Below are 57,671 nucleotides of genomic sequence, written 5' to 3'. Positions count from 1 at the left end.
CTGGCACTCGATTGCGATACCGTTAGGCGACACGTGTTTAAAGAGCAGGAATCTATTCGCGCTCTGCTGCGCTGCGCGACCGGCCTACGGCGCAAGGAAATAATCCTTTTCTTTGCTTTCCCGGCACTTGCCCTTCAGCTCGCAAGCTCGCCTCGGGACCGTGCCTCGTTCGCCGTTGGCGAAGGCCGGCCTAAAGGCCTGCCCTGAAAGCACCAGCCGTCCCGTTGCGCGGGACTGGATATGGATGCGGCGGACGGCGTGGAATTCCACCCTTTGCAAAAGCGGAAAAGGTGGGCCACCCGCCGGCTCTCCCGAGTCGCTCCGGGTGTACACCGCAGAAGCGCGTACAGCAAAAGCGATCCCAAAAGGCATTAACTCTCCTGTATATTCTCGCTATTCAGGCTTTCGATCAAAGGAGACCGACAATGGCGCAGAGTAAGTCCTTGACGTTTTTTAAGTATTTGACGCTGGTTGCGGTGACTGCCGCATCTTGCCTTTTAATTGCAAAAGAACCGCGGCCGATAACTCTGCAAGATCTGCAAAGCTTGAGTCCTAACTCCATTTACTACCTTCAGATCTCACCCAATGGTCGCCGCATCGTCTATACCACGTGGGGAAATGCATCTGAAGGCGTTGTTCCGGAAAGCAATCTATGGATCGTGGATGCCCGGCCTAACAGCACTCCCCGTCAGATGGGGCGGGGTATGCTTCCCCATTGGTCCCCTGACGGCGAGCACCTTGCATACTACACACCGAGCGCGAGCAACCGGCAGCTTTGGGTGCTGGATGTGAGAACTGGTAAACCGCGCCAGATTACGCATCTGGGCGACGGCATCGAAATCAGCCAATACACGTTTTTTGATGCATGGGGGTTTGATCCTCTCTGGTTTTCCTGGTCACCAGATGGAACCAAATTGGCTTTCACATCGTTGGTGGCTAAGGAAGGCACTCAGTCGGGTATGGCACCCGCAGCCAAGCAGGCAGCTCCTGGAGCGGACCCTAAGCAGGGATTGCCTTTGATACTCACCTCAACAACTCCGTACCCCTGGACGATGCACGGCGTATTCGCCGCATCGGAGGGAAATGAACGGGATCCCAGCGCAAAAGTTGATCCCTTTAAAGTAGGCCAGATATTCATTGCCGACGTTAACACCGGCAAGGTTGAACAACTGACTCACGGCGATGATAACTACTTCAATCCGCAATGGTCGCCCGATGGGAAATCAATAGTGTGCGCGTCGATGGAAGGCGCTCTAAACTGGACCGATTTCAAGAGAGCAAACCTGTACGTGTTCAGAGTTGATTCGAAAGCTCGGCATGCCGTAACGACGGGCGATGGCATAAAACGATTGCCCGCCTGGTCGCCCGATGGGAAGTGGATCGCATTCGCAGGAGCTGAACGCCTGTCTGGTACCCGGCAAGTCTATGTGATTTCTGCTGACGGAACAGGCACTCCCAAGAATCTGACGGCGCAATTCGGAGGGCCCAAGAGTTTAGAAGAGAGCTTTTACCACTTTATGTGGGCCCCTGACAGCCGCTCCGTCATCGTCAACCGTGAGAATGGTCTAGCCAAGATCGACATCGGTGATCTCCATTCAACACCCATAGTCTCGCCCGGGGGAATGATTAATGAGGAGACTATGTCAATATCGCGGACCGGAGTTCTGGTTTGGGAAAAGATGGACGAACGGCACTGGGGTCTCATCGAGATGATTGACGGCAATTCCACTTCGCCATCTCTGGTGGCTGACGCAAATCCACAGATGAAAGAGTGGGCCATGGGCGAACAAGAGTTGGTGCGGTGGAAGAACTCTCGCGGCGATCAATTAGAAGGCGTGCTGATCAAGCCGGCTGGCTACCAAGAAGGGCATAGGTATCCGCTGATTGTGGATTGCTATCCCGCAATTGGGCAGGAATTACATGAGTTTTATGGCGACACGATGGGCGGGAACCAATCTTTCGCATCCCGTGGCTATGCCGTATTTTTCCCTGTTACTCGCGCCCCGCACGTGTGGCAAACGGTAGTCAAAAGTGAAGCTTTCATGCAGGCGGTGAAAGGACCTGATGGATGGGCAGTGATGGTGGATGACATCATGTCGGGAGTGGATGAGTTGATACGCAGAGGAATCGTAGATCCTGACCGCATGGGATTGACTGGCTTCAGCAATGGAGGGGGAGTTGCTGACTATCTGGTGACAGCTACGCCTCGCTTTAAGTGCGCGGTATCGATCGCAGCTGTAGCGCCCGATTGGCTTTCTCAATTTTTCTTCCCTGCGGGCGGAGGTCCTCCTGCGGGGGTCGTGCAATGGTACGGCAAAGACCGTACGCCATGGACTGATCTGGAAGGGTGGACAAAAATGTCTGCCGTTTACCGCTTACCAAACGTGACTACGCCAATGCTTTTGGCTGTGGGCGACAAAGATGTTTTTTTTCTGCAGGGCATGATCGAGATGTATCAGGGATTGCGATATCTGGGCAAAGACGTGACCTTACTTCGCTATGAAGGCCAAGGGCATGGGTTTGAAGGGGCAGCGATGACAGACTTCTGGCGGCGCGAAAATGAGTTCTTTGATCGTTATCTCAAGCCCGAAGCAAGGCCGAATTAGGCGCTCAATCAAACCTAGCAGCAAAAACGGTTTTTACATTTGGAGTAGTCGGGCGACGTGGCAGGCCAATTCGCTGCGTTGACCGAAAGTTTGAGGGCGGCCGCCCGCCGAACGCTGCCTGTGCGCTCCGCTGCGCTGCGCGCCATGCCTACGGCGTAAGGAAGGAATTTCTTTCTGCCCTTTTATGGCACGGCTGAAGCCGTGCCCTGACACTTGTTCTCACGGTGGACACGAAGGCGCGGGTAACGTTGGAAAAGGGGCCCGCGCTGATTGGTAGCCCTTGAGAGCAGCGGAGCCGATTCCTCGGGCCTCACAGAAGCTATGTGGAGAATTCAGGCAGCATTGATGCTCGGCTCTCGGAACGGCAGGTCGTTGTGTGGGGACTGCGGTGAGCGTGAGCAGTTTGTCAGCGGGACACGATGCGGAGATGCAAGATCGTTTCTAGTTCGACGGACAATCCAGAATGCAATCTGCATCACGGTTGATGTGCTGCCCTGAATCGAACACCTATCCCCCTCGACATGCTATCCCGAATCCCGACGGGCGAGCCTTGGTGAAGCCGAAGAGGTGAGGGACCGGCTCCGCGGGTCTCTGGGGGATTATGAAGCTTAGGATTTCGGAGTTTTCCGCTTGAGCCTGATAAGAGCATCGGGTTCCAGCTTCCAGCCCGGATCTTCTTCCCACTCGCGGCTCAGATCAGCCCAGTCAGGATTTTCAGCGAGAATGAGTTTTAGTTTCTTCTCGCGCCGCCAGCCTTTGAGTTCGATCTCGCGCATCCTTGCGCTGATAGGGCTCTCAAAAGGTTCACACCAGACAAGCATGTAGAACTCATATCGCGCGGTGAAGCTATCAGGATAGAGTTTGTTTTGGTGCTGGAATACGCGATACGGCAACGTGCTGGTGGATCCCACATACAGCCGTCGCGACTTGTTTGACATGATGTAAGTCCAGTAGGTCTTCATGCGTGCGCTCCAGATTGTACACGCCTTGAGAGCAGCGGAGCCGATTCCTCGGGCCTCACGGAAGCTGTAACGATGGTTATACTGCGTCGATGTTCGGCTCTCGGAACAGCGTGTTGTTGGGTAGGCGTGGTGGTTTGGCCTGAGCAGTTTGTCAGCGGGACACAGTGCGGACTTTTCAGATCGTGCTTTGTCCCGCTCGTCGCGCCGTCCCGACCGAAACGCCATCCCCCTCGACATGCCATCCCGAATCCCGACGGCGAGCCTCGGTGAGCCGAAGCGGTGAGGGATCGGCTCCGCTGCTTTATAGGATTTTGAACAACGCCGCTTGATCGGCGCGGAGCTTTAAGATTGACGCGATTTGTTTCGACCCGACAGGTATGCGTCCGACCAGTTTGATAGCCCTTGAGAGCAGCGGAGCCGATTCCTCGGGCCTCACAGAAACTATGTCGAGCTTTATGCAGCGTTGATGCTCGGCTCTCGGAACAGCGTGTCGTTGTGTGGGCGTTGTGTTTGACGTGGGCAGTTTGTCAGCGCGAGACGATGTGCGGATCTAAGATCGTGTCCTCCTCGACGTGCCGTCCTGATCCCGGACTCCATCTCCCGCGACCTGCTATCCCGAATCCCGACGGCGAGCCTTGGGGAGCGGAGCGGTGAGGGATCGGCTCCGCTGCTTTGTAGGATCGGCGACGAGTTTCAAGATTGACGCGATTTGTTTCGACCCGGCAGGTATGCGTCCGCCCAGATTGGTAGCCGCATTATCAGTTGGCCAGGGCCAGAAATCGGACATCCGGGCCAACGAAAGACATGCTTCTGCGACCCAGAATTATGGTGGGACAGCCCATGTATGGAGAGCCGTTGCTTGATTCTCCGCTGATGTGCGCTCCGATTAACGAGATGGGCGTGGTGTTGCTGTTTGGCGGCGTGGCCCGGCAACTGGGCTTTTACATAACCCGCGTGCAATCTGAATTTCCCGATTGCGAAGCGTTACGCCGGGTAGAGCGCGACCGTTGCCAGCTGGTGAAAATTGAATTTGAACACGAGAGCCGGAATTTTCTTTTCCATGGCCATCCGCTGACAGGGGCCGACTTGATTGTGTGCTGGAGCCATAACTGGCTGGATTGTCCGCTGGAAGTGATTGAGCTGAAGAGCCTGGTGGGAAAACTGGGACTGGGGATAGAACAGAAATTGATTTTGCCGGAGAAACTTACCACTGATTAACACTGATGACACTGATCTGAACGGAGAAAAACTTTTGCCGCAGATTTACGCTGATGAACGCTGATAGAAAAAATCAAAACCTACCACGGAGGCACGGAGACACGGAGAAAAACAAGATCGGTGATCGCGCGTGATCGGGTCATCCGGTGATCGAAAAGCAAAAGCCGAAAAAACTTACCACTGATGAACACTGATGACACTGATTGGAACGGAGAAAAACTTTTGCCGCAGATTTACGCTGATGAACGCTGATAGAAAAACCAAAACCTACCACGGAGGCACTGAGACACGGAGAAACCCAAGATCGGGTGATCGCGCGTGATCGGGTGATCGCGCGTGATCGGGTGATCCGGTGATCGGAAAAGCAAAACCGCAGGCAAACTTACCGGGGATTAACGCGGATTGTCGCGGATGGAGAGGCGGATGAATTTGAGTGAGAAAACCAATTACAATAAAGGATTCCGCCTCACTCGCCGAGACTGCATGCGTCTATGCCCGCAGAACGGCGGCAAAAGATCGAGAAACACGGGTAACCATGGCTGTAACTGGAAACACATCGGAAAAAGTAAAGGTCGCGGAGAGCGAAAGCATTATTGTGCGCGGAGCACGTGTGCACAATCTCAAGAACATTGATTTTGAGATTCCGCATAACCAGCTCACGGTGGTGACGGGCGTTTCCGGGAGCGGCAAGAGTTCCCTGGCCTTTGACACGATTTATGCCGAGGGACAGCGGCGCTATGTGGAGTCGCTTTCAGCATATGCCCGGCAATTTCTGGAGCGCATTGAGAAGCCCGATGTTGACCTGATTGATGGCATTGCGCCGGCGATTGCCATAAGGCAGAAGAATTCGACCCGTAATCCTCGGTCAACGGTAGCCACGGCCACGGAGATTTACGACTACCTGCGGTTGCTCTATGCGCGCGTGGGGCGCACGTTTTGCCGGAACTGCGGACAGGGAGTAAAGAAAGATACGGTAGATGAAGTTGCGCAGACGATTTTAGGTTTGCCAGAAGGCACGCGGCTGAATGTGCTCTTCCCTGTCTTGGCAGTGACGCCGCCGTCGGCCAAGCCGGAAAAAGGAAAAACGGGAGGCCGAAAAAAGAAGTCAGCAAAAGCTGCGGTGATTTCTGAAACAGCGGTGAACGCGCTGCGCGAGCGCCTGTTTGATCTGCGCAAAAAAGGTTTTGGCCGGCTCTTCCAGAACGGACAGATCTTTGAGTTCGCGACGCCGGAGTCGCTGCTGGACATCGATTTCAGCCAGCCCGTGTATGTGCTGATTGATCGCATTGTTACAGGGCCAGATCAGCGGACAAGAATTGTGGACGCGCTGGAGACTGGATATCGAGAAGCGGGAGAGACAGTATTTGAGCTGGCGGTACCGGTGCAGTCGAACGTCGATGCCGCGCCCGACGCTGATTTTGATGACTTGGCAATGATGGTGACACCCATGCAGTGGCGATTCAGCCATCGCTTCGAATGCAAGACGTGCCACATTAAGTATGAAGAGCCGGAGCCGCCGCTGTTTTCATTTAACAATCCTTTTGGCGCGTGCCCCAGGTGCCAGGGATTTGGCAACACGATAGATTTTGATTTGAACCTGGTGATTCCGGACGTGACGAAGACGCTGAGTGAAGGCGCGATTGAGCCGTTTACCAAGCCGAAGTATCGTCCGTGGCAGGCGGAGTTGCGGAAGTTTGCGCGGCAGAGTGGCGTGCCGTTTGATGTGCCGTGGCAGGACTTGAGCAAGGAGCAGCGAGAGCTGGTAATAGAAGGCGAAGGCAAGTTTCCCGGCATACAGGGATTTTTTGCGGCGCTGGAACGCAAGAAATATAAGCTGCATGTGCGCGTGTTTTTGAGCAGGTATCGCGGGTATGCGGTGTGTCCGGAGTGCGGCGGAGGCAGGCTGCGCGCGGACGCGCTGCAAGTGAAGATTGATGGCAGGAATATCCGCGAGCTGACGCAGTTGACGGTGGAAGCCGCAGCAGAATTCTTTAAGACGCTGAAACTGTCACCGGAGAAAACGGAGATTGCAGGAAAAATTCTGGAGCAGATTCAGGAACGCTTGAAATTCCTGAACGATGTTGGCCTGGAGTATCTGACGCTGGATCGGCTGGCTTCAACGCTGAGCGGCGGTGAAGCGCAACGCATTCAGCTGGCAACATCGCTGGGATCGCGGCTTGTGGGCGCGTTGTACGTGCTGGATGAGCCGTCGATTGGGCTGCATAGCAGGGACACGGCGAGGCTGGTGTCGATTTTGCATGAGCTGCGGAATCTGGGCAATACGATTCTGGTCGTGGAACACGATCCTGAAGTCATGCGCGCAGCGGACCTGATCCTGGACCTTGGTCCCGGCGCGGGAGAAAACGGCGGCAAGGTGATGGCGTCGGCCACGTATGAGCAGATCAAGGGGATGCCGCAGTCGCTGACGGGAAGATATCTGAACCAGGAGCTGCGGATACAGATTCCGCAGAATCGTCGAACGCCGGGCGTGCCCATGATACGCATTGAAGGCGCGCGGGCGCACAATCTGAAGAACATCAATCTGGAAATTCCGCTCGGCATGCTGGTGGCAATTACGGGCGTGTCGGGCTCGGGGAAATCAACGCTGGTGCATGACGTTTTGTACCAGGCGCTGGCCGCGGAAAAAGGCATCACTGCTGGCCCCGGCCCCGCCGCGAGCGGATTTAAGCACGTCACTGGCGGCCAATACATTGCCGATATAATTTTAGTCGATCAATCACCCATTGGCCGGACTCCGCGCAGTAATCCTGTAACTTACATCAAGGCATTTGACGCGATCCGCGAAGTTTTTGCGTCTGTCCCTGAAGCGCATAAGCACGGCTACGGCGCGGGCCATTTCAGTTTTAATATCCCGGGCGGCCGATGCGAAACGTGCCAGGGTGATGGCACTGTGACTGTCGAAATGCAGTTCCTCGCCGATGTCGAGCTGATCTGCGAAGATTGCAAAGGCACACGCTACAAGCCGCAGATTCTCGACGTCCGCTATAAGGGCAAGAACATTCATGAGGTGCTAAACCTCACCGTGCGTGAATCGCTGCAATATTTCGCTGGACATCCTAAGATCACTGACAAGATGCGCGTGCTGGAAGAAGTTGGTCTCGGCTATCTGCGGCTCGGCCAGTCCGCCACCACGCTGAGCGGTGGCGAAGCGCAGCGCATGAAGCTTGCGGCGCATCTTGTTCCCACCGGACGCGCGCAGGGATTTGATCCCGCCACGCCCGAAGAAAAAGAGCAGCGCAAGCGCGCTCGCGCCGGCAAAGGTGCGCTCTATATTTTTGACGAGCCAACCACCGGCCTCCACTTTGATGATGTCAGCAAGCTGCTCGCCGCTTTCCGCAAGCTTATAGATGCCGGCGGTTCCGTGCTCTGCATAGAACATAATCTTGATGTCATCAAAGTTGCCGATTGGGTCATTGATCTCGGCCCTGAAGGCGGCGGACGCGGCGGGCAGATTGTTGTGGCGGGCCCGCCGGAAACCGTGGCAAAATCTGCAAAATCCCACACCGGAAAGTGGCTGGCGCGCATCTTAAAGAGCGAGAACTCTGGATCGAATGGGCATCATTAAAGCTATTGCCGTTGCGTTGCTGGCAAGTCTCGCTCTGCCCGCGCTCGCGCAAACACGCCCGACTCATAGATCCCATCAGCAAACAGCCACCGCAGACGACCACACCGCAGACGCGCTTAAAGACGCCGAGTCTCTTCTGCAAAAACAGCAGTACTCTCAGGCCGAAGAAAAGTTGCAAGCGCTCATTGCCACTCAGGCTGAAAACCCTCAAGCCTGGTTCGATCTCGGATTCGCCCAAAGCCATCAAGGCAAGAATGCCGAAGCCATCGCTGCCTATAAAAAAGCCACGCAGCTCGATCCCAAATGGTTTGAAGCACAACAAAATCTTGGCCTCGCTCTCGCCAAATCCGGCGACCTCACTGCGTCCGCTTCCGCTCTAAAAACGGCAGTCACTCTCACTCCGACCACCGGCGGCAAGCAGGCGCTCGCCGACGCATGGCTCTCGCTGGCTCAGGTTACGGAAGAAAGCCAGCCGCAAGATGCGCTCGCAGCCTATCAAAAAGCCGCTGAACTCGATCCCGAAAACTCTGAAGCGCAACTCGGCATCGCCCGCATGGCGGAGCACTCCGGCAACGCTGCCGCCGCTGAGCAACAATATCTTAAGCTCGCCGAAGCCGGAAACAATAACAGCATTGAGCAGCTCATCAGCCTCTATCTCAAGCAAAAGCGCTTCTCCGACGCCGAATCCTGGCTGCACAAATACATTTCCGCCAACCCCCAAAGCACCGCAGCAGAACTTCAGTTAGGCAAACTCCAGGCCGCTGAAGGAAAATTGCAGGAAGCCATCGCCACACTTGAGCCGTTGTACAGAACTTCTCCCGATTCCACAATCGCTCGTGATCTCGCCAGTCTCTATCTTGAAACCAAGCAATACCCTGCTGCCGCCGATCTTCTTCGCCCACTGATCGCGCAGAATCCCACTGACGCGCAGCTTCATCTCGACTACGGCACCGCCCTCATGCATCAGCTCAAGTATCCTGAAGCGCAAACGATCTTACTCAAAGCCGTCCAGCTCAACCCAAACCTTGTCCAAGGCTATTCTGATCTCGCTTACGCTGCGGAACAAAACAAGAATTACGAGCTCACCATCCGCGTCCTGGACGCGCGCGCCAAGCTCCAGCCGGAAACCCCGGCCACATATTTTCTCCGCGCCACCGCGTACGATAATCTAAGAATGTACAAACCTGCGGCGGCAAACTATAAGCTTTTTCTTGGGGTCGCCGCCGGCAAATTCCCTGATCAGGAGTTTCAGGCACGCCACCGGCTCAAAGCGATTCTACCGAACTAACAATGTCAAAACCCATTTTCATTCTTATCCTGCTCTCGCTCGCGTTCGCCGCTAACGCGGAGCAAAAGACCGTCGACCAGCTCAAGGCTGAAGCTGAGCACGCTGAGCCCGGCCAGCAAGGCCGTCTTTACGCTGAAATCGCTGAATCGCTCGTCTCGGTTGCAGACAAGCAGTTTACTGACGGAGAATCCGTCAAAGGCCACGCCACCGTGCAGGAAATTTTGCAATACGCCACCAAGGCACATGATCTCGCCATCCAGACGCGCAAGAAGATGAAAGAGACGGAAAAATCTCTTCGCGAGTGTCACCGCCGCCTGGAAAACATGAAGCGCACCCTGGCTGCGGAAGACCGTCCCAGGGTTGAGGCCGTGGAAAAGGAGTTGGAAAGACTTACTGAAGAAGTGCTCGAATCCATGTTTGCCCCGCCAGACAAGAAAAAGGACCACAAATGAAAATCGCTACGAAAATAATTTTGCTGTTGCTGCTGCTGAGCGTGGCTGCCTCCGCCAAAAGGCGCGATCCCCTGACTGAAGCTGAAGCCGATCAGCTTCGTGAAGTGGCCATGGAGCCTTACAATCGCATCAAGCTCATGATCAAGTTTACTGAGGCGCGTCTTCTGGCCATTGATCACATTCGTCTTGATCCCAAGCAGGCGGCGGACCGTGGCAAGCAGATCCATGACCTGCTGGAAGATTTCACCAGCCTCATGGACGAAATCAACGACAATCTTGATCAATATGAAGCTCGCCCGCTGGATAAAGATACGGTCAAGCAATACCACAAGGGATTGAAGGAGTTGCTTGATGCTGACGCGCGCTTTGAACAGCGGCTGAATGCGCTCAAGTCAGCCAGCGAAACTGATCCTGTCACAAAAAAAGAAGCTCCCGATTTCCGATTTGTCTTGCAGGACGCCATGGATTCCCTCAAGTCCAACGCGGATGTGGCGCGTGAATACATGGAAACCACGCACGATCAGAAAGGCGCGTCGGAAAAGAAAAAGTAGATTGTTTTTACCCCGAGCGCAGCGAGGGGGGCCGCTATTGTCTCCAGGATCTATGGGCATGCCACATTCAAATCAGCGTTCTCCCTCCGCAGCTTGCAGGTAATAGGGGCTCCTTCGCTGCACTCGGGATTAAAACAATGACCTCCATCCTCACGCAAATTTTTGAGCAGGCATACCGCGACCTGCGTCCGCGCGCCCCTATGCCGGAATTTGAGGTCCGTTTCTATCGCTTCGCCAACATCAATTGCACCATCCGCCTGCGCCAGGGACGCATCTTTGTCCGCCTCTCAGATCTTCTTGAAGGCGCGCCGGAGCCGGTGCTTTATGCCATCCTGCATATCCTCATTGCCAAACTTCATCGCAAGCCGGTTGATGCGGCCCACGCCGCGCGATACCGCAAATACACAGGCAGTCACGCCATGGCACAAAAGTCGCAACTCATTCGCCAGCTTCGCGGGCGCAAGCGCATTGAGAGTCCCCAGGGCAAGCATTACGATCTCGACCGGATTTTTGACGACCTGAATCTTCGCTTCTTCCACGGCCTTATGGCTCGACCACAAATGACATGGAGCGGCAACAAGTCCCTGCGCAGCCTGGGCCACTATGATCCCGCGCATAACACCATCGTCGTCAGCCGTGTGTTCGATTCCCCGCGCGTCCCGCTCTATGCCATCGAGTATCTTGTCTATCATGAGATGCTGCACCTGCGGCATCCCGTCAAGCTGCGCGGCAGCCGGCGCCTGGTGCATCCGGCCGCCTTCCGTGAAGAAGAAAAATTGTTTCCACAATTCAAAGAAGCTCAGGAATTCTTGAAGCGCCTGGGGACTCTCGACTAGCCGCTCTTCTTTACCGTGCTCCCGATGCGAGGTGAAGGATCTGCTCCGCTGCTCTTCAGGGCAGCCGATCATCGGAGCAGTCCTGGATAGCCCTGTGATGCAGCAGAGCCGATCCTTCGGCTTCGCGGAAACCTTGTCGAAAAACTTTGCGGTTGGTGTGACTCACCCCAGGACGGTGCGCCGCTGGGTGAGATGGATCGCTGAGCGTGATGTATGTAGCGGGTACATCAATTTAGCAAACGCTCTAAATGATCTTTCCCGGGTCCCGCTCGCGGACCGTCTTTCTTGGGTCGCATCGGAACTGTGATCGCCGCCGCAGCCCTGTCCCGAAAATAACCGCAAAATATCAGAACACTTTTCGTTCTCCAGCAGTCTTTCTTCACAGGGAAGGCGAGAAATGGCGGGGCAGGCAATTTTGGGAGATACGGTTCTGAAATCGGCGATTGCCATGGAAGCTGCGGCGCCCACAGTTGAAACGCTGGTGGCAGACCATTCCCGAATGGTCTTTCGCATCGCCTATTCCATCCTGCGCAACCACCATGACGCGGAAGATGCAGCGCAGGAATGCTTTCTTCGGGTATGGAAACAGAAGGACCGCCTGCATGAAGTAAGCAACGCTAAAACATGGCTCGCTCGCATTGCGTGGACAACGGCGCTGGACAAAAGACGTTCCAGTCGCGCAATCGTTTCGCTGAGCATGGTTTCGCTGAGCGATGAGCAAGCGGGAGTGGAACTAGCACAATCGATTCCGGATTTGGCAGTCGCCGCAGATCAACAGCTTGCCAATGCGCAGATGCAGCAAATGCTCGAACGTTTGATTGCTGGTTTGCCGGAAGATCTACGCAACACATTGGAACTATCCACGATCCAGGAGTTGAACTCGGCGGAGATTGCCGAGGTAATGAAGATACCGGAAGGGTCGGTGCGGACGCGACTGTTCCGGGCACGCAAGCAGCTCAAAGAGAAATTAACGGTCCTGCTGGAGGGGAGGAAACATGGCTGACCAGGAAAAAGATAAACGGGTGGACAAAATGCTGGACTCGCTGCTGGCCAACTATTCCTCGGCCGAACCTCGACCGGGGCTGGAAACCCGGATCCTGGCGAGCCTGCGTGAGACGCCAGAAAAGGAAACAGCACACGGATGGTGGAATTTCAAATGGCTTTCGGCGGGAATGGTTGCGGCCGTAATCATCGCGGCTGCGGTATTGATTGGTGGAAGGCATCGAATTGCGCCGCCGACACACGTGATCGTTAAGACCAGCCCAGCTATTCCCCAACCAAACATTCAGCCACGCGCGCCGGCTGTACGCAATGAAACGGTCAAGATTCGTCCGCGCAAACCGTTAGCGCCCACGCGGCCACAGAATGCGGCTCTGGCATTGAATGAGCGTCCGGCAGTCTTCCCCACGCCAACGCCATTATCGGAGCAAGAGAAATTATTGCTCAGTTATTTGGCAGGCACGCCGCGTGAACAGGTGATCGCGCAAAGCCATCCTGACGAGCCGCCAGTGGTGGGCGATCAGGACCAGACTGAAGCCATTCCCGACCCAATGCATATTCCTCAAAAACTCAGCAATACTCGATAAGGAGAGAACCATGAAGATTTTTACCAAGGTGATACTTGCTCTAACGCTTGTCTCAAGCCTGGCGGCACAGCAGCCGGCGAAAGATGCAGCCGACCAGCCAACTAAGGACCAATCAGCCAAGAAAGATATTCTGGCAGGCCGGGAAGGCATGACAGAGAACTTTTTCAAGCTGGCCTTCGTGATGTATGAGCTGGAGGATGGCAAACGCACCAACCAGCGCGATTACATGATGATTGGCAGAACGGACAATCAGCCTTCGAACATAAGGGTTGCTACAAAGGTCCCTATAACTACGCTGGAAAAGGGGGGCGACAAGGCGTATACGTATACTGATGTCGGATTAAGGATTAACTGTTCCATGAAGGAACAAGTGGACCGCAGGTTGCAGCTCCACTGCGATATTGAAATCAGCAGCTTTATCCGCCCGGAGCAGATTGCCAACGCCACTGGGAATGCCGGCCTGGCAGCCCCGTTCCTGCGGACCACGCGAACAGATTCCTGGGAGCTGCTGACACTGGGCAAACCAGCTATTCTCACCACTGTGGACGACATCAACAGTACCAAGCGCATGCAGGTGGAAGTGACTGCGACGAAGTTGGATTGATCAGATGGACAGGAAGAGCAAAGGCGCTGCGGCGCCTTTTGTTTTTTGGCCAGCGGTGTCGGGCGGACTGTTTCCGAATGCAGAGACTCTTGTGCCGTAATTGGAAAGCCGAGAACTTTTACCACAAAGGACACGAAGGAACACAAAGCAGGAGAAAAGCCGACATCACAGATTTGGTTGAATTAAAAATCTGTGCGTCTCGACTACCTGATCCCCGCAAGCAGTTCGTAAGAATGCAGTCGCGCGGAATGGTCATAGATAGCGGAAGCGACCATAAGCTCGTCGGCGGCGGTTTGCCGGATGAATGTTTCCAATCCGGTGCGGATGGTTTGTGGCGAGCCGACAAACGAGCAGGCCAGCATATTGGAAACATGCGCTTTTTCCATGGGCGACCAATACGACTCAATGTCATCAATGGGCGGCGCAAGCTGGCGGCGCGTGCCGCGCACGGCATTGGTAAAGCCCTGCTGGGCAGAGGTAAAAAGCCGTCGCGCTTCTGCATCTGTATCGGCGGCAATTACGTTTATGCCGACCATGGCGTAGGGCTTCTGGAGTTGGGCCGACGGCCGAAATTCCCTGCGATAGACCTGAAGCGCCAGCATGAGCGCGTCCGGAGCGAAGTGGGAAGCGAAAGCATAAGGGAGGCCAAAGTCGGCGGCAAGCTGCGCGCCAAAGAGACTGGAGCCGAGAATCCATATTGGCACGTTGAGCCCAGTGCCGGGAACGGCCTGGACTGTTTGCCCTGCTTGCAGCGGACCGAGAAATGCCTGAAGCTCGCGCACGTCGTCAGGAAAACTATCGGCGCTGTTGGGATCACGGCGCAGCGCTCGCAGAGTTCGTTGGTCAGTGCCGGGAGCGCGGCCAAGGCCAAGATCGATGCGCCCGGGGTAAAGCGATTCAAGAGTGCCAAACTGTTCCGCGATGACGATAGGTGAATGGTTCGGCAACATGATTCCGCCCGCGCCAACGCGGATGGTTTTGGTGCCTCCGGCAACGTATCCGATGACAACGGAAGTGGCGGCGCTGGCAATGCCGACCATATTGTGGTGCTCGGCCAGCCAGAAGCGGCGATAGCCCCAGCGCTCAGCGTGCTGCGCCAGATCAAGGGAATGGTGCAAGGCGTCCGCCGGCGTGGAACCCTGCGCGACGAATGCGAGATCAAGAATAGAGAAAGGGACCAAAGATTCCTTTGTGTGATTCATCAATACTGATGCCTGGAACGTTACTTGAGGTTCACAACTAAAAACAGTGCGGCCTTTTGCGAATCAACCTGGCGCACTCACTTATTGCTTCTGGCTGTAATGGCGCGCAGCTCCGATCCCGGCGGCGAGGTGATCTAAAAGATGATACTGGCGGTGAACGTCCCAGAATTTACCGGTATATTTCAGCGCGTAAGGAAAGGCAGCTCCGGTAGCCAGGCCAACAATAATGGATTCAATATTCGCCGCGCTGGAAGCGGAACTTGGGGTGATGGTTTTATCAAGCACCGTTTTGCAAAGCACGCCACGATCGCCGGGCGGGTCTTCGCCGTCCCATTTTCCGGCTGCGCAGGAGAGCGCCATCTCAGTAATCTGGCCGGCTTCCAGCTCTCGCACGAGTTTGGGATCTTTCAATTTCAACTGCCAGTTTTTCGCAGACTCAATGGCCGCTTTGGCGTCAGGGTACTCTTCAACTTTCTTCACCCACTCAATGCTTGCCGCAATGGCCGTGTTATACGCCATCTGCTGATGAGCAAAGGCAGAAGCTTCATCCTGTTCATGGGCCGGCACTGGCCCGGCATCATGATACTTGGCCTGGGAGACGAGTGGCTGGCCCGCAGTCTCATACTCCCTATAGAGGAGGCGAGAATTATCGTGATTCATGTGCGTGTGCGTATTCACGGCCCCCGCAACAGGAGGATAGATGCCGGTCTTGACCTGGAACGGCCACTTGTCCGGATCGCCGGCCTGATCACGATATTCAAACCATGTGGGCGCGCGAAGTTCACCCGAAGGCAGACGGACGGGCTTTACCGCCGTGTTGTTGAAATCATGATGAATCCAGTCAGAGTGGCTGTAGAAATCCTGAATGGCGTGGAGCGAAGCGCCAAGCACGATCAGCGTCATGACTTTGCGCGTGCGCTCGTCAGCGTTGGTCTGCTTGATGTAACCGCCAAGCACCCATTGCGTATTTGTGAGCAGGCGATTGAATAACGCGTCGAATTTAGAATTGCGGTCCAACTCACCATTTAGGTTGTCGAAGTGGAGGAAGATGGCGGCGTCGCGGTCCTGTGCGCTTTTTGCCAGATACTGATTGAGCGCGTTAAGGCCCTGACCGTGGAGATTGTTTGCGGCAAAGTCAGATACAGGCCCAAAGAAGTCCGGTGAAAAGTTGCCGAGTTGCATGATCTTGCGCGCATCTTCACTGAATCCGTTCGCTTCAGCCACTTTGCGCGTGGCTTCAGAATGCCAGAAGCTATCAAAACCGGACGCGGGAGAGGCGACTACCGCCAGAAGCATGAACAAAGCAACAAGTTTGCGAAACATTTTCAATCACCAGCGGATAGGTTAGAACAACATCGATATGGATTGCCAATTGTTCACGAGCACCGCGCAAGAGGTCGCGATCCGCAGATCAACCGGAAGGAGCGCCAGGCGGCATGGCGAGGCAGAACGGAGCACAAAACCGCCGCCCGTCGCCCTGGGTACACAACCGCGCGGTATGATAAACTATTCTTTTCAAGCACATACCGTCTAAAAAAGCATGCTCCTTTCCAAAGAATATGTCGGGTATTTAGCCCGCCAGGTAACCCAAAAACTGATTGCCGGGGAATTCATTGAAACCAAGAATGTCCCGGCGGTTTCAGCTGCGCTCAATAATGCGCTGCTGGAAGAACTGCAATTGGAAGATCGCATCAACGACGAGGTCCGCTTGATCCTGGAGCAATACCAGGATGAAATGCAGCGCGCCGGCGCCAGCTATCAGGAGATGTTCAAGAAAGTTAAAGGCGAACTGGTGCGCAAGTATAAGGCGGTGCTGTGAGACTTTCTCGTGACAAGGTAAACAGGCTTGCCCACAGCGTTGCTGACGCGCTGGCGACGCTCGACGACGTTGAGTTCATTGAAGATCCGAATACCATCCGCATGGAAGCGCGCCGCATTCTGGAAGAGCTGCTCATGGCAGAAGCCAAGATCGATGTGGCTGCGCGCGCAAAAATTGAAAGCCAGAAGCGGACCATTGCGGAAGGCACACAGGAATGGGACATCCTCTACCGCAAGTATTACAACGAAGAAGTTAAGAAGCTGGGAATTTAGAAATCGAGTTTCAGTAGCCTGCCAGGCGGCGTTCCTGTGACGACATTTGCGCCCACAGTTGGTCCATGTTTTTTTGTATCCACATGTTAGCGGGCTGAAGCTCATGCGCTGAGTTGAACCACCTGTAAGCCATCACGCGGTCCTGCTTCACACAGAGGCCGCTGGAATAAAGCGCCGCCATCTGGATGGCCGCGCCGGGATCGCTCTTGTCCGTGGCTGCGCGCAGATACAGCATGCCCTGTTCGCAGTTCTGCTGTACACCGCCGGCTCCGCGAATGTATTGCTGGGCCCGGACCAGAGCAGCACTGGGCTTGTAGTCAGGAATGCGTGCTTCTTCTGCTCCTTTGCTGTCTGAGTCGGGCAGGGCTTTCTCAGCGGAGGATTTTGCCGAGGTTGTCCCCTCGTCTGAGCTTGTGGCCAATGGGCTGGGCGACGTGGTTTCCAGCGCTGTAGGTTCTGCCCGTGGCGCTTTTACTTCAGAAACCGCACCGGCCGTGACGGCATTGCTTCCGCTGGCCGCGGTCTTAGGTGCTTCAGTAACAGCGGGTATCAGTGGATCAGAAGGTTGATTGTTTCCCTGCGGGGCATTGGCTGGAGTTGATGGATCTGATTTTGCCGGCGCGGGCGGTTTTGGACTGGCTTTAAAACTTGATCGCCATTGCACAAACAGAAGGCCCAGGATGGCGGCGAGCACCAGCAGCAGAAGCACCTTCCTTAAGCCGCCGCCGGAAGGCTCGTCTTCCAGCAGATATTCGACGCCCTCATTGTTGTCCGGCTGAGAATTCAGGCCCAGAAAAGAGGGTCCACTAATGCGACCGCTATTTGCAGACTCCTGGCGGACAGATTCACTGGATGCGGATTCAGCACGCACGACCCCAGCGCGCGGAGGTTCATTGCGAAAGATTGCCGGTTCTCCCCTGCGAGGCAGCGCGACAGGAGCTTCATCGGATAGTTCTGGCGCAGCAACCTGCGTAGTTGCCCTGCCTTTTAATTCCGGCGGCGGCAATTGTGCATTTGCGATTGCAGCCGCGCGCGCTGCATCGCCGGTACCACGACGCTCTTCCATGCGGCGTTCTACGCGGGTTCCGCACATGCCGCAAAACTTCATGCCGGGCTCATTCACATGGCCGCAGCCTGCACACTTTGTGCTTCCGGACTGGCGGCTCCTTCGCTCAGCTTGCCGCCGTTCCAGCCGCACACCGCACGAGCCGCAAAACTTATATTCCGGACGATTTTCAGTCCCGCAGAAGGTACAAAGCATGAGGACCTTTAGACTCCTTTGAGTGCCGTTAACACACGTATCCTAAAAACAGCAGCTCAGCTACTAAAGATAGGATGATATCTTGCGCTGATAAGCTGCTAGCTCATTTTTCTTAATCCCGCAGAAAGAAAGCGGGCCTTAGTACTCTCTAAGGCGTTTCATTACTGGTTCATTTACGTATCCTTAGACAGGAGTTTAAGTTCGCATCCGCAATAAGGGATAATCGAACTCCACCATGATGTTTGCAGAAGAACTCGCGAAGATCGCCAAGCAAGCCGCCGTAGAGGCCGGCTTTGATCTGGCCGGGATTGCACCTGTCCGCAAAGAGGACATGCCGGAGCTTGGCGCCTTCATCGAATGGGTGGATGCGGGCCGCGCCGGAGAAATGAAGTACATGGAATCGCGCACGGAGGCAGGCGAGCTTCGCCGCGCTTCTGCCACGAACGCCGCGCCCTGGGTGCGCTCCATGATTGTTTGCGCACTGAATTATAGCGCTGGCAAGCCTTACTCGATCCAGGCCAACGACCCGGAACGAGGCTGGATCTCACGCTACGCCTGGGGCACAAAGGACTATCATGACGCGCTGCTGCCGCGGCTGCGACAGGTGGAAGCTTCGATTCAGCAAGCTGCCGCTGCGCAGAACGCCGAAATCCAAACCCGCAGCTATGTTGATACCGGACCAATTCTGGAACGCGTTTACGCCAAGTATGCAGGGATCGGATGGATTGGCAAGAACACCTGCATTATCAACCAGAAAATGGGATCATGGCTGTTTCTGGGAGTTATCCTTACGTCCCTTGAGCTGCCGCCAGACACCGCTGCCGCCGACCGCTGCGGAAGCTGCACGCGCTGCATTGACGCTTGTCCCACGCATGCCATTGTGGCTCCCGGGAAGATGGACGCCCGGCTATGTATCGCTTATCTCACCATTGAAAAGCGCGGCAGCGTGCCTGAAGAACTGAGAGCGGACATGGGGCATCACATCTTTGGTTGCGATATTTGCCAGGATGTCTGCCCGTGGAACAACAAGTCCGGCAATGCGCCGCCTACTTCCGTGCCGGAATTTCAACCGCAGGAACGACTTTTCCATCCTGACCTGCGCTGGCTGGCGCAGATGGATGAAGAAGCTTACCGTAAGACGTTTCGCGGCTCGCCTGTGAAACGGGCGAAATATTCTGGCTTGAAGCGCAACGTCGCCATTGCCATGGGCAACAGCGGTAACAAAGCTTTTGTAGCGGATTTGCAAGAGATGGCCGCCGAGGAAGATACCGTGGTCGCAGAGCACGCAGAATGGGCGCTCAGGAAGCTTACAGACGAATCGCGCTAGGTAAGTCCCCAAAAAGGAACATTGTGTTAAGGTCTCAAGAGCCATGTCCCAGAATAAACAGCATCCGTGGACCCTTCCCCGAGCGCATTCGCGTTATCTTCTGGATTTGCGAATCGCCGTCCGGGCAAAAGAAACATTCATTGGACGGACAAAGGACATCGCCGAAGGCGGGGTGGGAGCAACTATCCCCAGCGAGATTGATATTGGAGAAATTGTCGAACTGGAGTTGCAGCTTTCAGAAGGCAAGGAACCGTTGAAGATCAAAGCAGAGGTGCGTTATCGGCACGGCTTCCAATACGGATTCAAGTTTGTCCAGATCACCGAACAGCAGAAAGAAATGATTCGCCGCACCACGCGCGATCTGCGTATGGCCTGAGGACGGGCTTTTCCGCACTTTTGATCTTCATTCCTCACGGCAGCCATTGTTGTCACTGTGACTAAAATCACAGCCGAATGTGAGCTTATCCCTGAGAATGGTTTCCGATGAACGCTCAGGGCAAAATTGCGGCCGCGCCGGCAGGAAAGATCTTGGTCTTTCCCGGCCCATCCAGACCCGCAATTAGAGTGTTGGTTCCCAGGGAACATGGCACATGGGGACTTCTACTTTTTCCGCTGATCAGCGGCGCCATCATAGGGTATCGAGCACCTAACGCATGGTTGCAACCGGCTCTTTGGTTCTTGTTGACCGCTCTCTCCGCATTTTTGATCTATCAACCTTTGGAAAGTCTTTTGGGATTTTCCCTCATAAAAGCCCGTTCCCAGCGGCAGCAGCGCGTCGCAATAATATCGGTAATCGCATTAGCTGTAATCGCAACTGCCGGGGTCTTGGAGCTTTTCCATTGGCATCGTGGGCTGGTCGTGGGTTTTGGCCTGGTCGCATTAGGATGCTTTGCAGTCCGGATTCTGCTCGGCAGTTCGCGACGCATGCGAGTTCCCAAGCAGTTGATCGGCGCGATGGGCCTCAGTTCGACGGCCGCTGGAGCCTATTATGCTGCCACTGGCCGCATCGACGGGACAAGTATTCTACTCTGGCTTGCGTCATGGCTTTTTGCCGTGGGTCAAATCGAATACGTTCATCTGCGCATTAGCACAGCGCAGGTGAGGTCACGCCGGCAGAAACTACGCAGCAGCATGGCCGTATGCTTCCTGCACTTGTTGATGATTGGCGCGTCCATTACAGCGGCATTCGCTGGATTTGCACCGTTCCTTCTGATGCTCGCCTTCGTTCCTTCCCTCATCCGTCTCAGCGTTTGGTTGGTCAGGCCCTGGCGACCGCTGGGCGTTCACATTCTTGGCGTCAGTGAGCTGTTGCAGGGGCTTCTATTCAACATCCTTATGATTGGCGCGTTCCTTTTGCACGCTTAGAATTTACCGGCTACGTGAACTGGCTCCGGAAAACTGCTTTGATGTGCGCCAGCTTTTGGGACAATGCTTCGGCTTCCGCCTTCATCCCTAATTCGTTGGCTAATACAATCGCATCATAGAGCGCGTCTTTCGCGCTGCTGTAACAGCCATTGGCGCCGTGGCGGCTCTCATACATCTGGTCATAATATTTTTCGCCCAGCGCGTTCAGTTGCCGCAGGCGATCGCGCTTTAATTCCTCTTCACTGCGCTGGAATCCCACTTCAACCGGCGAGCCTTTCATTGGAAGCGCGGTCCATATCGCACGATTTTCCGTCAGCCGGATCCCGCGAAAGCCAGGAAGTCCGTGCGGGAACTCCTTTTCGGGCAGCATGAAGAAATCAGGATACAGTGGCGGACGCATCAGAGACTGCCAGTCCTCATCTTGCAGCCATGGGTCGGCAACAGGAAATGCGCAGTAACGCGCCCCGATCACGCTTGAGAGGTTCATCAGAACGCGCGCTAATGACATGGCCGATTCAGTTGCCATGGCCTGCTCGGCATAAGCGGCATCTCGTTCATGCAGAAAAATCACTGGGTCGCCGCGCCCACGCAAGCGAAATTCCAGATGAAATCGCTGTTGTCCGGAAAACGCCACCACGCATCCATCCCATGCGGGAGATGCAGTGACTGCCAAGGCGCCAGTGGGATCAGTGATCTTTTCGCCCCACTTCCACCAGCGATCATTGCGATCGTAAGACAGCCGCGCGACATTCGGGCCGTCGCGCATCAGGAACCCGCTATCGAGCAGAGAGTTGATGGCTAGTTCCACCAGCTTGTCACGAGGTTCCTGCAGGGCCCAGAAAACGGCCGTCCGAAAAAGGAGAGATTGCTCAATGACCAACTCCACATCGTGGAATGGGAGGTTCGCGGTCACTTCTTCTCCGTTGCGATAAAAACGTATCTCGACAGTGCGCGGCTCGCCTTCCGTCGGCGGCGGAACGGCGGTCACTCTGCCTTCCATGTACTGCGGCAAAGCGCTTTCCGGCAGCTCGCGCAAAAGCCGCACGGTATCTCCGGGATATAACAAGTTTTGTCCTCTTGGCAGCAGGTTACATGGATAACGTTTCCCTCTGCAATCACATTTCTGGTAGAGTGCAGGGCGCATCACCCGCACACTTGCGGAGGAAGCTGCGCAATGCCGAATGGAGGCCCTGACAATTGCGGGACCTGTGGGTTCAATCGCCGCAATGGCGGCATCTGGCGAAACCCGGAACCGGATGAGACACAAATCTCATTCTGCGAGATTCGTGGCGTCGCCATGCTGGCCGACCATTGGACCTATTGCCAGAACTGGCACACTCGCACGCGCAGTCCCATTGGCCCAATCTATGCTTCCGGCATGTATGAAGCTTGCTACCGGCGCATTCCCTGGCACGGACTTGTTGCGCCGGAGTTCGTCCAGACCGGCGTGTGCAGCGAGTGTGGGGCATCCATCGAAGATGGGATTTCCATTCTCGCAGTGGAGAGCGCACCCATCACGTTCTGCTGCAACCTGCACTACCTGCAATGGTGGAAGCGTCAACATCCGAACGAAGAAGCGCCGATGAGCGCCGACATACGGGAGCACTAAGACCCGGCATCGCGATAATCTATTACTTTTGTTTGCGGACAGGATGAATCGGCGTTAGATTGTTTCCCATGAATAATCGCCTCGCCTCCGCTTTTGCCGTTTATCTTCTTCTGGGTTGCTTTGCGATCGCCCAGACCTCGACCTCCCAGACGTCACCTGCGCCATCAACCAAGCCGCAGACCAACGCAACTGCATCAACCGCGCCAAGCTCAACTGTGCCTGACTCCAATGCGCGCACGAGTGACGTTGATTCTATCGACCACATTATTGCGGCCGTGTATGACGTGATCTCCGGCCCTGCTGGTCCGCGCGATTGGGACCGTTTTCGCAGCTTTTTCTATTCCGGGGCGCGCATGATCCCCAGCCGCCGCGATGATAAGGGAGTTGTAACAGCGCGGGTTTCATCGCCAGACGAATACGCCACCCGAGCCCAGGACTTTTTTAGCAAAGAGGGCTTTTTTGAAAATTCAGTGGCGAACCGTGTCGAGCAGTGGGACCACATTGCGCATGTGTGGAGCACCTATGAGTCGCGCCACGCCAAGGGCGAGAAGCCGTTCGCGCGCGGCATCAATAGCTTTCAGCTTTTTAATGATGGCACTCGGTGGTGGATCCTCACCATCTATTGGGAAAGTGAAGATCCATCACACCCGTTGCCGGAAAAGTATTTGAAGTAGCCGGTTCCGTTCCCCGGTTTTGCGTTCCCGGGTTTTGCGCTCCGAAGGCTACTTCTTCCCCACCACCAGCAGCGTGAACGTGCCGGGCTTCATGGTGCGCCGAGGACGCTCGCCTTCTTTTGCCGGAGGGGCCTCTTCGATCTCGGCCGTGACGAGGTAAACGTCGTGATTCGTGGTGTCCAGGGCCATGGTGCGCGCAAATTTCTGCGTCGGGGTATTCTCTACCACACTAAACTTGTCCGGCGAATCTTCATGGACGACCGTAAGGTTGCCGTCGCGTCCATTGGAACTGAAGGCCAGTTGCTCATCGACATCAAAAGCGTTTGCATCCACGCCTTCGCCAATGGCGGGCGTCGCAATCACTTTGCCGCTATCCGCATCCACCACTGCCATCATCTTGTTGTCACAGCCGGCAAAAAGCCTGCGGTGTTTCTGGTCCATGGCTAGTCCGCTCGGCTCCTGGCAAGGGGCCAAGGGCCAGCTCTTAATCACGGAAGCTTTTTTGGCGTCGATGCTGGTCAATTCGCTCTTGTCTTCAATATTTACAAAGACTCCGCCCTTGCCGTCAGCGACCCCGAATTCCGGTTTGCCGTCGAGCGGAATAGTGCTGACAACCTTGTCGTTCGTAGCATCGATTACCGTGGCATTCTTGCTGCGTCCATTGAAGGTAAAGACGCGCTTGGAAGATGGATCGTAGAGAATGGCGTCAGGATTTTCACCGTCTATCTTGATCTTTGTCGTTTGCTTCAAGGTCTTCAGGTCAAACACGGTCACGCTGTTTTCACGACCATTGCTGGTGAAGCCTTTGCCTAAATCCTGTGCCAGCGCAATGCCGTGGACTCCGGGCGTGTCAGGAATATCGCCGATCACAGAACCTTTGTAAGGGTCCACCACCATGACATGCGTACCACGAGAGATGAAAAGCCGCTTTCCTGCCGGATCAAAAGTTAAATAGTCCCAGCCGCCCTCGCCGCCCAGAACATATTTCTGCTTCACCTGATATTGCGCTGGCGCAAAAGCCTTTACCGAGCCTGCGCCCAGGCACGCCACTGCAACTAGTATTGCGATTTGCTTCCGCATCTTTCACCTCATTTTTGTCGTGATCATTCTAATAGGAACACCACAAACTGTCTTGCGATTCGAGATCAGCCAGCTAAATTGCTATTTCCCGGACGTGCCAGCCACCAGCGGCGCAGTGCCACCATTGACCAGACAGCTTCCACCGCGCCAAAGGGCCACGCGCCTTGCAGAAAGCCATAGACGGAAGCCAGTGCGCAGGCCACAGCGAAAGCAAAGATGAACCATGGGCTGCGCTTTTCCAAGGCGTAGAAGATCAGCATGGCCGTGACGGCGAACAATCCGAAAGCGGTGAGAACGCTCAATCCTGCTCCTTAAGTGCACCGCGATTGTAAAGCACAGCGTTTCCGCATGAGCTCCGCCCATCTGTATCCTCAAGGACTCAAAAGCAGAGCGTCACGAATTATTTTGCAAACTTTTCCGCGATTGGCGTTCTATCAACAGAAGTACTCCCGTTTCCTCCAAGGGAGAGCCCCCATTGCTCAAAAGAGCGACGGTCCTTCCCCGCGGGATGGTAGCGGGCTGCATAAACGCAGCAAGCTATCATCCCGGGACCGCGCACCTACCTACCTCTTTCTGGATGAGAGAAATAAAACCTGCTTCAATAAAATTGTATGGGATGTTGCGGGACTTGAATTCAGAGAACTAACGGACTGGGCAGGCCTGCGAAGGTGCGGTCATAATGCTCTGGTCGGGGAAGCTGAAAGCTCCTTCAAATGCGTCAGATGTCGCTCCACGCTGAAACCATTGCATTAAGACCTGGCTCTGCGGATGGTAAGTAAATCCATCGATCAGCACGGGGTATCCGGCGTTGGGCATCAGCGCCAATGGATCGCCAGTCTCAAGGTTGCTCTGGCATGCGGTCGAGTTCGGTACCTGCCACGCGGGAACGGTATTGCTGCCGAATGGATTGTTCATCCATTCTGAAATCTCGTGGCTCATCGGTGTAACGTCCGCCAGGCTGGAACCAAGAATCCCCTGCTCCACCCAGCTGGCCCAAATGAAGGTCTGGACAAACTTGACCTGTGCCATCTCGCCTACGTCGAATGATGTGTGAAAGCCAAGCACGCAACATTTTTTGATATCTTTCTGCGGCGCAAGAAAGACATTCGAGGTGAGCGCGATGGAGAGAGCATCCGGCGAAAGATTCGCCATCTGGATCATGGTATTCAGCTGCGAAAGAAAAAAGTCAGTATCCACGATCGCATACACCACGCCGGTGCTGGGATTGCGGTAAACCTTGGCATCGCCTCGCGGTACCGCGATCCGCAGCGGCTTGAGAATTTGCGGAGAGCCCAGCAGCGTATGCCAATCCTTGCCGGCGATGGCATTGAATTGCGCCTTTTGCACGGCATCGGCAAATTGCGTGGTCCCCGTTGCATATTGAGCGTCGTGGAAATTAGGAGACGACTGCACCCGCGGAACAATCGGGCCGGGATCAAGCACGATTGGTGCGCCATTCTCATCCACAAATTCTTCAAAGAACAATGAAATTGGAATTATCTGAACAGGAATTTGGGTCGTCGAGTTCGATTGCGGTTTTACACCGACCATCGTAAAGGGAAAAGTCTTGCCCTGCGATTCAAACGATCCTGAAAAATGAGGAACACTAAAAATGCGCCCCTGTGTCAGGGCCATGCGCGCGTCGGAAGAAAGTTTGCTGGCGCCTTCAAACTTTGGCTGTGCGCCTTCTCGCTGAAGAAATCCGCCAGTCGCATCAATTGGCTGGGAAGTATCGGGTGACGCGCTTTGGGCAAAGAGGCTTACGGAGAACAGACAGAAGAGTGCCATCGCGCCGCAAAAGATTGAGACACGCCGACCCAACCGATCTGGTTTGAAAGACACTTATCCGAGCTCCGGAAGCGATACCTTGCTATTGTCCTATCACTGCATTGATTTGTCGAATAAAATTGTTGTAAGTACCTGATAAAAATAGGCTTTTAAACCGGAACCGCTGTGCCTTCATTAGACTTTCCAACAATACATATATTAAGGATGCGCAGCAGCTCAGGAGTGGGATGACAGCCGGCTGCGATAAATCGATATTTGCTGTTATAGTTTTTCGTCTCACATGAAGCGTTCTGCCAAACAAGAGCCGGTTAGCAGCGCGGTGACCGTGGCAGTGGTTCAGGCTGCGTCCGTCGCATTTGACCGCAAGAGAACTCTGGCCAAAGCGCTGGACTTGACCCGCGACGCCGCGAAGCGAGGAGCCAAACTTGTACTCTTCCCTGAAGCTTTTATTTCCGGCTACCCTCGCGGGCTCGACTTTGGCGCCGTGGTCGGTTGGCGCACGGACGCTGGCCGAGAGGACTTCAAGCGCTACTTTGAAAGTGCTGTGGAAGTTCCCGGCCCAACGGTCGATGCATTGAGCAAAGCGGCGCGCACTAACTCTGTCTATCTGGTGATGGGCGTGATTGAGCGCGAGCGCGGTACGCTTTATTGCTGTGTGCTTTTCTTCGCGCCGGATGGAACCTTCCTCGGCAAGCATCGCAAGGTAATGCCGACCGCTTCCGAGCGGCTGATCTGGGGATATGGTGACGGATCAACTCTGCCTGTCTTTGATACTCCACTGGGTAAGCTGGGCGCGGTAATCTGCTGGGAAAACTACATGCCGCTGCTGCGCACCTTCATGTATTCCCAGGGCATTGAGATTTATTGCGCGCCAACGGCAGACCATCGCCCCACATGGTCTGCCACCATGCAGCATATTGCCACGGAAGGCCGCTGCTTTGTTCTGGGCTGCAATCAGTTCAACCGCCGCCGCGACTTCCCCAAAAATTACTCCACGACATTTGGAGAAAAACCGGACACCGTTCTTTCCCGCGGCGGAAGTTGCATCGTCAGTCCTTTTGGTGAGTTCCTGGCAGGTCCGAACTTTGAAGATGAAACAATCCTGGTGGCTGAGTTGGACCGCGGTTTGCTGCCCAAGGCCAAATTTGATTTCGACGCTGTTGGCCACTACTCGCGACCGGATATCTTCCGTCTGCTGGTGGATGATCAGCCCAAGCCGCCCGTCGCCACATTGAGCAGTCAAACCAAGTCACGCAAAGCCGAATGATCTCTCGCACTGAAATTCAGGATGCAGGGCGGAGGATCGCTACGCATGTTCGGCGCACGCCGGTGCTTGCGTTGGAAGAAAAGGCCTTCAGCATTGATGCCAGAATTTTCTTCAAACTTGAATGCCTTCAGCATACCGGTTCGTTCAAACCGCGTGGCGCGTTCAACTGCATTCTGAATTCTACTATCGGTGACGCAGGCGTGATTGCTGCCTCTGGCGGCAATCATGGCGCTGCCGTCGCTTATGCCGCACAAAAGCTTGGATACCGGGCTGAAATTTTTGTTCCTGCCGTGGCTCCCGCCAACAAAGTTGAGCGGCTGCGGCAATATGGCGCAGCCATCAATCTTATTGGCAATGATTACGCTGAAGCTCTGGCCGCCAGCAAAGAGCGCGCTGCGCAAACCGGAGGGCTTGGCATTCACGCTTATGACGATGAGCGCGTGCTCGCCGGCCAGGGGACTCTTGGCATGGAACTTGAAGAGCAGGTGCGCGGGTTGGATTCGGTGTTGATCGCCGTGGGCGGCGGCGGACTGATTGGCGGCGTGGCCGCATGGTATCAGGATCGCGTACGCATCATCAGCGTTGAGCCGGAGCGTGCACCTAGTCTGCAAAAGGCGCTTGGGGCTGGGCAGGTGGTGGACGTTGAGACCGGAGGCGTTGCCGCGGACTCTCTCGGTGCTCGTCGCGTGGGTGAGTTAATGTTTCCGATCGCGCAGAAGTTTGTGTCGCAGTCACTCCTGGTCAGCGACGAACAGATCCTAGAAGCTCAACGCGCGCTGTGGCAGCAATTGCGCTTGATCGCCGAACCAGGCGGCGCCACCGCGTTCGCGGCTCTTCTTTCCGGCGTTTACAAACCTCGTCCGGGAGAGAGGGTTGGCGTGGTGCTTTGCGGATCTAATGCCGACCTGGAAAAATTTCTGCATAGCTGAATCGCTGTCATCGCGTCTTTAGAACTACGGCGAATCGAGACGAAAACCGATTTCTCCCCTGCCGTTCCTCCATTGTTGCGGAAGTTGGGGTTTTCTGTCTTTTATTCAGAAACTTGTTGCACACCGGATGCATCCAGCCGGTACGAAGTGACAATTTTTGTAATTCCCGCAAAATCTTTGAAGCGATTTTTCAATCCCATGCACTATTCTCTGGCAGCATACGATTTGCTGCGGTAAAGTTCTGTCACTCCCCAAATTTCAATTTAACTTCAGAGGCATGAGGATAACTATGACCAGTTGCTCCGGGTATAAATTGCTGTTCGCTTGTTCGCTGTTTCTTCTTTCCAGCTTTGCATTTGCCGCCAGCGCCACGGTGGATTGCAGCGGCGCCACGCCGGGCGCTTTCACTACAATTCATGATGCATTGGCCTCGTTGCCCGCCGCAGGGCCGAACAGCATCTCAGTCACCGGCACCTGCCATGAGAACGTGGTTATGTTTGGCCGGACCGATTTGACGATCTTCGGCAATCCAACGGCTACGGTGGTGCCGGGAAATGCTAATGGACATCTGCTGGCCATTGATGCATCACAGAGAGTGGGGATCCAGAACATCATATTCGATGGCGGACGTGGTGCTCTGATCAATGACAATTCCCGTGTGGACCTCACGAGCGTCACAATCCAGAACAGTCTGGGCATCGGCCTTACCAGCATCGATTCACTGGTCCATATTGCCGACAGCGCAATCAAGGCGAGCACTCGCTCCGGCATCAGCGTGGGCGGCGGAACGTTTTATGTGGATAGTGACGTCACCGGCACCACGGTAACGAACAATGGCCGTATTGGTATCGCCGTGTCCACTGGGCACTTAATTCTGAACGGCGGCGATGGTGTAACTCCCGGCACCGAGAATGTAATCAGCAACAACGGCAGCGTAGGCGTATCTGTTGCCAACAGCGCTGAAGCCGATATCAGCGGCGACAATCGCATCATAGGAAATCAAGGCCCATTTGGATTGGAAGTGATCCATACCAGCACCGTCATCATGTCGGATGGTTCAATCACATCCAATGCGGGGGTCGGCGTGCACTGCGGCGAAACCAGCCATTGCGAATGGGCGGGCGCAACCACGATTGATGGCAATGGCAAAGGCGGAATTGAAATTACCGACCACTCTGACGCTTATCTGGATGGGGGAATCGACATCTCCGGAAATACGGGAGTAGGCGTCCTGGTTGATCTTAGTTCCCTGCTGAACAGCCTGGGCGGCAACACCATCAACAACAATACTGATGACGGCATTGTCTTAAATACCATGTCCGTTCTTAAGTTCGCCGCTAATGACACGATTACAGGAAACGGCAAACTCGCGCTTGAGTGCAACAATAACTCCATGGTCTCCGGCGATATCAGCACGTATAAGCCGAAGAAGTGCGGTGCGGCTTTTCAGGCAAGTCCTATTAACTAAGCTGAAAGAGGGATGAAACAATGGGCCGCTGCGGCGGCCCTTTGTTATTTGCCTATTGTGTCCCACTTGCCCCATTCTGCTGGCCCAAAAGAAACTGCTGCACGAACAAGATCGTTGAATAGAAGAGAAAGTCCTGGTTCTTCTTCTTAGCGTAGCCATGGCCTTCATCATTCGCCATCAGGAACCAGGTTTGGATTCCATTGCTCTTCAGCTTGTCCAGCATTTGCCGAGACTCCGTCCAGGGCACGCGCGGATCATTCTTCCCCACCACGGCATACACCGGCTTGCGAATCTTTTCTGAGTTGTTCAGCGGCGCGGTCTTTTCCAGGTACTCGCGGATTTTTGGATCGCGCTCGTCACCATATTCCACGCGCCTTAGGTCGCGCCGATACGGTTCCGTGTGTTCCAATAGCGTTACCAGATTCGACGGGCCAACGACCGGCTGGCTGCAGCAGATCTTGTCGCTGTATTCGTAAGCGACTGCCCAGGTCATGTAGCCGCCGTAACTGCCGCCGGCAATCATGATCTTGCCGGAGTCGAGCGCGGAATTCTTGCCAATCCAGTCCAGCAGGGCGCCGATATCTTTATGCGTGTGGTCGCGATTGACGCCGTTATCAAGCTTGAGAAAAGTTTTGCCATAGCCCGTGGACCCGCGCACGTTGGGAAAGACAAGCGCTACGCCCATTTCGTTCAGGTAATAGTTGTTCCGGCCAAGAAATCCAGGGCGGTACTGCCCTTCCGGGCCGCCATGAATGATCACCATCACGGGCCGCTTGCCGGGGAACTTCTTTGCGTCCGGCATATAAAGGAAGCCGGAGATGGTCTTGCCGTCAAACGTCTGCCACTTGATGAGTTGCGGCTCGGCGAATGTTGCGGTGTTCAAGCCTCCGGTTTCACTCGTTGTCCAGCGCTCAATCTTGCCTGTTACCACATCCACCGAGTACACGTCCGCGGTCGATCTTGCAGAGTTCACAACAAATCCCAGGTCGCGATTGTTTCGGTGAAAACGCAGCCCGTCAATCAGTCCTGTGGGGATGCCAGCAACCGGCTTGTATTTGCCCGTGGCTGTGTTCATCAGATAAAGCTTGCTGATGCCGTCTTCATTGGTGACAAATGCCATCATTTTGCCATCGTCGCTGAGCTCCATTTCATCCACGTCCCACTTGATGTCGGTGGTGAGATAGGTGGGCTGCATGGTGGCCAGGTCAAAATAGGCAAGACGCCGAAATTCGGAGTCGCGATCGGTTGTGGAGTAGAAGCCTTTGCCATCTTTGCTGAACGGGCCGCCGCCGTAAGCAACCTGCTCGTCGCCGGATTTTGGCGTCAGCAGTTTCTTTTCGCCGGTGGCAACATCCGCTAGCCAGAGATAGGTCTGGTTCGCCGAGACCTCCTCTACCACCAGCAACTTTTTATTATCGGGCGACCAATCTGCCACGCCCCAGCCGCCGCCCTCCAATTGCAGAAGCATCTTGTCCACCTTGGGATTGGTAGGATCCATGATCCAGATATCAGTGTCCTTTCCCGTACGGCGCGTGGAGGTGTACGCGATTCGGTTATCATTGTGTGCGAAGCTGCGACCGCCGTTACGAGACTTTCCGTCCGTCAACAGCGTAACGTCGCCATTGGCAATGTCATACCGGTAGATCTGATACCACTCGCCGCCGCCAACATCTTTGGAGAAAGTAAAGTAATCGCCTTTGGGGCCAAAGCGTCCGCCGCCGGTGCGATCAGGAAAAAACGTGAGCTGCGTACGCGCTCCGCCTGGCATCTGGACCATGTGAATCTGCTGCACCTCGGCAAAGCGAGTACCGATCAGCATTTCTTTCTTCGTCGGATGCCAGTCCTGCAATGTGGCGAAGCGGAACTCGCCATACTGGTTGGCTTTTTCTGCGATTGCTGCGGGCACTGGAGGAATATTTTCGACTACAAGATTGTCACCCGGCTTGATTTCCGCCGGCTGAGCCGGCGGAGCGCCCTGCGCCATGAGCGGAGAAACCGCCATGAAGATGGACACAAATAAAATCGCAGAACGCAGAGATGGAGAAAGAGAAAACACTCGTCTCACAAGTCCTCCTAGGAGTGGCGCAGAGAAGCCTAATCGCGCTGTCAGGTATGGTCAAGAAGAGTGACGTTTAGAAACAGATGCGGTTAGCAACGAACTTATTCTCTGATCAGCCTTATGCAGCAAGCGTAACGATGGGATCGAACTCATAGATCAAGGTCCCGGTTTTTCCGGATTTAGCGGCTGCCACCATTGCTTTGCCTGCGATTTCCGCCTGCATGGAATGATATTTTCTCAATGGCCCGAAGGTGAGCAAGTCCAGCACGGGAGCAATCTTCATGCCAATGGCTTCACCCAGCCTGAACTCCGCCCGCTTGCCGATCAGCAGACTTGGACGCAGGATATGCAGCGCCTTGAAAGGCAGTTTAGCCAGTTCCCTTTCCATCTCACCTTTGGTGCGAAGATAGAAATTCTTGCTGGCCGGATCAGCACCCACTGAAGACACTACAACGAACTGTTCAGCACCGGCCCGCACTGCTTGCTCGGCAGCCCGCAACGGCAATTCCATATCAACGTGGCGGAAAGCTTCCTGCGATCCGGCTTTTCGAATCGTGGTGCCCAGCGCGCAGAACACATCTTGTGCGCCTTGAAAATCTTCCGCGGAAAGTGTCGCAAGATCGGCCACGCGTTGCGCAACCTTGGCTCGCGTAAGCGATGGTAGCTCTCTGCGACCGAATGTCAGCACTCGCGTGTAATCTGGATCGTCGACCAGCGCGCGCAGGCAGAAGCCGCCAACCAGCCCTGAAGCGCCCAGAACAACTGCTGTCCGCGAAGTCATTCCGGTTGTCCTCCGCGATTTGCGTTGCTGAAGCTCATCACACTAATTTACCAAGTTTCAGCAGCGCCGGTTTCTTTGACACAGGCTTTCTGCCACTGCTACTATCAAAGGGCAGTTCAGCAGGTTAGCTGTCAGGTGCAAAAAACCAACCGCATTCAAGCAAAGTGGTTGATCTGAACCCTAGCCGCGCTGGATTCGAATGCGGATGATAACTCCCGCCTGCACGCGTCCCCGTCGTCTAGCCCGGCCTAGGACATCGCCCTTTCACGGCGGTAACACGGGTTCAAATCCCGTCGGGGACGCCAAAGAATCAATGACTTAGCAGCGTCCTTGCCGTAATTCCCACAACACTCCACAACAATAGTCAAAATCATGCGTTTCCAACCTTACCCGTGCGCATGATCAGGTCCGCCAAAGCTGCCTGTGCTTGGCGTTTCGGTGCTTCCAAAGCCTGCGTGTAGCCGTCCATCGTTGTTTTGAAAGATGCATGCCGCAGGAGTTCCTGAACAACCTTCGCGTCTACGCCCAGCGACTTGATCAGAGTCGAGAACGTATGCCGTAAGGTGTGCCAGCCGATTTTCTTGTCAATGCCGGCCCGTTGTGCTGCCGGCTGGATGTAGTAGCGCATCACTGTGGCAAGCCACAGCGGCTGCCGACCCTTCTTCTGTAGTGAACCCAAACCCAACGGTGGAAGCTGTGTACGTGCTTTCCTGCCGCCATGCCATGAGCGCTTGCGCAATGTGCTCATCCATGACAACGGGTTTGCGCGATGCCTCCGTTTTGCAACTACCGACTACCTGGTCGACCACGGATCGGACGATATTGATGCAGCATCTCAAAGAAGTCCAGATCGCACCATTGCAACCCCATCAGTTCGCTTCTTCGCATCCCTGTCAGCGCGTCGCAAACAATCATCGCCCGTTCCCGAAGTTCCAACTCATCGAACAGACGATGCAGTTCCGCTATCTCGAGTAGAACCGAACGTTTTCGCGCTTGCCAGATTGCCGGACCGCAGTGATTGGGTTTCGATCTGCGAATTCATACCGGATTGCGTGACTGAAGATTCCTGACATAATGTTTATGACTTTGCACTTGCTTCCGTTGCTGAGTCCTCCCAGATTCCTGAGCCAATGCTCGACTGTTACCGGCTTAATGCTGTGCAGGTACTCTTTGCCCCAGGTCGGAAGGATCCAGTTTTTGAGATAGACCAAGTATGTGCTCCTGGTCTTCTCGGTTTTGTTGTCCGCCAGCAATTCCGTTTGGCGGTAGTGATTGACCAGATCCTCGAACGTCATCAGTGCCGATCTTGGAAGATCACGGTTAATGTTCGTTCGCAAGAGCTGGATTCTGTTTAGGGCTTCCCTTTCAGTGCGAAGCTCGTCCACGCTGCCTACTGTGAGAGTTCTCTGTCGCCGCTTGCCATTCGGCCCGCATTCTCGCCATAGAAACTCCCACACGTCAGCTCCGCGCTTGCGCTTCGCTCTTCTGAGATGCCCGTCTTGATACCGTTGCGCCATTTACATTCCCTTCATTGGCGCACGGGCGGGTGCGTTGTTTCTATACCACCCTGCATGTGCTTATCAAGCTCTGAAAGTTTGAATCGCCACTGCCTTCTCTTTCCGGCCCCAAGCGGATGCGCCGGCACCGAACCGGAACGCGCCATGCGAATGATCTTCAGGCGATTTATTTTCAAGAATGCCGCCGCCTCTTCCGGGCTGACGTAAGGTTCTGGATGTCCGTGTGCGCTCTGGTCCATTGTTTTCCTCCCAGACTCAACATCCACTTCTGAGTCTTCGGCGTCTTAATCATTCGTTCCGTGCCGCAATCTCCTTGACTGAGAGATCGGTTTGCCGCAAGAGTTCCGCTGCTTTCTCCAGCCGCTCATTCGCGAGAAAATGACTCAGATCCACGCCCATTTGAAGTTTGAACAAGTGTCCCAGCCGTGAGCGGCTAAGATTCACCCGGGTGGCAAGTTCACGAACACTTGTCGTTGGGTCATCTTCGAGTGATTCCAGCACCTTGCGAATGCGGTAATCGTCCGGCATGCAGACTCCTTGAAGGTCTCAATGGGCTAAGTGCAGACCGGCCGGGGATTGGGCCGGAGCAATGCTAAGAGGAGCAAGCCGGGGCAAAACTGACTTCATCGCCGATTCGAGACATCACACCGCGCATGCAATCTCTCACTCACTTGGCGTCGAGTTGTTACGCACCGTAATAATCTATACTGAAACCTCTGTTAATCGGACTTTTTGTAAAAGCCTGAATCACTTTAGATTATGTTTATGAATCCAAATTGGGTATAAACATTTAAAAATATACAGTCCTTCACAACACAAATAACTAGTGACAGCAGAAAGGAAATTCGTGGTCTTTCAACATGGAAATGGTTCCGAAACTTGCGGGGCCCAGATAGGAAAAGTGGCAGAATCTCTCGCTAAATTGCCACGAACCGCCAATAAGACCTGGGCGTGATTTGCGCCAATCAGTACCGGGCTCTCGATCAACTGCGGAGCAACATCGAGGAGTTCATCGAGCGTTCTTACAACCAGAAACGGTTATACTCAGCCTTGGGTTATCGCTTCGCCGGAAGAGTTCAAGGAAGACGCCTAGCGAGAAACTGGGGCTACAACAGTTGGTGCTACATAAGATTCTTTCCTCCGAGCGAGGAGAAATCTTCTACGTTGATGGCAGCAGGGATTCAAGACGCCGTCCTTTCCCAGACCCATACCTGCTGAAGAATCAATGAGATAATGCTGTGAAGAAGCAGTGTCGAAAACTTTGGGAAGCGAGTTTGTATCACGTGAAGGGTTTACTAATTAATGATGCTGCAAGCTGTCGCAATAAAACCTGTCTCAAGGACGAGGTTCACCCCGGACACCTGTAGACGATTTTGTGCTGAGAAAGCCTACGACTTCAACAAATCGCAACAGCTTTCAATAAGCGGTGCGCAATAGGTTCAATATCAATCTCTTAAGAACCTCAAATTTCAATAGTTTCAATAAGGGTTGGCACCTGGTTCGGGACCAGGGGGTCGGAGGTTCAAATCCTTTTAGATAGCATCGCAACGATTTCCACTGATTACTTATCCTCTCACCGCCATTTGAAATGACATCACCTGGAAACTTCTGCACGCGCAGCTAAGAGAACGCTCAGGAAATTGTTGCGTCATTGGCGAACAAGGATTTTGCCTACACCGTGTCTCACTTTGGGTTCACTCCATTCCGAAGTCCGCTCTTTGAATATTCGTTTTTTACCAAGGTATAGTCGTGGGTGGTAAGCTTCTAAATCCCTGATCATTTTTGAACTAAGGTGCCGACTGCTTCACCTTTCAAAGCGCGTGTGAGATTACCCGGAACCAGGCCATTGATGATACGGACGCTACGCGCCAATTTTGCTCGCGTCAACAACTCAAGTACGACTGGCTCAATTGGAAGTGTGCGGAACTTCTTGTCAATTATTTCCTGTGCCTTTGCTTGAGGAATAAACTCCGCGGCGGGATCAACTTTCGGATCGTCCGAATACAAGCCATCAACATCTTTTAAAAAGATCACATTCCGGACCCCGAAAACTTCGCCGATCAAATATGATCCCGCGTCACTTCCATGGGGCGGGAGTTTTCCCAAATGCGGCGGATGCTCCCATAAAGAATACGGAGGAATTCCGTTGAAAACAGCGCCGCGCGCAGCAGCCAGCATCGCAGGCAGCAGCTGGACTACAAAGGGAGCCTCCAGATATACGAATCCGTGTTTTGCCAATAAACATGAGACCATGTAAGCGTTTTGCGCCGAATCTTTGGCGCTAAGAGCAGCCAAAGCGCCGGTGGGCAGTCCCAGATCAAGGCCCACTGAAAAGATATGCCGTGAACGTACACCAGCACCTACTCCAATGATCATTCTGTGCTGGGCCTGATTCGCTATGATCTCGTCCAACAGCGGGAGCAGCGCTGATCGTCCTCTATCCATGATCGAATGCCCGCCTATCTGGATTACGTTCACATCCGGCAAAATGGAAGTGACCGGAGCTTCTGTTCTGGCGATCACGTCTTTATCCACCAATGACTCACGCATCAAGCTTGAAGTGACATGTTGTGACTTAGAGTGGTCGAAGCTCACTTTGTACCTCTGTCTTTGTAAATAATGGTTCCTACAGGTTCGCCATTGAGTGCCGCAGTGAGTTGACCTGGCTTCAGGCCATTAATGAATTGGATTTCGTGAATATTCCGTGCTCGGACCATGAACTCCAACACGGCCCGTTCCACAATCAAGTCTTCCAGGTCTCGCGCCAGCAGTTCTTCAACGCTAATGCGAGGGATGTATTCAGAAGAGGGATGTTTCTTAGGGTCCGCTGAATAAAGGCCATCTTCGTCTTTCACATAAATCATCTTTCGAGCGCCAAAGACCTCAGCAACCAGAAAGCAACCAGTATCAGTGCGCTGCGGCGGTATTCGGCCAGTCTCGGGATTTGGCTCCCACAATTTGTAAGGCGGCATTCCCTGGCAAACAACCGCACCTCGTTCCATCAAGTAGTGAGGCAGGGTGCTGAAGCCTTCAGGCTCAACGAAAGGAATGCCATATTGGGCCAGGAGATAATGGAGCATTTGAGCGTTCTGCCACGCAACCGCGGTGCCCAACACGGTTAGCACTCCGGTTGGAAGCCCCAGATCGATGGCCAGGCTGTAAATATGGCGCGCTCGCGTTCCGGCCCCCGTTCCAAGAATCATTTTGTGCCGGTCAAGATTGTCTACAATTTCCTTCACGAGCGGATAAACCGCGGCGCGTCCGCGATCCATGATGCTCTGACCACCTATTTTGACCACATTGACCCATGGCAAGATTGCGAAATCGGGGGTTTCTTCGGTGGCTCGTTGCACTGATGCGTCTGTCAAGGAATTGAGGATGAGCTGCTTTCCCAGTCCGGGAAGAATCGCGTTCTTATCGTCCATATTTTCTCTGCGTCGCTTTTTTAAAATCAAAACACAAAAATGTCCAGTTCAAAGCTACGTTGCTCTTCAAAGGTTTTATCCAAAGCGCCAAAGTTACTTACTGTATACGTGGTCAATCGTTCAAGGGCGCGCTCTTGAGTGGCGGTTGGCAAAGTTGCAAATCGCGCTCCTGTTTGATGTCGTAGCAAAAAATCGCGTGCGGTTGCGGTTACATTCCACGAGATCGCGCTCATGTGAATACGGCGCCTGCTGATTGCTTCCAGAGACGCCAGCGATTTGCGATATGACTCTTGCGGTCGATGCCAAACAACACCCATCTGTTCCAATATTAACTTCAACTGTCTTTTTAGCTGAGCATCAATGCCGGATTCAGGGCTAGCTGTGCGACCAACTACAATAGCACCATCCGAATTACAGACCCGGCGCGCTTCTTGAATCACTGCCTGGAAATCTCTGGTACCGCCTAACACATGCATCAGGAGCACAACATCAAAAGCATGGTCCCGGAACGGCAACTGCTCTCCGTTTGCCTGAACAAGAAAACTATTCTTTGCATTGCGCCGAAACTCTTGCAGCATCCCGAGAGAGGCATCCAAGCCGCAATATAAGTCACCAGCTTGCGCAAATATTCTTCCAATCCGTCCCGTTCCAGCGCCAAGATCCAGTACTCTAGCCGGCGATGGAACATGGACTGTGTCGTAAATTGTTGAGCGGATAGCTTCCGGCACACCATCAGGCAGGGCGCGGAATCTCTCAAAACTGGAAGCGCCGGCATCGAAGGCTGAAGCCGTTTCGTTCAACGGTACCCCTCCGCTTGTAACCGAAACAATTCTGCATAAAGCCCGTTCTGCGACAACAGTTCAGTATGCGTTCCTTGTTCCAGAATTGTTCCCTTCTGAAGAACGACAATACGGTCAGCCATGCGCACAGTTGAGAAGCGATGCGAGATAAGCAATGCTATCTGTCCTGAAACCAAATCAGCGAATCGCGTGAAGGTCTCATATTCAGCGCGTGCATCCAGGGCGGCAGTAGGCTCGTCCAGAATAATGATCTGGGCCTGACGCATGTAAGCGCGCGCCAGTCCGATTTTCTGCCACTCTCCGCCCGAGAGTTCAATTCCATTTTCAAAACGCCGCCCCAGCATCTGCTTATATCCGAGAGGAAGGCCCAGGGCCAAGGAATCGGCTTGTGATTTTTTTGCCGCTTCCATAATCGCCGGGGCTGTCTGTTCACCATCGATTTCCTTCAGGACTGAGTTAATCTCTCCCACGCCGATATTTTCATCAAGACGCATATCGTACTGAACGAAATCCTGAAAAATGATTCCAACAGCGTGTCTCACTGATTCAAGGTCGTATTCGCGGAGGTCAATTCCATCCAGCAGAATGCGCCCTTCAGTAGGGTCATAAAGACGAGCGACCAGCTTGGCAAGTGTAGTCTTACCCGCTCCATTTTCTCCAACCAGGGCAATCTTTTCTCCGGGCGCGATATGCAGGCTGATGCCGCGCACGGCCCAGTTGTCGCTCAATGGATATTGAAACCCGACATTTTCAAAGAACAATCCCTGCTTAAGTTGTGTTGGAACAGAGGGCGCCCCGATAACAGAAACAATCGTGGGCTTCATCTCAAGAAACGCAAACAGGTCACGCATATAAAGACCTTGTTCGTAGATGTTGCCGACTGCAAGCAAGGCTCTCTCCGTCGTGGTGCGACTACGCGCAAAAGATGCAGCAAGAAATGTGAGCGTTCCGATCGTAATAAAGCCATAAAAGCCACGCCACAGAATCAATACATATCCGGCATAATATCCGGCAATTCCCAGCAGTGAGAACATGACCGCGGCCATCCCTTTGCGGATAGCCAGATTCCGATTTGCTAGATGCAGGTGCGTAGCCAGCTTTCGATAACGGCCAAGCAACCATGGCGCCAACCCAAATATCTGGACCTCTTTTGCGGTCTTGTCTCCCGCGCTGAGCGACCGCAAATAATCCAGCTGCCGGCGTTCCGGCGTCATCCGATAAAAAAGTGAATACTCAAGCGCGCTGAAATGGGTTTCACTCAGGAAACCGGGAATTACCGCTATCAGCAATAGAAGCAAGAGCCATGGGCTGTAAACGAAGACTGCCACAGCTAACGAGATGAGAGTCAATAAATCCTGGGCTACGGAGAGGAGTTGGGTAAGCAGGCCAATGCGTCCGGTGGTTTGCCGCTGCGCACGCTCCAGGCGATCATAAAAAGCGGGGTCTTCAAAATGGCTTAAATCGAGCGCCGCCGCCTGCGATATGAGGCACTCGCTCAGATAATTCGAGCAGAGTTCACCAAAGAGCGCTTCTACCGCTGTAGAAGCTTTGTCCAAAGCTTCACCAATAGTTACGATCAGCAGTTCGACTCCAACCAGCATCCATAATCGCGATGCATTCGGCTGCCCCATGCGCGCGGATACAACGGCGTCAATAATCAATTTGGCCACCCAAAGGGTGGCGATTGGGACCACTGCGCGCAGAAGACGCAGGACAATCGTAGCCGCCATGTATCCGTGATGAGCGGCCCAGGCCATCCGAAGAAATCCCGGAACAGTACGCAGCGCGGCAAGCTTATGCTGCAACGTAAATGCGCTGCTCTTTCGCGAGCCGGAAGACGGCTGTTGTGGTTTTGCGGATGCACGTTCCAAAGCAGTTGTATTTTAGCCTCGGTCTCTGAAGAAACAGGTTGCTGAAAAGAAGAAGAATAGTGCCTCGGCAAAAATGGACCCGAATTCTTTACGCCACACTATGACCGATGGGCATTGCCGGCCTTTTTCCGCCACGCAATGAATCAATTCTTCAACGCAAACCAGCCGAGACCCAAAAAGTAATTGTCTCAATTAATCAAGTAAAAGGGATTGGGCAGTTTAAATACGCGTTCTTCACAGCAACCCGCCAAATCGCTGGCCTGATCGCCAATATTTAAAACGATGTGATATCCCTTGTCCTCAATCAGCTGCCGGTCAAGTGACTTGAACTCGCGAGCAGGTTTCTTGTTGCCATCGGGTTGCATGACAAGGTCGGCCCAACCGGAGTAACCAACATCAGTCAGGCTTTTGATCGTCGCTTCACGCTGCGCATTTTGGCGCCCAGTAACAAAGAACACGGTAACACCCATTTTTTTGGCATAGCTGAAGAGTTCAAGAACTGGAATGATTGCGGATCCCTGAGCATTAGGGTAGAGCTTCACTTGAGATGGATATGAACAAAACCCGCAGCCGGACATAACATCCCAGTTCGAAAGGGACGTCTCATCGATATCGAATACGGCTGCAAGTTTTTCATCTTTTGAAGCATGCTTCGCCCGCACGTCAAGGTAATCTCTGGCATTGTTTGCAACTTTCCTGATTTCCAGATCGTACTCTCCGGAGTCGTGATAACGAATGAGCCGATCAACAACGATTGCGTGATTTTCCGGCTCTAGTGATGCTGAACATCGTCCAGGACTTGAATTTGTCTGCCCGAAGAGCGTAAACGCGAAAATGCAGATCAAGCTGATTGCTTTTGTCACAGATCTCATTTTGTGCCTCTAACGAATGAATAGTCCTGGCAATGGATAAATCAGTAAAGGCAACATTGCAAGGCCAGACTTACATCGGGCAGCTTTATTTTTGCTAATAATTTTCAATTAGTGAGCAATGCAATGCACACAAGTAAGTAGCGCGATCATCCTCTCGCCATCTCATTTCGCAAAAATACAGAATGGTGCTTGCAGTTGACCGAGATTGTTTACTTCGAATGATCGGGCCCTCAATCATTTTTGTACTAAGTACAAAAATAACTTGCCAGCGCCGCAAGAAGTCATTTAGGCTTCACCTGCACGTGACCTCTAAGAACGATATTGATAAGCTTCGCAGTCAGCTCACCGGTAGATTACTTCAAGCGGGCGATCCCGGTTACGACCAGTCACTAGTCATTGACAACGGCCGTATTGATCTTCGTCCCGGCGCCGTTGCAATGTGCGCGAACGCGCAGGACGTCATTACATCCTATAAATTTGCGGTCGAACATGAGATGCCTTTCACCGTACGCGGCGGCGGGCACAGTGCAGCCGGTTACTGCCTGAACCAGGGTGGGCTGGTCATTGATCTCACCAACATGAAGGCCAAGCGTTTCGACGCTGGTCGGCAGGTCTGTTGGGCGGAGACTGGGAACCGCTGGCGTGACATCTACATCTATTTGCAAAGCAGCAATACTGGATTTATTCCGATCGGGGGCGGTTGCCCCACGGTTGGCATTCCCGGTTTTATGCTCGGCGGCGGACTGAGCTTCGTTTCCCGCTCTTACGGCCTGAGCGTCGACAACCTGGTTTCCATTGACCTTGTTACCCCAGACTACCAATTGCGCAGAATCTCCGCCGATTCCAAATCGAAGGAAGACCGCGATCTCTGGTGGGCGTGCCGTGGCGGCGGCGGCGGAAACTTTGGGATCGCCGTGGCTTTTGAGCTGCGCGTGCACAAGCCTTTGACAAAGACAATGCTGGTGGGCCAAATCCGCTATCCGGCAGAGGCGGCGCAGGAAGTTTACGGCTTTTACAACGAGTGGATAGAGACCGTTCCCGACAAGTTGGCGGTGTACGGTTACATGGGAAAGGTGGCGCTTCCGGCGCATCCCGATACTCTCGTCAACTCAATTGGCCTTACGCCAATCTTCAACGGCGACACACGTGAGGGGATGGACCTGATCGCGCCGATCCTGAAATTTCCCAATATCTTCATCAGCCTTTACGACATGACGCTGCCCGACTTCGAGATATTCAACGGCTTATTGACCAACGTTGGGGGAAAACAAGCTTATATCCGCTCGGGTTTCATGCCTCCTAAAGCCTTCACGCCGGCAGCCATTACCACGTTGACTGAATCCATGGCGAGCGCTCCGTCACCCAACAGCTTTCTGGTGTGGACGCACATGGGAGGCAAGATCGAGCAGGTGAAACCGGATGGCACGTCATTCTGGCACCGCAAAGCCCGCTTCCTGTGGGAAGTAAAGTCTATCTGGGCGAACGACGACCAGTTAGGACAGAACGTTCAGTGGGGTTATGCGTTGGGCGAAGCAATGAAGCCGCATGACACCGGGGCCTACGTCAACTACATCGATCCGCTGCTCACCAACTGGAAGCAAGAGTATTACGGCGGCAACTACAACGAGTTGGTTCGGATCAAGAAGCAATGGGATCCCAACAATCGTTTTACCTTCCAGCAGGCGATCGGCTCGCCGTTCGAGCCCACGCCCGGTAATTTCGCTCCGCTATTTCAAACATTCATCGCTTAAGCCAAGCCGGAGGAGCCATGAAGAAGCTCGTTTTCGTTGCGGCGCTGCTATTAACCGCAGCGTTGCTGTTACATGCTGGACCGCAGGGGGCGTCGCCGACGCCACCACCGCCAATCGTACTCAGCCCAGCTATTCCCGGCGACGTTAATGTCACGGCCAAAACCGTTTCGATCGATGCCTTCCAGCCTGACTTTGACGTCTACTCATGGAATACCTTTATCGCCCTGAACTGGCCGCCCGGACCGGACGGCAATGGCGATCCCAAGAAGACCATCGGCAGCAATGGCGACAATGACACCGTGTGGGAGCATTACCGCGACGTGAGCGATGTCTTCCTTCCGGGGGGTGCGCGGCCGACATGGAACGGCTCGGTGAACATCCCTGACGCCTGCAAGTCGGTCAACAAAGGGAACCTGCCAGTAGTCATGCTCATGCAGATCGGCAAGAACCTGCTGACGCCCTCGGTGGTCTCGGCGAACAGCCAGCCGTTCAACACCGGCCCGATCATCGACCAGCACGGCGTCTTCACACGCTTCCAGATCCTCGTCAACAAGACGATGTTCGACTACATCCTGTCCAATTCGCTCTACTCGAAGGCGGGGCAGAAGGCTTTCACGCCACCGGTCAATTTCACGTCGGGCTCAATCGACAGCACGGGAAAGACGCTGGTCGAAGGAGCCATCATGGTCAAGACCGCGTGGAAGATGATCTCCCCTGCCGATAAGGCCCGCTTCCATTCCGAGAAGGTGCTGGTTTACACGCCAGCATCGGAAAATCCCAAATACCCGGCGCGGTGCACGATCCAGACGGCGGGGCTGGTCGGCATGCACATCGGCCACAAGACGCAGGCCGCGCCGCAGTGGCTCTGGTCGACTTTCGAGCACGTGGACAATGTGCCGACCGATGCCGAGGTCAAGAGCGGCAAGCTCAAGGCGAGTTACAACTACTACAATCCGAAGTGCAAAGCCTGCAAGATGAATCAGGTTCCGCCGCGTCCGTGGAAGCCGACGATGGTCAGCACATTCCACAGCCAGATAGTGCGGATGAACCAGTTCAATTTTCCCATCTATGCAGCCAGCGCGGCCACCCGCAATGTCGACGCACAGAAGCAGTTGAAGGGCGTGAATCCGAAATCTGTCTGGCAGAACTATGAACTGATCAGCACCATGTGGCCCACCGACCCGAAGCAGCCGTTCGGCGCGCCAGCCCCAACGTTCCTCGCCAACACAACCCTTGAGACCTATATCCAGGGGACGGTGCCGAACGTCTCGTCGAACTGCATCGAGTGCCATAACAACGCCACCATGACCGTGCCGGTGCCCAGCGACTTCACCTACGTCCTGCAACGCGCCCAGTAGAGAGAAAGGCTGAAACCATGACCCGTCGAACAATACCATCACCCCCACCGATCCCCGACTCCGAGATTCAGGACTTTGCCGACATGTCGGCGGCGCTGACCGGCTTCCAATCAAGCGTCCTCAAGCCGGCACTCGATCCGCTCGGCCTGGCGCGTGAGTATTACGTCTTCGCCGTCGCGCAAGTGGGTCAAGCGGCAATGACGTCGCTCCTCAACGCCTATCGCGCCATCAAGACGAAACCGGCACAGCAGATCGCCGATACGCTGCTTGAAACGAGCGGCTCCTCGCCATCGGCGCAGGCGCAACTCGCCCAAAGCATCGTCGCCATGTGGTATCTCGGCTCGTGGTATGTACCGGGCGTGTTGGGCGGAGGCGGATTCGCGCCACCGCCGCTGCAAGTCATCTCTTCGGTCGCCTACACCAATGGTTTAGTCTGGCGCGTCATGCAGTCGCACCCCATGGGGTACAGCGCTTTCACTTTTGGCTACTGGAGCCAGCAGCCCGGATCACTGTCCAGTTTCGGGGTGAACACCGGCAACGGTGGTGGACAATGAGCCCAACTACTCCGCAATATGACGTGGTCATCCTCGGCGCTGGCGTCTCCGGTAATCTCATCGCCAAGGAACTCGGCCGGGCCGGCAAGAAAGTGTTGATTCTTGAAGCCGGGCTGGCCGTTCCTGACAGCCGCGAGGAGTACATGGAGAATTTCTACCTCGCACTGGCTAAGACGCCCGAATCGCCGTACCCTGCGCTCGCCGGACGCCAAGGCTCGAAGTTCAATCCCGTCGGCGAGCTGCCCAATCCGGCAACTCTGCCCACGCCGCGCGCAACGGTGCTGTCCATCGGCAAGGCCCCCGATGTCAGCTATCTGGTGCAGCAGGAGCCGTTCACCGAGCTCCATAAGAACGATCCCAATCCGCAAAACCCGCCGGCAGACCCAAAAACCGGCGACGTGCGCGGTCTCCAGTTCTCAAGCACCTATGAACGCAACGGCGGCGGAACATCTTGGCATTGGCTCGGCACGTCGCTGCGCGAGTTGGAAAATGACATCCGCCTGGAGACGAAGTACGGCCACGGCCGCGACTGGCCGCTCGACTATACCGAGTTGCAGGAGCTGTGGGGGCTGGCGGAAAAAGAGATCGGCGTCGCTGCCAGCGTGGCTCAGCAGGAGCCGCTGGAAGTCGTCGGCCTGAATTATCCGCCGGGCTATCAGTACCCCATGCAGGCGATCCCAATGAGCCTGGTCGATCAGGCCGTCAGCAGCGCCGTGGCGGGTCTCCAGGTACCGGGCACGCTACCGAACACGCCCGGCGGCTCGGACCCGACGCTGTATGACGTCTTCGTCTCGCCGACACCGCAAGGCCGCAACTCCGAGCCGTACGACGATCGCCGCGTTTGCGCCGGCAACACCAACTGCATCCCCATCTGTCCCATTCAGGCGAAGTGGGATCCGACCGTCACACTCGGCAAGGCCCTCGACACCGGCAAGGTGACGGTGAGCTATCAGTCAGTGGCGTACAACGTCGCGGTCGAAGGCAAGAACGCAACGCGCGTTGACTACTACCAGTGGTCGCGCGATGACAAGGGCAACCTGACCAAGGTCTCCAAGTCTGTCACTGGAAAGCTTTACGTCTTGGCCTGCCACGCCATTGAAAACGCGAAGCTGCTTCTGCTGTCGAACAACCAAAAGGGCGTCGCTAACAGCAGTGACCAGGTGGGCCGCAATCTTATGGATCACCCGCTCTACCTGACCTGGGCCCTCGCTCCGCAACCGATCTTCGGCTATCGCGGCCCGCTAGCCACTTCGGGCATCGAATCGCTTCGCGACGGCGAGTTTCGCAAATACCGGGCGTCGTTTCGCATGGAAATCGGCAACGAGGGATGGAACTTCTCGAAGGGCGATCCCTACACGACGACGATGGACTTCATCCAGGGAACAAACAATTCGAACGTTAACCCTCCTCCGGGAGGGAGCGGCCAGCCGGTTCGCCTTGGGGGCCTGAAGCTGGTGCAGCAACTCAACAACATTTTTACTCGCCAGTTCCGCATCGCCTGCATGTTCGATCAATCGCCTCTCGCCGAGAACCGCGTCACGCTCGATGTCGACAAGGCGACCGGCAAGCCGAACAACGTTGACGGTCTTGGCCTCCCGCGGCCGAAGGTCGAGTATGGTTTAGACCCGTACACGATGGAAGGCTTCCGCATGGCCTCCTACGTCTGCTCAAAAGTCTACGAGCGGATGGGCGCGACGGAGTTCACCATAAACGGAGTGGGGGGCGCAGGCGACTTCACATATCAGGGCGTGAACTACCACTACTATGGCGCGGGCCACGTAGTGGGGACACACCGCATGGGCGTCGATCCGAGTTCCTCGGTCGTTGACGCGAGTCAGCGCTCGCATGATGTGCAGAACATGTGGATCGTCGGGAGCGGCAGTTTCCCGACCGTCTGCACTGCAAATCCCACGCTGACTCTGATGGGTCTGGCATTTAAATCGGCGCGAAGCATCCTTGCCGCTCTCGGTTCCTGAAGAAAGGATCGTCATGTATCTCATCAATGCTTTTTGGTCAATCGTGCCCGGCAATGAGCCGAAGGCGTATGCAGCGCTCGGCGAACTCGCAGCGCAAATTGAGCGCTCCGAGCCGGACACATGGCTCTATCTGATCCACACGCCGAACTTTGATCCGGGCATCAATATCTTTCCGCCGCCCGCGCCGGTACAGGTGGCGTTCGTTGAAGGCTATAAGGACCGCAAAGCATTCATGGCCCACAACAGCGGGCCGAACCTGAAGAAGTTCATCGCCAAATACGGCAGCCTTTTTCTGAACATGTACGGACCAACTTCGCCGTTCGTCATCGTACAGGCGCTCGAACTGGCAGTTGGATTCATTCGTCCCCAGCAGGTGGACCCCAATGTGTTCCAGGTGGAGGCGCGCTGGGTAATGAAGCCGGGCAACCGGAAAAAAGTAGCGGCGGCGCTGGTTGACTATGTCAAAGCAGTGAAGGAGATAGAGCCGGGTACATACATGTATACGGTGAGCTTTGCCGATGAGTCGCCGGATTCCCCCGCTATCCCGCCGATGCAACTTGACGCGGTGACTTACAACTCTGCATGGAAGGACCACGACGCTTTCGTTGCCCACACCAAGGAGCCGGTGTACCAGGAGTTTCTTAAAGCGCACGGTGACTTGTTCGTGCAGACTGTTCCGGGATCTACGATGCATCCTTATATGACCACATCGGTACTCAAGCGGTTCGCCGGCTTCCTGCGTCCGGAGGCATTCGTCGGATGAGCACCGGACAACTGCCGCCGGTAACCCATGGCGCTATTGCCGCGCCGGTAGTCGCGCAGTTCCTTCGCTCGTCGGGCATGTCCATTGAACAATTAATGCTTGCGCTTGTCCCACTGGCCCAAAAGTACGCCATCCCGCCCATCTCAAACTTCTTCGTCGGAGCAGTAGCTCTTGGTGCAAGCGGCAGTATTTACTTTGGGGCGAATTATGAGTTCGTGGGCCAGGCGCTCAGTTTTACCGTCCATGGAGAGCAGGCTGCGACGGCCCATGCGATCTCCTGTGGCGAGACTGGAATGCAGATGCTCGCAGTTTCCGCCGCCCCGTGCGGTTATTGCCGGCAATTTCTGTATGAACTAACCACGGCTTCGACGCTGCAGATTCTTCTCCCGAATACGCCTTCGACTCCGCTGACATCGTTGATCCCGGACGCATTCGGACCGGGCGACCTGGGGGTTACCGCGGCGCTGATGTCGCCGCAGTCGCATGGCATGACGCTTGCTCAGCCAACCGGCGATCCCGTGGTAAAAGCCGCGCTGGCGGCAGCGAATGCCTCCTACGCGCCTTACACTTTCAGCTATGCCGGAGTTGCCCTGAAGACCAGCGATGGCAGCATTTTCACTGGCCCGGTCGCTGAGAACGCAGCATTCAATCCGAGTATGTCGCCACTGGAAGCGGCCGTCGTCAGTTTGGTGATTTCGGGCGGCAAGGCTTACGGCGATATTGTTGACGCGGTGCTGGTTGAAGCAGTGGGCTCCAAAGCCAGCCAAGCCTCCGCTACGCATGATGTTCTGCGCGCGATTACATCGGTTCCACTCCGTACATACCAGGCGCATGCGCCACACAAATAAAGAGGAGAAGCACCATGCCTGATTTTTCCATCAAGATCGTCCCCGGCAGCAGTGGTGTAGCGGCGTTTCAGCCCGATCTGCCTGGCTCTAAACCAGGAGATCCGCTGAACGCTCCCCCCAGTTCGATCGTCTCCTGGAGCAACCATACCAATGACACGCACCAGGTTGCTTTAGACGATGGCAGCTACACCTCGAATGAAATTCTGCCTTCTCTCACGTCGAAGACCGACTACGTTGCACCGTCTCAGACTGGCACGCTCACATATCACTGCACCAAGCACAAAGGAGAGATTGGAAAGATCATCATTCAGGCCGTGGTTCCCATGCCGCCGCTTGCCCTTTTGTTCATTGTGCTCTGGCTGAGTGGATGGTTGGCCGTTCCGGCGCACGCACAAAAGACGCCGGGCCACGGCCAGGGACAAGGGCAGGGACAGAAGACGCCGGGAGCCGGACAAAATGCGCCCCCAAGCACCAGCCAGATTCCGTGTTTACCACCGCAGCAGCCACTGGTCAGGATTCCGGAGATCGTTTCCAAGGATGGCAGGCTACGGGCAACACTGATCGCGGGAACCGAGCAGGTCCGCATGCCGATGCGCTATCCGCTGACATACGTGGTTGATCCGAGCAAGCAGCCACCGAAGACACAGGCTTCCCAGCCCGGCGACCCGCAGAACTTCCAGGCCTGCTTCCCCGAATGGGTTCGTACCTTTCGAAGCCCGAACACCACCACGCCATTCCCGCCGCCTACGAAAGGCCTCGCCGATCCGATGCTCGGACCCACGTTGCGGGCGCGTGTCGGCGATTTCATTGAGCTGACCTTTCTGAACGAGATCGACCCGTCGAAGTTCGGCCAGTCGATCGACTCCGGCGATAGAAATGCTTGCGAAAGCACCTCAGCGGGATATCCTGGCAACGACAACTTTCCGAACTGCTTTCACGGCTCAACCACGGCGAATTTCCACTTCCATGGCACTCACACCAATCCCAACTCCACAGGAGACAATGTTTTTCTGCAGGTACTCTCCTCCAAGCGACTCACCGGCAATCCTGCGCCGCCCCAGCCGCCAAATTTCGATGAGTTTTTCACCAAGTGCGAGGCGGAGCTGTCCAAGGGATCGCATGTGGAATGGCCGGTGACCTGGGACGATCTCCCAAAAGCGTACACTGACATGCAAAAGGAACTTCTGCAGAGGTTCGACCAGCAACCGGAAATCGGCAACAAGCTCTGGCCTGTCAACCAGGCATCGCTCGATCGCAAGGATTGGCCGCAGTACTACATCGGCAGCTTTCCATACTGCTTCAGGCTGCCGAAGTTTCCCGAGGTGGTTCCTACGCCGCCGGCCAAGGGAGGCGCGGGTATGAGAGAAATGGAAGCGCACCAGGGGATCGAGGCCCTCTCCGTCACCGAACAAGGTGGACCACTGAAAATGGGGCAATCGCCGGGTACGCACTGGTATCATGCGCATAAGCACGGCTCCACCACCATCGACGTGGCCAACGGATTCGCCGGCGCGTTCATCATTGAAGGCCAGTACGACGACGAAATCAATGAAGTCTACAAGGCCTACGCAAAAGAATGGACGCGCACCCAGCCGGTGCTCGTCATCGACCAGTTTGGCACTTCGCCTAACCTCAAGGGCGGGGCAGGACAGGACAAGGGGCCGGACTTTTCTTTGAATGGCCGCACGAATCCGATCATCAGCATGAAGCCTGGCGAGGTGCAGATGTGGCGCATCCTTAATGCCTCAAGCCGCGCCGGTGTTCTCTTCCTCGCTCCGCAAGGAGTGAACTGGAAGACGCTAGCCATCGATGGCGTCCAACTCTACACTGACAACTACGCGAATAGCAGCAACAAAGGGTTCATCCTGGCCGGAGGCAACCGTATTGATCTGCTGGTGCAGGCCAAACCGTGCACAACGCCGGGCGGATGTACGTATCCTCTGCAGGTCCACAACACGGTTGATCCGAGCGATCTTGAGCCCAATCCGCCGAACCGTGGACCATTCAACATTGCCCTGGCGACGATCAAGGTGGCGGGCACGCCGGTCAACATGCCATTCCCTGACGCCTCGCCAGCCAAGACCTTTCCTCCCGACCTGAACGATATAACTGACAACGAAGTTAGGGGAACGCAGGTCATCGACTTCGGCACGATTCCGCAGCAGTTCAACAACGGACCTCCGCCCAAGTCGCCGGCAGCGGTCCACAGCATCAACGGTAAACAGTTCAGCGGTGAGGTTGGTGTGGCCGTGCTCTTAAATAATGTTGAAGAGTGGACGGTCACGAACAACTCAACCTTCATTTCGCATCCATTCCACATTCATATCAATCCATTCCAGGTCACGGAGGTCTTCGCCCCGAACGCGCCGCTGGCAGATGGAAAGACGCCGATGTACGTCGTTTCCACCAATAGCAGCGCTCCGCTTCAGCCGGGACAGTGCCTGGTGAATCCCGATAATCCTGCCACGTGGAAGCCTTGCCGCGCCACAGTGCCAGCCACGCACAGAATCTGGTGGGACGTCTTTCCAATTCCTTCGGGCGTTTCCGCAAAGAAGAGTGATGGCACGCAGATCACGATCAAGGGTTATTTCAAGCTGCGCAGCCGCTTTGTCGATTATCCGGGATGGTATGTCATTCACTGTCACATCCTGGCGCATGAAGATCGCGGGATGATGACCGTGGTGGAAGTGGCGCCGCTCGTGTCACCGTATTCGCATCACTGATGCGCAGGGGACGAACCAATCATTCATAGGAAAACAACCGCCTTGCGAGCAAAGATTCTCGCAAGGCGGTTTTCCGCGTCGTTGAGACAAAATTCCTTTCGGCACTCGCAGGCTTTGTAAATTTGAACCCATCACGTGAGACAAACTCAACTCTCACAGTTTCCGACACTGCTTTCCTCAAAACTCGTCGCTTTGATTCTTCAGCAGGGGCGACTGGGTAATTTGATTTTCGAATGACTCAATCATCAAATTACCCAATCTTAGTTCTTCCTAATTCACCGTCTGCGTAAGCACCGGTGAAGTGCTGCCCAGAAAGCTGGTACTGCCTCCATAGACAATGGTTATCGAATGACTACCCCGAGCCAGGGTGGAAGTCGAGAACGTGGCCTGGCCGGAAGAGTTCAAAGTTTTGGTGCTAAGTGTCTTGGTTCCATCTTTAAACGTGACGCTCCCTCCAGGCACAGCCGTTCCCGGAGAACTGGCTATTACAGTCGCGGTGAAAGTGACGCTCTGGCCGTGGTTCGACGGGTTGAGCGATGAAGTCACCGCGCTGGTGGTCCCATCCTTATTTACGGTCTGAGTCAGGACAGAAGATGTGCTCGGATTAAAAGTAGAGTTGCCGTTGTACGCAGCGGTAATGGAATGCGAAGCGACGGCGAGGGTCGAGGTGGTGAAGGTTGCGTGGCCTGCGCCATCAAGCGTGGAAGTCCCCAGCGTCGTGGTGCCATCTTTAAACGTGACTGTGCCGGAAGGCACGCCTCCGCTGGAACTAACAGTGGCAGTGAAGGTCACCGACTGGCTGAAAACAGAAGGATTGGCCGATGAAACTGCAGTCGTAGTGGTAGTGAAGGAGCTCTGAACAGTTTGCAGGGTGCTGCCGCTGCTCGTCGCGAATAACGGATCGGAAGCGTAGGTCGCAGTGATGGTGTCACTGCCTGCGCCGAGCGCCGAGGTGCTGAATGAGACCTGTCCGCTGGAGTTCAATGGCGCTTGCGCAAGCACGGTGTTGCCCTGTGAAAAAGTCACTTGGCCCGTGGGAGTGCCGGCGGCCGGGGGCACAGAAGCAACAGTGGCGGTGAAAGTAACGGACTGGCCCACACCGGACGGATTCGGCGATGAAGCCAGAGCCGTGGACGACGCGCCTGCGTGAATCGACTGCACCAGAGAAGAACTGCCGGGTATAAAGTTGGAATCGCCGCTGTACTGCGCAGTGATGAAATGCTGATCAGCCGTGAGCGACGAACTGGTGAACGTCGCATGGCCGTTGGCGTCCAGCGGCACATTGGAAGCCAGCGTGACAGTGGTCGTTTGCAGCGTGGAATTCACTACGGCGTAGGTTGTGTCACTAAAAGTCACCGTTCCAGTTGGAGTCGGGCCGGAGCCGCCGGTGTTGGTGATCGATGCAGTGAAGGTAAGCGACTGTCCCACCACGGCGGAGCGCACGTCAGGAGTGGAAGAGCTCACGGCCACGCCCACACCGCTCAGATTTCCCAGCGCCCATAGCGTGCCGCCGTTAAGGGTAAAGACTGTGCCGTCCGGGCCGATCACCGTGGGCACATAAGGCTCGCCCACTCCCGGCCCCAGCGTCACCCATTCCGACAAAGAATTGGTGATCAGGTTCCAGCGATAGGTGCGTCCGTCTTCACTGGGCGTGAAGATGCTGTTGGTAGCAGGATTGACTGCGGCGGTGTTGATGCACCACTCACGCACGGCTAGGGGAAGCGTGGTCGAACGGTTCTCCACGTCTGCCGTCGGGCCGATCACGGTCAGCACTTCGCGCATGATCAACATGCCGTTGGATGAGGCATGCGCATCCACCTGGGTTGCGTTGGGGTCGAGCAGGGCGATGCGGTTCACGCCGTCAGCGCTGTCGCCTCCGGCATTGGCGTAGTTGTTGTACTTGCTGAAGATCAGGTAGCTCGAAGTCCCGGTATAAGAAGGCACCATGCTCGCGGGCACGATAGCGGGAGTGTTGTCCCAGCCAAAGCCGCCTGCCGGATGCTCCACAGTTAGATCGGAGCTGAAGTGAAGCAAGAAGCCGCGCGAGCCGTTGAAGGGATTGCCGAGAACGCCAAAATAGACGTCTCCGTCCGGGCCGACCATGGGTGAAGCCGTGCTGTCGTCGATGATGTCAGCGTTATTGGCGTTGTTGTTGCGTGGATCTTTCAGGAAGACCTTGAACTTGGTGGCCAGCGTAGTGCTGTCAAGCCCCAGAAGGTAGCCATAGGTGTCACTGCTTGCGCCTTTCACTACTACATAGACGGTAGTGCCGTCGTTGCTGAGCGCGGGAGCGGAGTTGTGGGTGTCGCGCCCGATGGTTGCGTCAGCGGCCGCGTTTCCGGCAAGAACAAATGTGGCGTTGCCGTTGGGATCGATGCGCGCAAACCCGCTTTGCGTAGTGCTGAGCGGCGCGGGCGCGGTGCCCTGCACGCGGAAACCGAAAAACACGTTGCCGCTTGAGTCGCTTGTGATGGGCGTGTTGATGAACACGGTGGAGTTGAAGGCCGAGGCGTTCGCCTGGTAGTTCGCCAGAGTCGTATAGAAGACCTGCTGCACCGGAGCGCCGTGGCTGACTGAATCGGGATTATCAATGTAGTAGATTGTCCCGCCGTTCCCGGGGTAGTAGAGCCGCGTGTCCACGGAGTTGACGGCCAGCGCCGGCTGATAAGGAAGAATCCAGTTGTGCGAAGGCTGGGTGTAGTCCGTGGTTAGCGAGTACATCGCGGCCCCATTGACGGCATTGAAGACGTTGATTTGGAAGCCGCCACTGGAACCCGTCTTTTGCGGAACGACGATGGTGTTGGCCGGCGTTATCAGCGGAGCGCCATAGTGCGCCAGCGCCCCGGTGTTGTTCAGGTCGATCGAGGCAGACCAGTGAATGGAATTCAAGTGCTGCGCCGCAGGAGTGTAGATGGCCGTATGCTGGGCATTGCCGCCAAACATGGGGACGATGGTCTGAGCGTGAATGATGGTGGAACCTGTGGCAAGCATTACGAGCAGCAGGAGTTTTCTAAACATAGGTATTGATCCTTTCAAAAAGCTGCAGTAGACGGCACGACTTTCTCACCCAAGCACGCGAAAACCGGCGCGTGCCTGGGTCGGAGTGCTACGCAAGACTCTCTCTAGTTCGAGTTCGGCTGCGAGATCGTTCCCGTATATGTCCCGATGGCGGTACCAGCGCACAAGTCGATCGTCGTCGCGATTGTCCCGCTCCCTGTGGCATTGGCGAAGGCGCCCGTCCCGCCGGTAATTGTGTACGTTCCTGTGGAAGTGATCACACACTTATCGCCCCCGCCCTTACCCTGAAAGGTCCCACTCACGGAAAGGAATATGCTGTCCTTCCCGTTAGCCGCGATGAAAACTTCAGTGGTGCCAAAGTTCCCCTGATTATCCTGGATACGTGTTATTGGCCCCGTGACGTCCCCCAAGTGCGTCGCATTGCCAGAAACGGTGCCAGTCAACTGGGTCAGTCCGCCGGGCAGCTTCGTCACGCCCGTAATCACTGCCGTGCCGGTGGCGGTGAACGATACCTGCTGGGTTTGAGCGAGCGTGACGCCGGCTCCGAAGACAACGATAAACAGCGCGAGCGCTACGCGAATTACTGCGGCAAAACGCAGCTTTGATAGTTTCTGAATAAGTACTGTCATGGTAATTTCCTTTCTTAAAGTGAAATGACAAGAGCCCAAAGTCCGGTTCGATAGTTATTGTTTGGTCGCGATATATCCGTGTTCCACGCCGGCGTTGTCAAAGAAATCGCCGACAATCACGCCCGCGGCGTTGATGCCATCGCCATCGGTTGAAGCCGCGCCGGGGAAATCCAGTTGAATAAAGACACCATTCTGCTCCAGGAAGCCGTGCCCATTTCCGGAAGCGTCCCCGAAGCTGCCAACGATGTTGGGCCGGGCGTTCAGGCCGAAAGCAAAGGAGAAGGTGGTAGTCCCAGGGAAGTTGACTGGAGTAAAGACGCCGCCCTGCCGGGTAAACGCATGAAAGTTCCCCGATGCGTCAGTGAAAGCGCCCGCGAGATCTCCGTGATCGTTGATGCCGAAGATAAACGTGCCGGTCGCGCCGGGAAAATCGATCTGCGTGAAGACGCCGGAGCTGAGCAGAAATCCATGCGTGCGTCCTGCCGTGTCATTGAAGCTGCCGGCAATCTCTCGCGCGTCATTAATACTGAGCGCCTGCGTGGAGACCGCGCCGGGAAAATCGATCTGGGAAAAAGCGCCGGTGATGCCGTCGCGCAGCAATCCATGCTGGTTTCCTGAGGCGTCAGTGAACGCGCCCACAATGTCTTCACGATTATTCAATCCCACGGTCTTGGTAACGGTTGCGCCGGGAAAATCAATTTGCGTGAAATTGCCTGAGATGGAGGTGAAAAAGAAGCCGTGCTGAACGCCGGCATGGTCGAAGAAGAACCCTGCAATATTTCCGCGAGCATTGATGTTGTCCGCTTCGGTTGAAGCGCTGTTGGGCACGTCAAAAATCTGGAAGTGGAAAGTCTGCGCGGAAAGTTGAAGACCGGCGAAAAGCAACAGGGAGAGAAAAAACTTTCTAGACATAGTTCGTTCCTTTCAGGGAAAAGCGGTTCGCAAAACCAAAGGATCTGAGAGCAGGGACTGTTGCTCACAATCCCTGCTCCCGATATCGCCCGACCGATGGACAACGGCCGGAACAGTAGTTATTGCGCGGTCACCTTTACGCCGGTGAAGTTGAAGTGGCCTGCCACGGTCCCGCCGCTGCCCTGGGGATCGTCATTCAGCCCGAAAACGGTCAGGGTGATGGTCCCGCTCGCCGTGTCCTTATTAATGGTGGTGAAGACGTAATCCACGCGGGCGATGCCGGCGCTGGGGAACGAGAAATCCAGGGTCCGGCCCACCACGCCGGAGGCGGGATTGGCCCATGTGCCCATCTGGCTGCTGAACTGGAAGGCAGGCCCGCCCTGTCCGGAGTCAATGGACGACATGGCGTGGTCCGCGCTCAGTGTAATGACCGAGCGCGACGCAAATGCGTTGGTATTGGCATCTGTGATGGTGGTCAGATAAGTTCCGCCAGAAAAACCATTGCCCTGATTTTGGTTTTGCGCATTCAACATGGTCCAGGCCCCAAAGGCAAGAGCGCATACAGTCAACACTGCAAAGATCCGAACATGCTTTCTCATAAGAAACTCCTTTCGTATTTAGTAATTGGTAATTAGTAGTTAGCCAAACCAGGAAACCCAAAACAGCGCGATGGCCGTTTTGCCCCGGCCAGAGCTAAGTTACGGCCGATGGCCAATGCCTTCTACCGCTTCTTGTTTCGTCCTTAAGCTGCTTAGAACGGCGCTGTGGTGCTGCCGGTGTTCTCTCCGATCTGCAGTCCCACGGTTGCTGGATTTGGCTGGCCGGTGAGGTCTACACCGTTGACGGCCACCGAGTACTTGAAACTGTTGTTCGTGCTCCCGGTCGCCATCAGCGTCATGCTCACGGGCAAACCGTTAATGGTCCCGCTGAACACGAAGTGCATGTTTCCCCCGACTTGCTTGAACGAACCTGCTGGAATGGTCAGCGTGAAGTTATCCACGGTGATGGTGAGCGGCTGGGCCGCCAGGTCCAGTCCGGAGCTGTTTGCGCCCAGGGTGAAGGTGCCCGACTCCGTAAATCCGTTCTTGTTCACGCTCAGCCCGCTGATCGCGAACCGGGAGAAGGGCGTGCTCAGGTTGGCAATCGCGATGGCGAACGGACTAAACCCCGCCGGTACCGTTGCCACCACAGTATTTGTAGCGGTTGAAATCACGGAGACGTTGTTGCTCCCTTGGTTTGCAACATAGACAGACGCTCCATCCGGAGTAACCGCTACTCCGGCTGAAAACTGGCCGACTTGAATCGGGGAAGGCTCCAGTGTGTTGGTGGCCGTGTCGATTATGCTCACTGCGTCAAATCCATTCGATACATAGACCCGGCTGCCGTCCGGCGTGATGGCAAGCCCACCAACGAACACGAAGGACCCAGGGATGGGGATCGTTGCCACCACGGTGTTGCTCGCGGTAGCTATCGCCTGAACAACGGGACTGTTCCCGCCGCCTACGTAGACAGTGTCTCCCCCAGGCGTAATGGCAATAATCGGAGCAGGAAAGAAGGACACAGACGAACTTACGCCTATGGACTGCAGAACTGTGTTGGTGGCAGTGTCAATCACAACAACATTGTTGGTGCCCACCGCGTAAGCGCGGGTTCCGTCGGGAGTGATAGCGACAGCGGTCGCGTGGGCTGGGGTGGGAATCCTGGACACCACGCTGTTTGTGGCCGTGCTGATTACCGCCACTTCAACGGCACCTGGCACATAGACGCTTTTGCCGTCGGGCGTAACCGCGGCTGGTCCAAGAAAACGGCCCACGCTAATGGTTGCAATCACGGTGTTGCTGGCTGTATCAATCACTGAGACTGTACCGCCAAGAGAATTGCTGACGTAAGCCCGCGTTCCATCGGGGGTTAAAGCCACACCAGCCGGGTTAGATGTGGAGTCTCAAGAGGTTGTTCCGATCGAGGCCGGAGCGGCTGATAGGTGGAACATGGTTGAGGCTACCATGAGGACGGTGCCAGTTGTAATGGTGAAGCCAGGGAAGAAGATGTTCGTGACGGTGTTGC

General features: G+C 55.1%; 53 protein-coding genes and 1 tRNA gene. 28 read left to right on the top strand and 26 right to left on the bottom strand.

The annotated features are described in order from the left end of the window. Positions 1-84: 84 nt before the first annotated feature. The gene (locus LAO76_24025) at positions 85-372 is read right to left on the bottom strand and encodes a hypothetical protein (protein ID MBZ5494001.1); all 288 of its coding nucleotides are present in this window, start codon (positions 370-372) and stop codon (positions 85-87) included. A gap of 53 nt (positions 373-425) precedes the next feature. Between LAO76_24025 and LAO76_24020 the strand changes: the two genes are divergently transcribed. Beyond that, positions 426-2,606 (top strand): prolyl oligopeptidase family serine peptidase, encoded by a 2,181-nt coding sequence (locus tag LAO76_24020; protein MBZ5494000.1) that lies wholly within the window; start codon positions 426-428, stop codon positions 2,604-2,606. A gap of 608 nt (positions 2,607-3,214) precedes the next feature. Here LAO76_24020 and LAO76_24015 read toward each other — a convergent pair. Then, entirely contained in the window at positions 3,215-3,568 is a 354-nt protein-coding gene (locus LAO76_24015; GenBank protein MBZ5493999.1) for a GIY-YIG nuclease family protein, read from the bottom strand. An 804-nt stretch (positions 3,569-4,372) separates the two neighbouring features. On the opposite strand from LAO76_24015, the gene LAO76_24010 reads away from it, so the two are divergent. The 9 genes from LAO76_24010 (at position 4,373) to LAO76_23970 (ending at position 13,689) form a co-directional block, all read left to right on the top strand. Continuing rightward, on the top strand, positions 4,373-4,786 hold the full coding sequence (locus LAO76_24010) for a hypothetical protein (protein ID MBZ5493998.1): 414 nt from the start codon (positions 4,373-4,375) through the stop codon (positions 4,784-4,786). A gap of 535 nt (positions 4,787-5,321) precedes the next feature. Further along, positions 5,322-8,372 carry an excinuclease ABC subunit UvrA gene (uvrA, locus tag LAO76_24005; GenBank protein MBZ5493997.1) on the top strand — a complete coding sequence of 1,017 codons (3,051 nt, stop codon included), beginning with the start codon at positions 5,322-5,324 and terminating at the stop codon, positions 8,370-8,372. Beyond that, positions 8,359-9,660 carry a tetratricopeptide repeat protein gene (locus LAO76_24000; GenBank protein ID MBZ5493996.1) on the top strand — a complete coding sequence of 434 codons (1,302 nt, stop codon included), beginning with the start codon at positions 8,359-8,361 and terminating at the stop codon, positions 9,658-9,660. Before uvrA ends, LAO76_24000 begins: the two co-directional genes overlap by 14 nt. Positions 9,661-9,662: 2 nt before the next feature. After that, the gene (locus LAO76_23995) at positions 9,663-10,112 is read left to right on the top strand and encodes a hypothetical protein (protein MBZ5493995.1); all 450 of its coding nucleotides are present in this window, start codon (positions 9,663-9,665) and stop codon (positions 10,110-10,112) included. Further along, positions 10,109-10,663 carry a hypothetical protein gene (locus LAO76_23990; GenBank protein ID MBZ5493994.1) on the top strand — a complete coding sequence of 185 codons (555 nt, stop codon included), beginning with the start codon at positions 10,109-10,111 and terminating at the stop codon, positions 10,661-10,663. The genes LAO76_23995 and LAO76_23990 overlap by 4 nt, the downstream gene beginning before the upstream one ends. 137 nt (positions 10,664-10,800) lie before the next feature. Further along, positions 10,801-11,499, top strand: coding sequence for a M48 family peptidase (locus LAO76_23985; GenBank protein ID MBZ5493993.1), 699 nt, complete (start codon positions 10,801-10,803; stop codon positions 11,497-11,499). A 397-nt stretch (positions 11,500-11,896) separates the two neighbouring features. Next, positions 11,897-12,502, top strand: coding sequence for an RNA polymerase sigma factor (locus LAO76_23980; GenBank protein MBZ5493992.1), 606 nt, complete (start codon positions 11,897-11,899; stop codon positions 12,500-12,502). Continuing rightward, positions 12,495-13,085: a hypothetical protein gene (locus LAO76_23975; protein MBZ5493991.1), complete on the top strand. Its 591-nt coding sequence runs from the start codon at positions 12,495-12,497 to the stop codon at positions 13,083-13,085. Before LAO76_23980 ends, LAO76_23975 begins: the two co-directional genes overlap by 8 nt. Before the next feature lie 10 nt (positions 13,086-13,095). Next, entirely contained in the window at positions 13,096-13,689 is a 594-nt protein-coding gene (locus LAO76_23970) for a hypothetical protein (protein ID MBZ5493990.1), read from the top strand. A gap of 203 nt (positions 13,690-13,892) precedes the next feature. On the opposite strand, the gene LAO76_23965 is transcribed toward LAO76_23970, so the two are convergent. Next, complete coding sequence (locus tag LAO76_23965) at positions 13,893-14,870, bottom strand: LLM class flavin-dependent oxidoreductase (GenBank protein MBZ5493989.1); 978 nt, start codon at positions 14,868-14,870, stop codon at positions 13,893-13,895. Positions 14,871-14,972: 102 nt separating this feature from the next. Continuing rightward, the gene (locus LAO76_23960; GenBank protein ID MBZ5493988.1) at positions 14,973-16,214 is read right to left on the bottom strand and encodes a hypothetical protein; all 1,242 of its coding nucleotides are present in this window, start codon (positions 16,212-16,214) and stop codon (positions 14,973-14,975) included. A gap of 217 nt (positions 16,215-16,431) precedes the next feature. Here LAO76_23960 and LAO76_23955 point away from each other — a divergent pair, with 217 nt between their 5' ends. Beyond that, a complete protein-coding gene (locus LAO76_23955; protein MBZ5493987.1) occupies positions 16,432-16,710 on the top strand; it encodes a DUF507 family protein in 279 nt (92 codons plus the stop codon). Next, on the top strand, positions 16,707-16,982 hold the full coding sequence (locus LAO76_23950; GenBank protein MBZ5493986.1) for a DUF507 family protein: 276 nt from the start codon (positions 16,707-16,709) through the stop codon (positions 16,980-16,982). The genes LAO76_23955 and LAO76_23950 overlap by 4 nt, the downstream gene beginning before the upstream one ends. A gap of 10 nt (positions 16,983-16,992) precedes the next feature. Here LAO76_23950 and LAO76_23945 read toward each other — a convergent pair whose 3' ends face one another. After that, on the bottom strand, positions 16,993-18,243 hold the full coding sequence (locus LAO76_23945; GenBank protein ID MBZ5493985.1) for a zinc ribbon domain-containing protein: 1,251 nt from the start codon (positions 18,241-18,243) through the stop codon (positions 16,993-16,995). A gap of 238 nt (positions 18,244-18,481) precedes the next feature. Between LAO76_23945 and queG the strand changes: the two genes are divergently transcribed. From queG to LAO76_23930, 3 genes are all read left to right on the top strand, one after another. Next, positions 18,482-19,570, top strand: a complete 1,089-nt coding sequence (gene queG / locus LAO76_23940) for a tRNA epoxyqueuosine(34) reductase QueG (GenBank protein ID MBZ5493984.1) — start codon at positions 18,482-18,484, stop codon at positions 19,568-19,570. Positions 19,571-19,613: 43 nt separating this feature from the next. Further along, positions 19,614-19,946: a PilZ domain-containing protein gene (locus LAO76_23935; GenBank protein ID MBZ5493983.1), complete on the top strand. Its 333-nt coding sequence runs from the start codon at positions 19,614-19,616 to the stop codon at positions 19,944-19,946. A gap of 107 nt (positions 19,947-20,053) precedes the next feature. Beyond that, on the top strand, positions 20,054-20,935 hold the full coding sequence (locus tag LAO76_23930; protein ID MBZ5493982.1) for a YwiC-like family protein: 882 nt from the start codon (positions 20,054-20,056) through the stop codon (positions 20,933-20,935). Between the two features lie 10 nt (positions 20,936-20,945). On the opposite strand, the gene LAO76_23925 is transcribed toward LAO76_23930, so the two are convergent. After that, on the bottom strand, positions 20,946-22,001 hold the full coding sequence (locus LAO76_23925) for a hypothetical protein (GenBank protein ID MBZ5493981.1): 1,056 nt from the start codon (positions 21,999-22,001) through the stop codon (positions 20,946-20,948). A gap of 108 nt (positions 22,002-22,109) precedes the next feature. Between LAO76_23925 and LAO76_23920 the strand changes: the two genes are divergently transcribed. Beyond that, positions 22,110-22,544, top strand: a complete 435-nt coding sequence (locus LAO76_23920; GenBank protein MBZ5493980.1) for a hypothetical protein — start codon at positions 22,110-22,112, stop codon at positions 22,542-22,544. Positions 22,545-22,759: 215 nt separating this feature from the next. Continuing rightward, positions 22,760-23,218 (top strand): hypothetical protein, encoded by a 459-nt coding sequence (locus tag LAO76_23915; GenBank protein ID MBZ5493979.1) that lies wholly within the window; start codon positions 22,760-22,762, stop codon positions 23,216-23,218. A 48-nt stretch (positions 23,219-23,266) separates the two neighbouring features. On the opposite strand, the gene LAO76_23910 is transcribed toward LAO76_23915, so the two are convergent. The 3 genes from LAO76_23910 to LAO76_23900 all read right to left on the bottom strand — a co-directional run bounded on the left by LAO76_23910 (position 23,267) and on the right by LAO76_23900 (position 26,086). Beyond that, positions 23,267-24,298: a YncE family protein gene (locus LAO76_23910; protein ID MBZ5493978.1), complete on the bottom strand. Its 1,032-nt coding sequence runs from the start codon at positions 24,296-24,298 to the stop codon at positions 23,267-23,269. A 65-nt stretch (positions 24,299-24,363) separates the two neighbouring features. Beyond that, positions 24,364-24,600: a hypothetical protein gene (locus tag LAO76_23905; protein MBZ5493977.1), complete on the bottom strand. Its 237-nt coding sequence runs from the start codon at positions 24,598-24,600 to the stop codon at positions 24,364-24,366. Between the two features lie 340 nt (positions 24,601-24,940). Beyond that, positions 24,941-26,086, bottom strand: coding sequence for a hypothetical protein (locus LAO76_23900; GenBank protein ID MBZ5493976.1), 1,146 nt, complete (start codon positions 26,084-26,086; stop codon positions 24,941-24,943). 280 nt (positions 26,087-26,366) lie between these two features. On the opposite strand from LAO76_23900, the gene LAO76_23895 reads away from it, so the two are divergent. The 3 genes from LAO76_23895 to LAO76_23885 all read left to right on the top strand — a co-directional run bounded on the left by LAO76_23895 (position 26,367) and on the right by LAO76_23885 (position 29,750). Beyond that, positions 26,367-27,353, top strand: a complete 987-nt coding sequence (locus LAO76_23895) for a nitrilase (protein MBZ5493975.1) — start codon at positions 26,367-26,369, stop codon at positions 27,351-27,353. Then, on the top strand, positions 27,350-28,282 hold the full coding sequence (locus LAO76_23890; protein MBZ5493974.1) for a threonine/serine dehydratase: 933 nt from the start codon (positions 27,350-27,352) through the stop codon (positions 28,280-28,282). Before LAO76_23895 ends, LAO76_23890 begins: the two co-directional genes overlap by 4 nt. 289 nt (positions 28,283-28,571) lie before the next feature. Continuing rightward, complete coding sequence (locus LAO76_23885) at positions 28,572-29,750, top strand: right-handed parallel beta-helix repeat-containing protein (GenBank protein MBZ5493973.1); 1,179 nt, start codon at positions 28,572-28,574, stop codon at positions 29,748-29,750. A 52-nt stretch (positions 29,751-29,802) separates the two neighbouring features. Here LAO76_23885 and LAO76_23880 read toward each other — a convergent pair whose 3' ends face one another. Beyond that, complete coding sequence (locus LAO76_23880) at positions 29,803-31,752, bottom strand: prolyl oligopeptidase family serine peptidase (protein MBZ5493972.1); 1,950 nt, start codon at positions 31,750-31,752, stop codon at positions 29,803-29,805. Positions 31,753-31,927: 175 nt separating this feature from the next. Continuing rightward, entirely contained in the window at positions 31,928-32,590 is a 663-nt protein-coding gene (locus tag LAO76_23875) for an NAD(P)H-binding protein (GenBank protein ID MBZ5493971.1), read from the bottom strand. A gap of 227 nt (positions 32,591-32,817) precedes the next feature. Between LAO76_23875 and LAO76_23870 the strand changes: the two genes are divergently transcribed. After that, a tRNA-Glu gene (locus tag LAO76_23870) sits at positions 32,818-32,895 on the top strand. Between the two features lie 65 nt (positions 32,896-32,960). Here the strand turns inward: LAO76_23870 and LAO76_23865 are convergent. The 9 genes from LAO76_23865 to LAO76_23825 all read right to left on the bottom strand — a co-directional run bounded on the left by LAO76_23865 (position 32,961) and on the right by LAO76_23825 (position 41,066). Further along, positions 32,961-33,338: a tyrosine-type recombinase/integrase gene (locus LAO76_23865; GenBank protein ID MBZ5493970.1), complete on the bottom strand. Its 378-nt coding sequence runs from the start codon at positions 33,336-33,338 to the stop codon at positions 32,961-32,963. 214 nt (positions 33,339-33,552) lie between these two features. After that, positions 33,553-33,885, bottom strand: a complete 333-nt coding sequence (locus tag LAO76_23860) for a hypothetical protein (protein ID MBZ5493969.1) — start codon at positions 33,883-33,885, stop codon at positions 33,553-33,555. Between the two features lie 233 nt (positions 33,886-34,118). Continuing rightward, the gene (locus LAO76_23855) at positions 34,119-34,346 is read right to left on the bottom strand and encodes a helix-turn-helix domain-containing protein (protein MBZ5493968.1); all 228 of its coding nucleotides are present in this window, start codon (positions 34,344-34,346) and stop codon (positions 34,119-34,121) included. A gap of 49 nt (positions 34,347-34,395) precedes the next feature. Then, positions 34,396-34,635, bottom strand: coding sequence for a helix-turn-helix domain-containing protein (locus tag LAO76_23850; protein MBZ5493967.1), 240 nt, complete (start codon positions 34,633-34,635; stop codon positions 34,396-34,398). Between the two features lie 1,248 nt (positions 34,636-35,883). Further along, positions 35,884-36,657, bottom strand: a complete 774-nt coding sequence (locus LAO76_23845) for a hypothetical protein (protein MBZ5493966.1) — start codon at positions 36,655-36,657, stop codon at positions 35,884-35,886. 41 nt (positions 36,658-36,698) lie between these two features. Then, positions 36,699-37,532: a uridine kinase gene (locus LAO76_23840; protein ID MBZ5493965.1), complete on the bottom strand. Its 834-nt coding sequence runs from the start codon at positions 37,530-37,532 to the stop codon at positions 36,699-36,701. A 26-nt stretch (positions 37,533-37,558) separates the two neighbouring features. Beyond that, positions 37,559-38,332 carry a class I SAM-dependent methyltransferase gene (locus LAO76_23835; GenBank protein ID MBZ5493964.1) on the bottom strand — a complete coding sequence of 258 codons (774 nt, stop codon included), beginning with the start codon at positions 38,330-38,332 and terminating at the stop codon, positions 37,559-37,561. Beyond that, the gene (locus tag LAO76_23830; GenBank protein ID MBZ5493963.1) at positions 38,329-40,089 is read right to left on the bottom strand and encodes an ABC transporter ATP-binding protein/permease; all 1,761 of its coding nucleotides are present in this window, start codon (positions 40,087-40,089) and stop codon (positions 38,329-38,331) included. Before LAO76_23830 ends, LAO76_23835 begins: the two co-directional genes overlap by 4 nt. 302 nt (positions 40,090-40,391) lie before the next feature. Continuing rightward, positions 40,392-41,066, bottom strand: coding sequence for an HAD family acid phosphatase (locus tag LAO76_23825; protein ID MBZ5493962.1), 675 nt, complete (start codon positions 41,064-41,066; stop codon positions 40,392-40,394). Between the two features lie 311 nt (positions 41,067-41,377). On the opposite strand from LAO76_23825, the gene LAO76_23820 reads away from it, so the two are divergent. Genes LAO76_23820 through LAO76_23790 form a run of 7 tightly spaced genes read left to right on the top strand, consistent with a single transcriptional unit; the run spans position 41,378 to position 51,048 of the window. Further along, the gene (locus LAO76_23820) at positions 41,378-42,826 is read left to right on the top strand and encodes an FAD-binding oxidoreductase (protein ID MBZ5493961.1); all 1,449 of its coding nucleotides are present in this window, start codon (positions 41,378-41,380) and stop codon (positions 42,824-42,826) included. A gap of 17 nt (positions 42,827-42,843) precedes the next feature. After that, a complete protein-coding gene (locus tag LAO76_23815) occupies positions 42,844-44,184 on the top strand; it encodes a hypothetical protein (protein MBZ5493960.1) in 1,341 nt (446 codons plus the stop codon). 17 nt (positions 44,185-44,201) lie between these two features. After that, entirely contained in the window at positions 44,202-44,738 is a 537-nt protein-coding gene (locus tag LAO76_23810; GenBank protein ID MBZ5493959.1) for a sorbitol dehydrogenase family protein, read from the top strand. Beyond that, complete coding sequence (locus LAO76_23805) at positions 44,735-46,714, top strand: GMC family oxidoreductase (GenBank protein ID MBZ5493958.1); 1,980 nt, start codon at positions 44,735-44,737, stop codon at positions 46,712-46,714. Before LAO76_23810 ends, LAO76_23805 begins: the two co-directional genes overlap by 4 nt. Positions 46,715-46,727: 13 nt before the next feature. Beyond that, a complete protein-coding gene (locus LAO76_23800) occupies positions 46,728-47,477 on the top strand; it encodes a hypothetical protein (protein MBZ5493957.1) in 750 nt (249 codons plus the stop codon). Then, on the top strand, positions 47,474-48,325 hold the full coding sequence (gene cdd / locus LAO76_23795) for a cytidine deaminase (protein ID MBZ5493956.1): 852 nt from the start codon (positions 47,474-47,476) through the stop codon (positions 48,323-48,325). Before LAO76_23800 ends, cdd begins: the two co-directional genes overlap by 4 nt. Before the next feature lie 14 nt (positions 48,326-48,339). Further along, on the top strand, positions 48,340-51,048 hold the full coding sequence (locus LAO76_23790) for a multicopper oxidase domain-containing protein (protein ID MBZ5493955.1): 2,709 nt from the start codon (positions 48,340-48,342) through the stop codon (positions 51,046-51,048). Positions 51,049-51,318: 270 nt separating this feature from the next. Here LAO76_23790 and LAO76_23785 read toward each other — a convergent pair whose 3' ends face one another. From LAO76_23785 to LAO76_23760, 6 genes are all read right to left on the bottom strand, one after another. Next, a complete protein-coding gene (locus LAO76_23785; GenBank protein MBZ5493954.1) occupies positions 51,319-54,066 on the bottom strand; it encodes an Ig-like domain-containing protein in 2,748 nt (915 codons plus the stop codon). 104 nt (positions 54,067-54,170) lie between these two features. Next, entirely contained in the window at positions 54,171-54,695 is a 525-nt protein-coding gene (locus tag LAO76_23780) for a hypothetical protein (GenBank protein ID MBZ5493953.1), read from the bottom strand. A gap of 54 nt (positions 54,696-54,749) precedes the next feature. After that, positions 54,750-55,607, bottom strand: a complete 858-nt coding sequence (locus tag LAO76_23775; protein MBZ5493952.1) for a hypothetical protein — start codon at positions 55,605-55,607, stop codon at positions 54,750-54,752. 119 nt (positions 55,608-55,726) lie between these two features. Continuing rightward, on the bottom strand, positions 55,727-56,206 hold the full coding sequence (locus LAO76_23770; protein ID MBZ5493951.1) for a hypothetical protein: 480 nt from the start codon (positions 56,204-56,206) through the stop codon (positions 55,727-55,729). 152 nt (positions 56,207-56,358) lie between these two features. Then, a complete protein-coding gene (locus LAO76_23765; protein MBZ5493950.1) occupies positions 56,359-57,525 on the bottom strand; it encodes a YncE family protein in 1,167 nt (388 codons plus the stop codon). Positions 57,526-57,535: 10 nt separating this feature from the next. Then, positions 57,536-57,671 (bottom strand): IS481 family transposase (locus LAO76_23760; GenBank protein MBZ5493949.1); only part of this gene is annotated, 136 nt, incomplete at its 5' end.

Source organism: Terriglobia bacterium (genome assembly GCA_020072645.1).
GTDB lineage: Bacteria > Acidobacteriota > Terriglobia > Terriglobales > Acidobacteriaceae > Angelobacter.
This window is presented reverse-complemented; position numbering and strand designations above follow the sequence as displayed.

What these genes read in the sequence shown, in the direction of transcription:
- LAO76_24025 (MBZ5494001.1), bottom strand. Translation starts at nt 372, where the DNA reads ATGCCTTTTGGGATCGCTTTTGCTGTACGCGCTTCTGCGGTGTACACC.
- LAO76_24020 (MBZ5494000.1), top strand. Translation starts at nt 426, where the DNA reads ATGGCGCAGAGTAAGTCCTTGACGTTTTTTAAGTATTTGACGCTGGTT.
- LAO76_24015 (MBZ5493999.1), bottom strand. Translation starts at nt 3,568, where the DNA reads ATGAAGACCTACTGGACTTACATCATGTCAAACAAGTCGCGACGGCTG.
- LAO76_24010 (MBZ5493998.1), top strand. Translation starts at nt 4,373, where the DNA reads ATGCTTCTGCGACCCAGAATTATGGTGGGACAGCCCATGTATGGAGAG.
- uvrA (MBZ5493997.1), top strand. Translation starts at nt 5,322, where the DNA reads ATGGCTGTAACTGGAAACACATCGGAAAAAGTAAAGGTCGCGGAGAGC.
- LAO76_24000 (MBZ5493996.1), top strand. Translation starts at nt 8,359, where the DNA reads ATGGGCATCATTAAAGCTATTGCCGTTGCGTTGCTGGCAAGTCTCGCT.
- LAO76_23995 (MBZ5493995.1), top strand. Translation starts at nt 9,663, where the DNA reads ATGTCAAAACCCATTTTCATTCTTATCCTGCTCTCGCTCGCGTTCGCC.
- LAO76_23990 (MBZ5493994.1), top strand. Translation starts at nt 10,109, where the DNA reads ATGAAAATCGCTACGAAAATAATTTTGCTGTTGCTGCTGCTGAGCGTG.
- LAO76_23985 (MBZ5493993.1), top strand. Translation starts at nt 10,801, where the DNA reads ATGACCTCCATCCTCACGCAAATTTTTGAGCAGGCATACCGCGACCTG.
- LAO76_23980 (MBZ5493992.1), top strand. Translation starts at nt 11,897, where the DNA reads ATGGCGGGGCAGGCAATTTTGGGAGATACGGTTCTGAAATCGGCGATT.
- LAO76_23975 (MBZ5493991.1), top strand. Translation starts at nt 12,495, where the DNA reads ATGGCTGACCAGGAAAAAGATAAACGGGTGGACAAAATGCTGGACTCG.
- LAO76_23970 (MBZ5493990.1), top strand. Translation starts at nt 13,096, where the DNA reads ATGAAGATTTTTACCAAGGTGATACTTGCTCTAACGCTTGTCTCAAGC.
- LAO76_23960 (MBZ5493988.1), bottom strand. Translation starts at nt 16,214, where the DNA reads ATGTTTCGCAAACTTGTTGCTTTGTTCATGCTTCTGGCGGTAGTCGCC.
- LAO76_23955 (MBZ5493987.1), top strand. Translation starts at nt 16,432, where the DNA reads ATGCTCCTTTCCAAAGAATATGTCGGGTATTTAGCCCGCCAGGTAACC.
- LAO76_23945 (MBZ5493985.1), bottom strand. Translation starts at nt 18,243, where the DNA reads ATGCTTTGTACCTTCTGCGGGACTGAAAATCGTCCGGAATATAAGTTT.
- queG (MBZ5493984.1), top strand. Translation starts at nt 18,482, where the DNA reads ATGTTTGCAGAAGAACTCGCGAAGATCGCCAAGCAAGCCGCCGTAGAG.
- LAO76_23935 (MBZ5493983.1), top strand. Translation starts at nt 19,614, where the DNA reads ATGTCCCAGAATAAACAGCATCCGTGGACCCTTCCCCGAGCGCATTCG.
- LAO76_23930 (MBZ5493982.1), top strand. Translation starts at nt 20,054, where the DNA reads ATGAACGCTCAGGGCAAAATTGCGGCCGCGCCGGCAGGAAAGATCTTG.
- LAO76_23920 (MBZ5493980.1), top strand. Translation starts at nt 22,110, where the DNA reads ATGCCGAATGGAGGCCCTGACAATTGCGGGACCTGTGGGTTCAATCGC.
- LAO76_23910 (MBZ5493978.1), bottom strand. Translation starts at nt 24,298, where the DNA reads ATGCGGAAGCAAATCGCAATACTAGTTGCAGTGGCGTGCCTGGGCGCA.
- LAO76_23900 (MBZ5493976.1), bottom strand. Translation starts at nt 26,086, where the DNA reads ATGGCACTCTTCTGTCTGTTCTCCGTAAGCCTCTTTGCCCAAAGCGCG.
- LAO76_23895 (MBZ5493975.1), top strand. Translation starts at nt 26,367, where the DNA reads ATGAAGCGTTCTGCCAAACAAGAGCCGGTTAGCAGCGCGGTGACCGTG.
- LAO76_23890 (MBZ5493974.1), top strand. Translation starts at nt 27,350, where the DNA reads ATGATCTCTCGCACTGAAATTCAGGATGCAGGGCGGAGGATCGCTACG.
- LAO76_23885 (MBZ5493973.1), top strand. Translation starts at nt 28,572, where the DNA reads ATGACCAGTTGCTCCGGGTATAAATTGCTGTTCGCTTGTTCGCTGTTT.
- LAO76_23880 (MBZ5493972.1), bottom strand. Translation starts at nt 31,752, where the DNA reads ATGGCGGTTTCTCCGCTCATGGCGCAGGGCGCTCCGCCGGCTCAGCCG.
- LAO76_23875 (MBZ5493971.1), bottom strand. Translation starts at nt 32,590, where the DNA reads ATGACTTCGCGGACAGCAGTTGTTCTGGGCGCTTCAGGGCTGGTTGGC.
- LAO76_23865 (MBZ5493970.1), bottom strand. Translation starts at nt 33,338, where the DNA reads ATGAGCACATTGCGCAAGCGCTCATGGCATGGCGGCAGGAAAGCACGT.
- LAO76_23860 (MBZ5493969.1), bottom strand. Translation starts at nt 33,885, where the DNA reads ATGACGTTCGAGGATCTGGTCAATCACTACCGCCAAACGGAATTGCTG.
- LAO76_23855 (MBZ5493968.1), bottom strand. Translation starts at nt 34,346, where the DNA reads ATGGACCAGAGCGCACACGGACATCCAGAACCTTACGTCAGCCCGGAA.
- LAO76_23850 (MBZ5493967.1), bottom strand. Translation starts at nt 34,635, where the DNA reads ATGCCGGACGATTACCGCATTCGCAAGGTGCTGGAATCACTCGAAGAT.
- LAO76_23845 (MBZ5493966.1), bottom strand. Translation starts at nt 36,657, where the DNA reads ATGCGTGAGTCATTGGTGGATAAAGACGTGATCGCCAGAACAGAAGCT.
- LAO76_23840 (MBZ5493965.1), bottom strand. Translation starts at nt 37,532, where the DNA reads ATGGACGATAAGAACGCGATTCTTCCCGGACTGGGAAAGCAGCTCATC.
- LAO76_23830 (MBZ5493963.1), bottom strand. Translation starts at nt 40,089, where the DNA reads ATGGCCTGGGCCGCTCATCACGGATACATGGCGGCTACGATTGTCCTG.
- LAO76_23815 (MBZ5493960.1), top strand. Translation starts at nt 42,844, where the DNA reads ATGAAGAAGCTCGTTTTCGTTGCGGCGCTGCTATTAACCGCAGCGTTG.
- LAO76_23810 (MBZ5493959.1), top strand. Translation starts at nt 44,202, where the DNA reads ATGACCCGTCGAACAATACCATCACCCCCACCGATCCCCGACTCCGAG.
- LAO76_23805 (MBZ5493958.1), top strand. Translation starts at nt 44,735, where the DNA reads ATGAGCCCAACTACTCCGCAATATGACGTGGTCATCCTCGGCGCTGGC.
- LAO76_23800 (MBZ5493957.1), top strand. Translation starts at nt 46,728, where the DNA reads ATGTATCTCATCAATGCTTTTTGGTCAATCGTGCCCGGCAATGAGCCG.
- cdd (MBZ5493956.1), top strand. Translation starts at nt 47,474, where the DNA reads ATGAGCACCGGACAACTGCCGCCGGTAACCCATGGCGCTATTGCCGCG.
- LAO76_23790 (MBZ5493955.1), top strand. Translation starts at nt 48,340, where the DNA reads ATGCCTGATTTTTCCATCAAGATCGTCCCCGGCAGCAGTGGTGTAGCG.
- LAO76_23785 (MBZ5493954.1), bottom strand. Translation starts at nt 54,066, where the DNA reads ATGTTTAGAAAACTCCTGCTGCTCGTAATGCTTGCCACAGGTTCCACC.
- LAO76_23780 (MBZ5493953.1), bottom strand. Translation starts at nt 54,695, where the DNA reads ATGACAGTACTTATTCAGAAACTATCAAAGCTGCGTTTTGCCGCAGTA.
- LAO76_23775 (MBZ5493952.1), bottom strand. Translation starts at nt 55,607, where the DNA reads ATGTCTAGAAAGTTTTTTCTCTCCCTGTTGCTTTTCGCCGGTCTTCAA.
- LAO76_23770 (MBZ5493951.1), bottom strand. Translation starts at nt 56,206, where the DNA reads ATGAGAAAGCATGTTCGGATCTTTGCAGTGTTGACTGTATGCGCTCTT.